Origin of the sequence: Pseudomonas sp. EL_65y_Pfl2_R96, from assembly GCF_963970905.1 — a bacterium.
In the GTDB taxonomy this organism is placed as follows: Bacteria; Pseudomonadota; Gammaproteobacteria; order Pseudomonadales; family Pseudomonadaceae; genus Aquipseudomonas.
The window spans coordinates 1-57,671 of the sequence record NZ_CAXAQH010000026.1; the positions used below are offsets into that span (position 1 = coordinate 1).

Annotated in this window: 53 protein-coding genes (1 of these 53 running past the window's edge); 25 read left to right on the forward strand and 28 right to left on the reverse strand. The window is 59.4% G+C overall.

All coding sequences use genetic code 11. From position 1 onward, the window contains the following. Positions 1 to 313 precede the first annotated feature (313 nt). Positions 314 to 1,096, reverse strand: coding sequence for an AraC family transcriptional regulator (locus AACY49_RS22310; protein WP_258696307.1), 783 nt, complete (start codon positions 1,094 to 1,096; stop codon positions 314 to 316). A gap of 109 nt (positions 1,097 to 1,205) precedes the next feature. Between AACY49_RS22310 and AACY49_RS22315 the strand changes: the two genes are divergently transcribed. Then, positions 1,206 to 2,087, forward strand: coding sequence for an EamA family transporter (locus AACY49_RS22315; RefSeq protein WP_258696308.1), 882 nt, complete (start codon positions 1,206 to 1,208; stop codon positions 2,085 to 2,087). A gap of 71 nt (positions 2,088 to 2,158) precedes the next feature. On the opposite strand, the gene AACY49_RS22320 is transcribed toward AACY49_RS22315, so the two are convergent. Then, complete coding sequence (locus AACY49_RS22320; RefSeq protein ID WP_339526481.1) at positions 2,159 to 2,740, reverse strand: eCIS core domain-containing protein; 582 nt, start codon at positions 2,738 to 2,740, stop codon at positions 2,159 to 2,161. Positions 2,741 to 3,001: 261 nt separating this feature from the next. On the opposite strand from AACY49_RS22320, the gene AACY49_RS22325 reads away from it, so the two are divergent. The 3 genes from AACY49_RS22325 (at position 3,002) to AACY49_RS22335 (ending at position 5,372) form a co-directional block, all read left to right on the forward strand. Continuing rightward, on the forward strand, positions 3,002 to 3,571 hold the full coding sequence (locus tag AACY49_RS22325; protein ID WP_339526483.1) for a DUF3592 domain-containing protein: 570 nt from the start codon (positions 3,002 to 3,004) through the stop codon (positions 3,569 to 3,571). 256 nt (positions 3,572 to 3,827) lie between these two features. Next, on the forward strand, positions 3,828 to 4,346 hold the full coding sequence (locus AACY49_RS22330) for an isochorismatase family protein (RefSeq protein ID WP_339526485.1): 519 nt from the start codon (positions 3,828 to 3,830) through the stop codon (positions 4,344 to 4,346). Between the two features lie 156 nt (positions 4,347 to 4,502). Beyond that, positions 4,503 to 5,372 carry an AraC family transcriptional regulator gene (locus AACY49_RS22335; RefSeq protein ID WP_339526487.1) on the forward strand — a complete coding sequence of 290 codons (870 nt, stop codon included), beginning with the start codon at positions 4,503 to 4,505 and terminating at the stop codon, positions 5,370 to 5,372. 108 nt (positions 5,373 to 5,480) lie between these two features. Here the strand turns inward: AACY49_RS22335 and AACY49_RS22340 are convergent, their stop codons facing one another. After that, positions 5,481 to 6,194 (reverse strand): class I SAM-dependent methyltransferase, encoded by a 714-nt coding sequence (locus tag AACY49_RS22340; protein WP_339526489.1) that lies wholly within the window; start codon positions 6,192 to 6,194, stop codon positions 5,481 to 5,483. Between the two features lie 201 nt (positions 6,195 to 6,395). On the opposite strand from AACY49_RS22340, the gene AACY49_RS22345 reads away from it, so the two are divergent. Next, positions 6,396 to 7,832 (forward strand): IS1182 family transposase, encoded by a 1,437-nt coding sequence (locus AACY49_RS22345; RefSeq protein WP_339526491.1) that lies wholly within the window; start codon positions 6,396 to 6,398, stop codon positions 7,830 to 7,832. A 672-nt stretch (positions 7,833 to 8,504) separates the two neighbouring features. After that, on the forward strand, positions 8,505 to 9,044 hold the full coding sequence (locus AACY49_RS22350; RefSeq protein WP_339526493.1) for a GrpB family protein: 540 nt from the start codon (positions 8,505 to 8,507) through the stop codon (positions 9,042 to 9,044). Positions 9,045 to 9,072: 28 nt separating this feature from the next. On the opposite strand, the gene AACY49_RS22355 is transcribed toward AACY49_RS22350, so the two are convergent. Next, positions 9,073 to 9,537, reverse strand: coding sequence for a VOC family protein (locus tag AACY49_RS22355; RefSeq protein ID WP_258700744.1), 465 nt, complete (start codon positions 9,535 to 9,537; stop codon positions 9,073 to 9,075). A gap of 651 nt (positions 9,538 to 10,188) precedes the next feature. On the opposite strand from AACY49_RS22355, the gene AACY49_RS22360 reads away from it, so the two are divergent. Both AACY49_RS22360 and AACY49_RS22365 read left to right on the forward strand, forming a co-directional pair. Beyond that, the gene (locus tag AACY49_RS22360; protein ID WP_339526495.1) at positions 10,189 to 11,253 is read left to right on the forward strand and encodes an alpha/beta fold hydrolase; all 1,065 of its coding nucleotides are present in this window, start codon (positions 10,189 to 10,191) and stop codon (positions 11,251 to 11,253) included. 159 nt (positions 11,254 to 11,412) lie between these two features. Then, entirely contained in the window at positions 11,413 to 11,712 is a 300-nt protein-coding gene (locus AACY49_RS22365; RefSeq protein ID WP_339526497.1) for a hypothetical protein, read from the forward strand. Between the two features lie 174 nt (positions 11,713 to 11,886). Here the strand turns inward: AACY49_RS22365 and AACY49_RS22370 are convergent, their stop codons facing one another. The 7 genes from AACY49_RS22370 to mhpA all read right to left on the reverse strand — a co-directional run bounded on the left by AACY49_RS22370 (position 11,887) and on the right by mhpA (position 20,640). Continuing rightward, positions 11,887 to 13,206: an outer membrane protein transport protein gene (locus AACY49_RS22370; RefSeq protein ID WP_339526499.1), complete on the reverse strand. Its 1,320-nt coding sequence runs from the start codon at positions 13,204 to 13,206 to the stop codon at positions 11,887 to 11,889. Positions 13,207 to 13,369: 163 nt separating this feature from the next. After that, the gene (locus AACY49_RS22375) at positions 13,370 to 15,271 is read right to left on the reverse strand and encodes an acyl-CoA synthetase (RefSeq protein WP_339526501.1); all 1,902 of its coding nucleotides are present in this window, start codon (positions 15,269 to 15,271) and stop codon (positions 13,370 to 13,372) included. Then, positions 15,271 to 16,227: a fumarylacetoacetate hydrolase family protein gene (locus AACY49_RS22380; protein WP_339526503.1), complete on the reverse strand. Its 957-nt coding sequence runs from the start codon at positions 16,225 to 16,227 to the stop codon at positions 15,271 to 15,273. Before AACY49_RS22380 ends, AACY49_RS22375 begins: the two co-directional genes overlap by 1 nt. An 82-nt stretch (positions 16,228 to 16,309) precedes the next feature. Continuing rightward, entirely contained in the window at positions 16,310 to 17,401 is a 1,092-nt protein-coding gene (locus AACY49_RS22385; protein ID WP_339526505.1) for a VOC family protein, read from the reverse strand. 84 nt (positions 17,402 to 17,485) lie between these two features. Further along, the gene (locus AACY49_RS22390) at positions 17,486 to 18,100 is read right to left on the reverse strand and encodes a TetR/AcrR family transcriptional regulator (protein ID WP_339526507.1); all 615 of its coding nucleotides are present in this window, start codon (positions 18,098 to 18,100) and stop codon (positions 17,486 to 17,488) included. A 234-nt stretch (positions 18,101 to 18,334) separates the two neighbouring features. Continuing rightward, positions 18,335 to 18,979 (reverse strand): TetR/AcrR family transcriptional regulator, encoded by a 645-nt coding sequence (locus AACY49_RS22395; RefSeq protein ID WP_339526509.1) that lies wholly within the window; start codon positions 18,977 to 18,979, stop codon positions 18,335 to 18,337. 2 nt (positions 18,980 to 18,981) lie between these two features. Further along, a complete protein-coding gene (mhpA, locus tag AACY49_RS22400) occupies positions 18,982 to 20,640 on the reverse strand; it encodes a bifunctional 3-(3-hydroxy-phenyl)propionate/3-hydroxycinnamic acid hydroxylase MhpA (protein ID WP_339526511.1) in 1,659 nt (552 codons plus the stop codon). Between the two features lie 231 nt (positions 20,641 to 20,871). Between mhpA and AACY49_RS22405 the strand changes: the two genes are divergently transcribed. From AACY49_RS22405 to AACY49_RS22425, 5 genes are all read left to right on the forward strand, one after another. Continuing rightward, positions 20,872 to 23,769, forward strand: coding sequence for an AAA family ATPase (locus tag AACY49_RS22405; RefSeq protein ID WP_339526513.1), 2,898 nt, complete (start codon positions 20,872 to 20,874; stop codon positions 23,767 to 23,769). A 134-nt stretch (positions 23,770 to 23,903) separates the two neighbouring features. Next, complete coding sequence (locus tag AACY49_RS22410; RefSeq protein WP_339526515.1) at positions 23,904 to 24,119, forward strand: hypothetical protein; 216 nt, start codon at positions 23,904 to 23,906, stop codon at positions 24,117 to 24,119. Positions 24,120 to 24,236: 117 nt separating this feature from the next. After that, positions 24,237 to 25,745: a TolC family protein gene (locus AACY49_RS22415; protein WP_339526591.1), complete on the forward strand. Its 1,509-nt coding sequence runs from the start codon at positions 24,237 to 24,239 to the stop codon at positions 25,743 to 25,745. A 30-nt stretch (positions 25,746 to 25,775) separates the two neighbouring features. After that, the gene (locus AACY49_RS22420) at positions 25,776 to 26,888 is read left to right on the forward strand and encodes an efflux RND transporter periplasmic adaptor subunit (protein WP_339526517.1); all 1,113 of its coding nucleotides are present in this window, start codon (positions 25,776 to 25,778) and stop codon (positions 26,886 to 26,888) included. After that, on the forward strand, positions 26,885 to 29,980 hold the full coding sequence (locus AACY49_RS22425) for an efflux RND transporter permease subunit (protein WP_339526519.1): 3,096 nt from the start codon (positions 26,885 to 26,887) through the stop codon (positions 29,978 to 29,980). The genes AACY49_RS22420 and AACY49_RS22425 overlap by 4 nt, the downstream gene beginning before the upstream one ends. 115 nt (positions 29,981 to 30,095) lie before the next feature. On the opposite strand, the gene AACY49_RS22430 is transcribed toward AACY49_RS22425, so the two are convergent. After that, positions 30,096 to 31,103, reverse strand: coding sequence for an aldo/keto reductase (locus AACY49_RS22430; protein WP_339526521.1), 1,008 nt, complete (start codon positions 31,101 to 31,103; stop codon positions 30,096 to 30,098). A 92-nt stretch (positions 31,104 to 31,195) separates the two neighbouring features. On the opposite strand from AACY49_RS22430, the gene AACY49_RS22435 reads away from it, so the two are divergent. From AACY49_RS22435 to AACY49_RS22460, 6 genes are all read left to right on the forward strand, one after another. Then, positions 31,196 to 32,104, forward strand: coding sequence for a LysR family transcriptional regulator (locus tag AACY49_RS22435; RefSeq protein ID WP_258696318.1), 909 nt, complete (start codon positions 31,196 to 31,198; stop codon positions 32,102 to 32,104). A 58-nt stretch (positions 32,105 to 32,162) separates the two neighbouring features. Next, positions 32,163 to 32,483 (forward strand): isochorismate lyase, encoded by a 321-nt coding sequence (locus AACY49_RS22440; RefSeq protein WP_258696319.1) that lies wholly within the window; start codon positions 32,163 to 32,165, stop codon positions 32,481 to 32,483. Positions 32,484 to 32,643: 160 nt separating this feature from the next. After that, a complete protein-coding gene (locus AACY49_RS22445; RefSeq protein WP_339526526.1) occupies positions 32,644 to 33,258 on the forward strand; it encodes an alpha/beta fold hydrolase in 615 nt (204 codons plus the stop codon). 34 nt (positions 33,259 to 33,292) lie between these two features. Then, complete coding sequence (locus tag AACY49_RS22450; RefSeq protein ID WP_339526528.1) at positions 33,293 to 34,216, forward strand: hypothetical protein; 924 nt, start codon at positions 33,293 to 33,295, stop codon at positions 34,214 to 34,216. A gap of 66 nt (positions 34,217 to 34,282) precedes the next feature. Next, positions 34,283 to 34,510: a hypothetical protein gene (locus AACY49_RS22455; protein WP_339526595.1), complete on the forward strand. Its 228-nt coding sequence runs from the start codon at positions 34,283 to 34,285 to the stop codon at positions 34,508 to 34,510. A 169-nt stretch (positions 34,511 to 34,679) separates the two neighbouring features. Beyond that, positions 34,680 to 35,240, forward strand: coding sequence for a lipid-binding SYLF domain-containing protein (locus AACY49_RS22460; RefSeq protein WP_320391008.1), 561 nt, complete (start codon positions 34,680 to 34,682; stop codon positions 35,238 to 35,240). A 286-nt stretch (positions 35,241 to 35,526) separates the two neighbouring features. On the opposite strand, the gene AACY49_RS22465 is transcribed toward AACY49_RS22460, so the two are convergent. Together AACY49_RS22465 and AACY49_RS22470 are read right to left on the reverse strand one after the other, a co-directional pair. Beyond that, the gene (locus tag AACY49_RS22465; protein ID WP_339526529.1) at positions 35,527 to 35,871 is read right to left on the reverse strand and encodes a cupin domain-containing protein; all 345 of its coding nucleotides are present in this window, start codon (positions 35,869 to 35,871) and stop codon (positions 35,527 to 35,529) included. 76 nt (positions 35,872 to 35,947) lie between these two features. Further along, positions 35,948 to 36,427, reverse strand: a complete 480-nt coding sequence (locus tag AACY49_RS22470; protein WP_339526530.1) for a VOC family protein — start codon at positions 36,425 to 36,427, stop codon at positions 35,948 to 35,950. 134 nt (positions 36,428 to 36,561) lie between these two features. On the opposite strand from AACY49_RS22470, the gene AACY49_RS22475 reads away from it, so the two are divergent. Further along, the gene (locus AACY49_RS22475) at positions 36,562 to 36,963 is read left to right on the forward strand and encodes a hypothetical protein (protein WP_019648541.1); all 402 of its coding nucleotides are present in this window, start codon (positions 36,562 to 36,564) and stop codon (positions 36,961 to 36,963) included. Positions 36,964 to 37,175: 212 nt separating this feature from the next. Next, on the forward strand, positions 37,176 to 37,457 hold the full coding sequence (locus AACY49_RS22480) for a DUF3303 domain-containing protein (RefSeq protein ID WP_258696324.1): 282 nt from the start codon (positions 37,176 to 37,178) through the stop codon (positions 37,455 to 37,457). A 44-nt stretch (positions 37,458 to 37,501) separates the two neighbouring features. Here AACY49_RS22480 and ligD read toward each other — a convergent pair whose 3' ends face one another. From ligD to AACY49_RS22530, 10 genes are all read right to left on the reverse strand, one after another. Continuing rightward, on the reverse strand, positions 37,502 to 40,057 hold the full coding sequence (gene ligD / locus AACY49_RS22485) for a DNA ligase D (protein WP_339526534.1): 2,556 nt from the start codon (positions 40,055 to 40,057) through the stop codon (positions 37,502 to 37,504). A gap of 175 nt (positions 40,058 to 40,232) precedes the next feature. Beyond that, a complete protein-coding gene (locus tag AACY49_RS22490; RefSeq protein ID WP_258696326.1) occupies positions 40,233 to 40,868 on the reverse strand; it encodes a LysE family translocator in 636 nt (211 codons plus the stop codon). Then, a complete protein-coding gene (locus tag AACY49_RS22495; RefSeq protein WP_320391011.1) occupies positions 40,868 to 41,650 on the reverse strand; it encodes an SDR family oxidoreductase in 783 nt (260 codons plus the stop codon). The genes AACY49_RS22490 and AACY49_RS22495 overlap by 1 nt, the downstream gene beginning before the upstream one ends. Beyond that, a complete protein-coding gene (locus tag AACY49_RS22500; RefSeq protein WP_339526539.1) occupies positions 41,647 to 42,843 on the reverse strand; it encodes an ATP-grasp domain-containing protein in 1,197 nt (398 codons plus the stop codon). Before AACY49_RS22500 ends, AACY49_RS22495 begins: the two co-directional genes overlap by 4 nt. Next, entirely contained in the window at positions 42,840 to 44,096 is a 1,257-nt protein-coding gene (locus AACY49_RS22505) for an ATP-grasp domain-containing protein (RefSeq protein WP_258696329.1), read from the reverse strand. The genes AACY49_RS22500 and AACY49_RS22505 overlap by 4 nt, the downstream gene beginning before the upstream one ends. A 44-nt stretch (positions 44,097 to 44,140) precedes the next feature. Beyond that, positions 44,141 to 45,097, reverse strand: a complete 957-nt coding sequence (locus tag AACY49_RS22510; protein ID WP_339526541.1) for a TauD/TfdA family dioxygenase — start codon at positions 45,095 to 45,097, stop codon at positions 44,141 to 44,143. Positions 45,098 to 45,238: 141 nt separating this feature from the next. Beyond that, positions 45,239 to 47,080, reverse strand: coding sequence for a carbamoyltransferase family protein (locus AACY49_RS22515; RefSeq protein WP_339526543.1), 1,842 nt, complete (start codon positions 47,078 to 47,080; stop codon positions 45,239 to 45,241). Continuing rightward, complete coding sequence (locus AACY49_RS22520) at positions 47,077 to 49,122, reverse strand: iron-containing redox enzyme family protein (RefSeq protein ID WP_339526545.1); 2,046 nt, start codon at positions 49,120 to 49,122, stop codon at positions 47,077 to 47,079. Before AACY49_RS22520 ends, AACY49_RS22515 begins: the two co-directional genes overlap by 4 nt. Before the next feature lie 177 nt (positions 49,123 to 49,299). Beyond that, positions 49,300 to 50,349, reverse strand: coding sequence for a hypothetical protein (locus AACY49_RS22525; protein ID WP_339526547.1), 1,050 nt, complete (start codon positions 50,347 to 50,349; stop codon positions 49,300 to 49,302). Between the two features lie 698 nt (positions 50,350 to 51,047). Then, positions 51,048 to 51,767: a tellurite resistance TerB family protein gene (locus tag AACY49_RS22530; protein WP_339526549.1), complete on the reverse strand. Its 720-nt coding sequence runs from the start codon at positions 51,765 to 51,767 to the stop codon at positions 51,048 to 51,050. A 165-nt stretch (positions 51,768 to 51,932) separates the two neighbouring features. Between AACY49_RS22530 and AACY49_RS22535 the strand changes: the two genes are divergently transcribed. The 4 genes from AACY49_RS22535 (at position 51,933) to AACY49_RS22550 (ending at position 54,689) form a co-directional block, all read left to right on the forward strand. Then, entirely contained in the window at positions 51,933 to 52,304 is a 372-nt protein-coding gene (locus AACY49_RS22535; RefSeq protein WP_258696335.1) for a VOC family protein, read from the forward strand. A 198-nt stretch (positions 52,305 to 52,502) separates the two neighbouring features. Beyond that, entirely contained in the window at positions 52,503 to 53,225 is a 723-nt protein-coding gene (gene pcsA / locus AACY49_RS22540) for a phosphatidylcholine synthase (protein ID WP_258696336.1), read from the forward strand. Between the two features lie 11 nt (positions 53,226 to 53,236). Continuing rightward, complete coding sequence (locus AACY49_RS22545; RefSeq protein ID WP_339526552.1) at positions 53,237 to 53,623, forward strand: DUF488 domain-containing protein; 387 nt, start codon at positions 53,237 to 53,239, stop codon at positions 53,621 to 53,623. Between the two features lie 139 nt (positions 53,624 to 53,762). Next, entirely contained in the window at positions 53,763 to 54,689 is a 927-nt protein-coding gene (locus tag AACY49_RS22550) for a universal stress protein (RefSeq protein ID WP_339526554.1), read from the forward strand. A gap of 142 nt (positions 54,690 to 54,831) precedes the next feature. On the opposite strand, the gene AACY49_RS22555 is transcribed toward AACY49_RS22550, so the two are convergent. From AACY49_RS22555 to AACY49_RS22570, 4 genes are all read right to left on the reverse strand, one after another. Beyond that, on the reverse strand, positions 54,832 to 55,644 hold the full coding sequence (locus AACY49_RS22555) for a class I SAM-dependent methyltransferase (protein ID WP_339526556.1): 813 nt from the start codon (positions 55,642 to 55,644) through the stop codon (positions 54,832 to 54,834). Between the two features lie 30 nt (positions 55,645 to 55,674). Then, the gene (locus AACY49_RS22560) at positions 55,675 to 55,947 is read right to left on the reverse strand and encodes a DUF4242 domain-containing protein (protein WP_258696340.1); all 273 of its coding nucleotides are present in this window, start codon (positions 55,945 to 55,947) and stop codon (positions 55,675 to 55,677) included. A gap of 185 nt (positions 55,948 to 56,132) precedes the next feature. Beyond that, positions 56,133 to 57,344: a cytochrome c biogenesis protein DipZ gene (locus AACY49_RS22565; RefSeq protein ID WP_339526558.1), complete on the reverse strand. Its 1,212-nt coding sequence runs from the start codon at positions 57,342 to 57,344 to the stop codon at positions 56,133 to 56,135. A 143-nt stretch (positions 57,345 to 57,487) separates the two neighbouring features. Continuing rightward, on the reverse strand, positions 57,488 to 57,671 hold the 3' portion of the coding sequence (locus AACY49_RS22570) for a DUF2790 domain-containing protein (protein ID WP_339526559.1). Its footprint extends 80 nt past the window's final position; the window shows 184 of its 264 coding nt (coding positions 81-264); its start codon lies beyond the right edge, outside the window; it ends in the stop codon at positions 57,488 to 57,490.

Below are 57,671 nucleotides of genomic sequence, written 5' to 3' on the forward strand. Positions count from 1 at the left end.
TGAAAACACCTCTTTTGCACGCTGCTACGTCAAATCTGAGTCCAATCTCTTCTGCGCAAAACACGGACTTCAATCTCAGACGCGTACTTTTCTGCCATGACTACCAAAGCCGACTTTTTCAACAGAATCGGCCAATAGCTGCCCGTGAGGTGAACCGGACGGACTTAACACAGCCCAAAAATCGCGTCCCTTCGCAAATTTCAGGTCTACTTACCAAACGGTCGACGTCAGATTTCACGTAGCAACGCTGACTTCAAAGTGACGAATGCGTTTTTACACGGCCTGGGCCGAAAACGGCCTCACCCCAAGACTCCTAGGCCTGTTGATCTGCGAAGTATCGACTGGGCACTTCTCCCAGCAAGCGCTTGAAAACCGTCGCGAATGCACTTGAACTGCTATAACCCAACACCATTGCAACCTGTGTGACCGACTGACCTTTTCCGAGCCGAACAATCGCTGCGAGCAGGCAGGCTTGTTGTCGCCATTCGATGTAACTGATGCCTGTGTGCAATCGAAACTGTCGGGTAAAGGTACGGCGGCTCATCCCCGCGCGCTGAGCCATTTCGTCGATACCAATTTCCAGCGAAGGCAGGGCCAGGAACTCGCGGCACACAATTGCAAGACGTGGCTCCGCTGGCAACGGGGCATTGAGCGAAAGCGCAGGCATCCCGGCAATTTCATGCAGCAGCAATCCCATCAAATGGCCATCTCGTCCTTGGGTGGAATAGTGCGCGGGTACATCCATTGCCTTCAACAGCAAATGCCGCAACAGCGGCGACACGTCCAATACCTGACATTGTCCCGGTAGCCCGAGTCGCTGTGCAGCTTGCTTGCGGATATAGGTGTTGTGCATGGTGACAGGGCCACGCATCTGCATGGCGTGGGGGAGCTGCGCCGGGACCCATATGCCGCGTTGGGGCGGAACGACCCAGTTGCCGTCATCGGTAAACACGGTAATGACCCCCCTTGCGGCATACGCGAACTGTCCACGCTGATGGTTGTGTACCGGGAACAGCGTTCCGTCCGCATAGTCATGTGCGGTCACGACAGCATCGCGCGATGTGTTCTGGTAGGGAGGTATGGTTATTTCTCGCATGGCCCGATTCTAATGAACGTTGGCCTGTGACTGAAAGCGGGCCAAGTCGATTGCTTGCATATTTCTTCAGGCACGAGCATTTCCGCTCGGCTCTGGGAAAAGACTGACCATGCAGAAGAAGCATCTTGTACTAGCCGTGCTGGTAACGGCCGTCTGGGGATTGAACTTTCCCGTGACCAAACTTGGGCTTGCCGGCATCGACCCGCTGTTGTTGACAGCGTTGCGTTTCACGCTCGCCGCCTTGCCTTGGGTATTTTTCGTGGGGCGTCCACGCGTTGCATTCCGGTGGTTGGCGGCCTACGGGCTGATCTTTGGCGTAGCCATGTGGGCCTTGATCAACCAGGGGATCGCTTGGGGTGTGCCACCTGGTAGCGCATCGCTGTTGATCCAGCTCAGCGCATTCTTCACGCTGGGCTGGGGTGTGCTCTTTTTCGGAGAACGCCTGGGTCAGCCTCAATTGGTTGGCAGCTTGCTGGCGGCCGTAGGGTTGGGGGGGATGGTACTGTGCAGTCCCGGCGATGCGTCGAGGGCAGGTTTTGCACTCGTAATTGGCAGCGCATTGGCATGGAGCATTGGCAACGTTGTCATCAAAGTATCCAAGGTACGTGAGATCTTCGCCTTCGTGGTATGGGCCAGCTTGTTTCCACCCATCCCGCTCTTGCTGTTGACGTGGCTGCTGCATGGCTCGGCACCCTTCAAGGCGCTACCTTCGCAGCTCAATGCAATGACGCTTTTTTCACTCGCTTTCCAGGTCTACGCAGCGACACACTTCAGTTACTGGGGGTGGAACCTGCTGTTGCGTGAATACCCAGTGTCGCGCGTGGCACCGTTATCGCTGTTGATTCCGGTATTTGGCATCGTCAGCTCAATGGTCATCCTCGGCCAACACCCAAGCCCCTCTAATTGGGCCTTGATCTTGCTGGTTCTACTGGCGCTAGCCTTAGGTTCAGGGAAAGTACAGGTACTGCTCACCCGCCATCGCACGCGTTGATTGGGCGGGCTTGAAGGGTCTGTCGGCTGCTTTGTTTCTGGTGTGTCAGTGCTGAATGGGCAGCCTAGGGATCAAGGGGTGGAATTGCCCAACCGTCTGACCTCAGCCTGTATGGCATAAGCCGGCGCCTCCACAGCATTGAAATCTTGTGTATACCGCTGGGCAAATCCTTCTACCCCCCATTCCTGAAACTGCTGCACATGCTTTAGTTCGTGAGCCCAGAGCGCGATGTTCTGTTCTGCGGTTTGAGCGTCCCGGAAGAGGATGATGTCGATCAGCGTCACGGCACCGACATCGGGGTTTTGCAGCATGGCAGTGGCGGCGCTGAATTGGCCGTTGTCGCTAACCTTGTAGCGCGCGACATCGAGGACGCTGGGGTCGTACCAACGCAGCAGTTGTTCCCGGATGTGCAGTGGGATGGGTTGGATGTCGGCGCTGGCTGCTTCAGCACGGGCTTGGGTCAACCACAGAGCCAGGGCAGGTGCCGCGATCTGGTAGATGCCATCGGGCATCTGCCCCAGATCTGGCAGGCAGATGCAGCCGTCCAGGCACACTTGTTTCTCGCCAGGTGGGCAGGCGTTGGTTTGGGCGGGTACTACAAGAGTCAGGCAAAGAGCAAACAGCGCCACCAGGCGCGTGGTGATGGGCGGCATTAGGCCCTCCAGGGACGGAAGCAGCACGAACAGTAGGTCACTATTGATCGACGACCCACATAACTTTAGCGTATCCCTATCGGGTCTCTTCTCGATGGCTGTTTGGGGCGATTGCTGCCCTCACAACAACAGCAACGGTCGATCAGAAGTACTCACTCAGTGATTGCGATCGGACTGGATATACGGTGTCTCATGCACGCTCAGTCCCTCTCCGTGCGATCCGAGGACACGCCGCCTCCCCCGCCGCCGGAATTTCCGCAAATGGCCATAAACGCTGAAGTGCCTCAAGTAATCGGTTTGGTCGCCGACACGGCTGCTGAATGCCCTCATGCGAAGGACCATAAGATGTTTTACCCACGCGAAGCAGAAAAAGATCACCTATACAACCGAGTAATCCTGCTAAGCATTGCTTGCTGTGTGCTGCTATCACTGGCCGCCATGGCACGGCACCAAGGATCCATCTATGCGATCATCCAATTGAGCGCGGCTGAGGTCACAGGCACAGTGACGCAGCTGGAAGATATCCCTAGAAACAGCATGGTCAAAATAATTCGCTACCAATATGTCGATCACGACCGCCAAGTTCACGAAGGCGAATACCAGGACCAGCGTTATGACGAACACTCCCAATATGAAGTGGGTCAGGATATTTCGCTGCTTTATTCACGCTGGTTCCCGCGAGTAAGTAGTATCACAACCGAGCTACACACCTACCGCCCCGGCTTTTTCATCATGACTGGCGGAGTGTTGCTGGCCTTGTTGTTTCTTGGCATCTCGTTCAGAACAATCAGCCGCATTTTTGCCATGAAGCAGGAAGATCGCTTCTATTGAGATGCGCACCTCAACGATCAATCCAAGCAATAGCCGCCGCGCAGGTCACACCGACTTGCCAACCAGGCACCGTGCAGATACTGTCCACTTTATGAATCAGCCACGCATTGCCTCGATCACCACGACCACGACCGCCCAAGGCGGGTCGTGAGAGGTGTCGTGAGCCAATAACGCACGAACTTCAAAGGCCCGCCAGCGATGGACAGGGCCTTTTCTTTTGCCCTTGTGTCGCTGGTCCAAACGCAAGGAAAGCACTATGTACGCACTGTTGATTCTCGATATGCAGGTTGGATTGTTTCATGGTCCGGATAAACCATGGGCTGGCGAAGCGCTGCTGAACACTTTGAATAACCTGTTGAGCAAGGCCCGCACGGCTGGCGCGCCAATTTTCCTTGCTCGCCACGTCGGTCCACCTGGCTCGCCCATCGAACCTGCGAGCCCGTTGACGCAACTGGTGTCGGAACTGCTGCTACAAGGCGACGAAGTTATCTTCGAAAAAAACCGACCCAACGCTTTCACCATGACTGACCTGGCCGATCGGCTGAAAGCTTGTGAATCTCAGGGTGTGGTTATTGCCGGAATGAAGACCCAGTATTGTGTCGACAGCACCTGCCGCGCCGCACGCGATCTTGGATTCGATGCAGTGCTGATCGCCGATGGTCATACCTGCTCCGATACCCCTGTGTTGACGGCCGAAAATATCATCGCTCATCACAATGCGACCCTGGCGGGTCCATTCTGTCGTGTCGTTCGCGCTGAGGACTGGCATTTTTAACCGGCATTGATAGATCGGCTCAAGACTGGGTCGGTCTGTCCGCTTTGGGTTGTGAATTCACCAACCCAAAACGTACCTTGAGCAAACGCGGCTAGGCGCGCTCACGCCGATATAGTCGACTCTATTGCCGACCGTACCTCCAGGAACCTTTTCCCAGTGTCTGACATGCCGAGCAACTTCGCTTACACAAAACGCTTCAACGCCGTACTCGCCTACATTGATGCCAATCTCGAAGGTGACCTGTCGGTGAAGACGTTGAGTCATGTGGCGAACTTTTCGGTGTTTCACTTCCATCGACAATTCACCGCGTTCGCAGGCGTGCCTGTCTCACGTTATGTGCAACTGATGCGGCTACGACGCGCGGCGCATCGCTTGGCCGCCCTCGCTGATTCCTCGGTACTGGACGCCGCACTCGGTGCCGGCTTTGAAAGCCCCGAGGCATTTTGCAGGGCGTTCAGGCGGGCGTTCGGTATGACGCCGAGTGCGTTCATGAAGGAACCGAACTGGCAGGTCTGGAATGCGGTATTCGCAATCCCTCACTTTTCCAGGACTATCATCATGCAAGTACGAATCGTGGAATTCCCTGAAATCAGGGTAGCAGCGCTTGAACACTGCGGACCCGCCGGGCTCGTCAATGAGAGCGTGCGCACGTTCATCGAGTGGCGTATGCAGAGCGGACAGTCGCCAGTGGCATCGAGTCGCACCTTCGGTATTCCCTATGGCAACCCCGATACGACACCTCCACAAGCATTCCGCTTCGCAATCTGCGGCGAGATTCACGAGGCAGTGGCGCCGAATGAGTTCGGTGTGCACGAGATCGTCATTCCTGGCGGTCGCTGCATCGTGGTGCGACACGTGGGGTCACCGGATCACATCGGCGAAACGATCTATCCGATTTACCGCGATTGGCTTCCTGCCAGTGGAGAAGAGCTTCGTGACCACCCGCTGTTCTTCAATTACCTGAGCGTCTATCCCGAGACGCCGCAGGATCAATGGCAAACTGATGTGTATGTGCCGCTGCAATAGCGGAGCAAGCAGCTTTCGCCCCTGACAGACATTGACGAGTGTCCGCTCAGGGTTGCAGCCTTTCGCAACAGGCAGACATCGGCCAGGAGCTGCCACTCAGATCGCTGTTCAGACTGTTTTACACGTTAACCAAGCACCCCAGAACAGGCTGCTGAAAAAACGGGTAGCGTCCCCAAAACCCGCATCATGCAAAAGCTTCTGAACAGCCGCCTCAGAATGTGGAGGGTCAGCGCCTTGAAGAATTTTCCCAAGTTTGACTTTTACTTCATCCGGGCTGGCTCCGTGCTGCCGCCAACGTTGCCCCCAGGCAGCGAGGAGCAACGGCTGGCCGGCATAGGCATATTGATTGCCGGCGACAATCAGCGGAGCCCCTGGTTTCAGACGAGCCCGAATGGATCGTAAAATGTCTCTCTTGGCATCATCCCCATCGAGATGATGGAGTACACCGATCAAAGTGGCTGCGTCGTAGGGCTCATCTGCGGCCAAGTCTTCAACGTGCCCAAGATGCACGTCCGTTCTTTCAAGCACGTTGTTTACGACTAACTGCTGTTTCGCGGTTTCCAGCATCGGCTCAGATGGATCAACGGCGGTGAAGCGCCAGCCCGGCTCAAGCCTGGCCATCGCGATGATCTCCTGCGCCGTACCGCCAGCGCCGACTACCAGAATTTTTGCCGAGCCCATATTTCCAAGGCTTGCCGCGAGCATGCACGCCACCAAGTCCTGACAGGCGTCATAACCTGCCAGTGCGATACGGCTCTGTCGTCCGTACTCATTGGCCCGAGCGTTATCAAACTTTTCAGCTGAGTTAAGTGGTGATTTCAAGGCGGTTCTCCATGTCCTTGAATCAACTTAGATCATAAACAGTGATAATAAAAATTCATTAATTTTATGCATTGCATTCCCACCAGGAATGCCAAAGCACTCAGGATTCGTCCAAGCGAAAGTCAGCTATGGGTCCAGGCTGTGTGAAAACGCCAGTGATTGTCTAACCTTCTGATCGTCTAGATCGTATCGGGGGCGATCATGAAGCGATTCATTGAGGGTGAGGCTCGGACGCAAGTCACGTTGCTGCCGGAGTGCTTGGACGATTACGTAGCCGAAGAAAATCCAGTGCGAGTGGTCGACGTTTTCGTCGATGAACTCGACCTGGGTGCACTTGGGTTTGAAGGCGTTGATCCTGCTGCAACGGGCCGTCCGGCCTACCATCCAGCGATCTTGCTGAAGATCTATATCTACGGCTACCTCAATCGGATTCAGTCCAGCCGCCGGCTGGAACGGGAGGCCGAGCGTAACGTCGAGTTGATGTGGCTGACGGGGCGTTTGGCCCCGGACTTCAAAACCATTGCCGACTTTCGCAAGGATAACGGCAAGGCTATTCGCAGTGTCTGCCGGCAATTTGTGGTGCTTTGTCGCAACCTCAATCTCTTCTCTCAATCGATCATCGCCATCGACGGCAGCAAATTCAAAGCCGTCAATAATCGCGACCGCAACTTCACTCAGGGCAAGGTGAAGGCACGCATGCAGCAGATCGAGCAGAGCATTGATCGATATCTGGCGGCGATGGATTCGGCGGATCGGGCAACACCCGAAGTAGCTGAAGCCAAGGCCGAGCGGTTGAAAGAAAAGATAGAAACGCTGAAAAAGCAGATGCAGAAACTCAAGGACATCGAGGCGCAGCTTCACGACAGTCCAGACCAACAAATCTCTCTTACCGATCCAGATGCACGCTCAATGGCCACGAGCGGCCGAGGTACCGGAACGGTTGGCTACAACGTACAAACAGCTGTCGACGACAAACACCATCTGATCATTGCCCATGAGGTGACCAACGTTGGCAATGACCGGACGCAACTGAGCAATATGGCGAACCAGGCGCGTGAAGAAATCGAGGCTGAATCGCTAACGGTGGTAGCCGACCGAGGCTATTACAAGGGTCTGGAAATCCTTGCCTGCGAGCAGGCTGGCATCACTACCTTCGTACCGAAACCCCTCACATCTGGCAGCAAAGCCGAAGGCCGATTTGGTAAGCAGGATTTCATCTATCTTATTGCGTCGGACGAGTATCGATGCCCTGCGGGGCAGTTACTCACCAGGCGGCATTCGTCGATGGAAGACGGCATGTTATTGCATTGTTACTACTTCTCGGGCTGCCAGTCCTGCTCAATGCAAAAGCAATGTACGACAGGTAAGGAGCGCCGTGTGAAGCGCTGGGAACATGAAGCGGTAGTCGATGCGATGCAGGTTCGGCTAGAGCATGATCCAGCGATGATGAGGGTTCGGCGACAGACCGTTGAACATCCTTTTGGAACGCTCAAGTACTGGATGGGAAGTACCCACTTCCTGACCAAAACCCTGCCGAGGGTGAGCACTGAGATGAGCCTTCATGTGCTCGCCTACAACCTCAAACGAATGATGAGCATCTTCGGCATCGCAGGACTCCTTGAAGCGATCAGGGCGTGAATCCAGCTGCTTGATCGTCCGTGAGTGGCTGTTTGTGCCGCTGACGCGGCCCAAACAGCATTACGAATGCCTATATAGCTGACTAGGGCAATTCGCGCTTTCGCCCGCTGATTCCACAGGCGACCCTCGCGACTCTTAGTTTTCAACGTATTTAGCGCGTTTTCACACAGCCTGGGTCGATTCTGTTGAAAAAGTCGGCCATGGTTTCCACTGTAGAAAAGTACGCGCTTGAGATTGAAATCTTTACATTGAGCAGAGGATTCCGGACTCAGATTTCGCGTAGTAACGCGCAAAAAAGACGTTTTCAGTGGTCAGTATGCGGACAGTTCAGAAAAACCGACTTTTTCAACAGAATCGGTCGAAATCTGACATTTTATTTCCCTCAACCTCTGCCAGACTCAGTCAAAAAAGCAGCCGAAGGAAGTGCCGTGAAAATGCTCATGGAGATTGTGCTCGGCGTCATCTGCTACCGAGTCGGGTATTGGGTGCTCAAGGCAATTACGCTGGGTCGGTGCGTCAGCAGCCAAATCCCCGGTCTCCCAACTTTGATAGCTGCTGCATATTGGAAGCGCTAACATCCCGCCCTCGCATGGATGCTGTATGGCGGCGTGTAGAGCGCGCACGCTTGGAGTGTCCGTATCACCAGGCCCGCGGACACAAGGAAAAAGTACCATGGCGCTAACCAGCAAGATTTCCCTCTACGACAGTCGATGGCCCTCGCTCTTCCTTAACGCCAAAGAGCAGATCGCGAAGGCGTTCGGCACTGAGCTTGTAGCCATTCATCATGTCGGAAGCACCGCCGTTCCCGAGCTCGCCGCCAAACCAGAGATCGACCTCCTGGTCGAGGTTGCGCAGCATCGAAACGAATCCCTCCGAGACACTGTCATGCGTGGGCTAGGGTATGCACGGGGAAGCGATCTGTCGGCAGGACACCATTTTTATCGTCGCGATGTTGACGGTGTGCGGACACACAAGGCCCACGTTTGTATCACCGGCCACGGTCAAATCGAAAGAATGCTCCGCTTTCGTGATTTGCTCAGGAGCAACCCTGTGCTTCGCCAGAGGTATCAGGACTTGAAGCTTGAACTGGAAGCAAACAACACCGGCGGCATAGGTGAATACCTGGCACGGAAGGCCCCCTTTATCGACGAGATTATGGGGTCGGTCTCGACATCCGCTCGCTATAACGTGGAGCCAAGACCAATCGGCTAGTCAGCGTGGCAATGCCGAGTGTCCTCCCTCATCTCTCCTCGGCAAATGCATCCTTGATAAATGCCTCCAGCTCCTTCTCTTCAAGCAGCTCAATAGAAAAATGCCCGAAGCGTTTCGGTAACCAGAGTATGCGTGTCCCACTTGGCGACTGGAGATTATCGCGAGACAGCGGCTGGCCGTTCTCATTTTCCGGCTGGACGCCTGCGTCGATCAATTCGTCGTAGGCTGCCTCAATATCAGGTGTGGAATAACAGTGCCGGTAGATCGTGCCTTCGCCGTTGGCGTCCATCAGAGCCTTGAGATTTCCGGTAATCGGTTGCACCAGCATAATGCGCTCCGTTCCGAACTTGACGATCGCATAGCGCACATGCAAACCGTCGCGCTGCCAATCAAGTGTCTTTGAAATTTTGGCGCTAAAGACACGAGCGTAATACTTGCACGCTTCCTCGAGGTCTTTGACGAGAACATCGACGTGGCTGAACTTTAATTTCAATGGCCCCCGGGGGGGTATCGAGGCCGCCGAGAGGGTCAACTTCTCTATCAGCGAGGCGACGTCCTTCGCACCGTAACAGCGAAATTTAACGCTGCCAGCGTCGGTATCCAGACGGACGATCTTCGTCACAAACCCACCTTCAACGCTGACCTTTCGGATCATTGCCAATGGGAGTTCAATATCCAGGGTCCCATCCTGAACGAGGCGGTTCATGGCATTGGCGTTCAGGCGAACCATGGTTTCGGTAACCACTAACTTCCCACCAACCCACAACCCTCCGTATGCGTTCTTGAAGGCCTCCAGCACCCCGGCCAACGCGCCCACACTGCCACTCCCGGCTATGGAGAATAGATCGCCTACGTTGTCGTGATTCAACTGGGCGTCGGCCACCAGAAAATTGACCAGCTTCGACTTCAAAACTCCTTCGGCCATCTACACATCTCCATAATTTGAAGAGGTGTAGTTAACCAGAAACAGGCTCTGTACGCCCTGCTGTGTATCACAGTGTGTCTGACCAGCCTCTTGATACATGGTTTTGCACCTGGCCTGCGATTCGACACAGGCCAGATACGTCGCCGCGTTCGAATGCAAGCAAGGTTTCAAGGGGCTCAGCCAGAACCCCTGGCCAACGGCTTGCAACGGAGACATCACATGAAGATGGCACTGCAGAACAAAACCGGCAAAACCCGCCACCGCCTGGTCGGCTCGTCGATCCTCGCGTTTACCCTGTTCAGCGTTCTCGGTGCGGCCCACGCACAAACGACCGCAGCCACGCAGCCAACGGCGATCAATGCTGGCGCCACTCATGCAACACCCTCCCCGTTCGGCCCGCTCAAGCATGTCAATGCCGGGCTGCTGAACGTGGCATACGCCGAAACGGGCCCGGCTGACGGGCCGGTGGTGATTCTTCTGCACGGCTGGCCATACGACATTCACAGCTATGACGAGGTCGCCCCCTTGCTTGCTGCAAAGGGCTATCGAGTGCTGATGCCGTATGCACGTGGCTATGGCGATACGCATTTTCTGTCCGATAAAACCGTTCGCAATGGCCAACCGGCTGCGCTGGCCAGTGACGTCATCGACTTCATGGATGCGCTGAAGATCAAACAAGCCGTGCTCGGTGGTTATGATTGGGGCGCGCGCTCGGCCGACATCGTCTCGGCGCTATGGCCAGAACGGGTCAAGGCGCTGGTCTCGGTCAGCGGGTATCTGATCGGCAATCAGGCGGCCGGCAAGAACCCGCTACCACCCAAGGCTGAATTGCAGTGGTGGTATCAGTTTTACTTCGCCACCGATCGCGGTCGCGCCGGGTACGAGAAAAACACCCACGACTTCGCCAAGTTGATATGGCAACTGGCTTCGCCGAAATGGGCGTTCGATGACGCCACTTTCGACCGCAGCGCCAAGGCGCTGGACAACCCCGACCATGTCGACATCACCGTGTTCAACTACCGCTGGCGGCTGGGCCTGGTCCAGGGCGAGACCCGATACGATGCGCTCGAGCAGAAACTGGCCACGGCGCCTTCCATCAGCGTGCCGACCATCACCCTTGAAGGCGATGCCAACGGCGCGCCGCACCCTGCCCCCGAGGATTACGCCAAGCGCTTCACCGGTCAATACGAGTTCCGGCTGATCAGCGGCGGCATCGGCCACAACCTGCCGCAGGAAGATCCGCAGGCGTTCGCCAAGGCTGTGATTGATGCGGATCACCTTTGAGGTGATCCGACGTCCGTGCACTGGCCCCGATGAACACCGTCACAACAACGGCTCGTTTATTTAACGAGCCGTTTTAGCCAAGGCAGGCGCACACCGTCTAATCTGAATAGAGCACGACCACAAACACACCTCCAGCCTCTTGATGCAGGGGAAAATGGGATGATCGGCAAAACAGCGCGCCAATGCTCGTCATGGATCCTCCCTTCCCTGCTCGCCATTAACCTGGCGCTGACTGCAGGATGTGCGGGCAAAACTTCCACGGCCCGCTATTCGGCCTCAAGCGCCGGCTCAAGCTGCTATGCAAAAGCGCTACCCACTGCCGGCGAGGGCGGCCTGGCTTGGGGCTCCACCCTGGACATGGCTCGCCAGAAGTCCATGAATAATTGCATACGCTATGCCGGCCAATCCGGTGGTACGCCGACTACCTGCCATGTGGTGTTGGCGGAGTGCAAAAACTGATAGAGCGGTAGCGAAGCGGGCCCTGTTTACTGACGCGGTTGTGGGGGCAACACCAGTCGGTAAAGCCGTAATGCGATCTGTAGCAGCTGCCGAGCTCGGCAGCTGCTACAACAAAGAATGCATCGCGACTGAAATTGCTTAACTGACCTTCATTGGGCTTAGGGGGGGCGACGGTTAGTACCGATACGTTGCCTGCACTGAAATTCCATTCGCACTATTTTCGTAATGGGCACTGTATTCAGGCTGAAGACCGGAGTCGTTCGAGTGCGTTACGGAGGCTTTTGAGTCCCAGAGATAACCATAAGCAAAGTCGATCGTCAGATCGGAGTTTGGCGAATAAGCGCCGCCCAAGGTCACGGCCTGGCGATTCCCGACCGGAACGCGCACGCTGCGATCGGCATTTCCAACGGGCGCCGGGTCATAGGCATAGCCTGCGCGTATCAGCCATTGCGGGTTCAATTGATAGGAGGTGCCAATCGCGGTGGACCAGGTGTCATGCCAGTTCATTTGTTCGGCCACACGCCCCAGGCCGGCAGCCTGGCCCATGGCGGAAACACCGCTATTGTTTGCCTCGACCTTCTGGATCCGGCTCCAGCGTGTCCAGGTGGCCCCCAGGTATCCGGTCCAGCGGCTATTGAAATGATGGGTGATGGACGTATCCACGGATTCGGGCATCGTCAGATCTATCTGGGTGCCATAGTTTCCGTCCAGCGGAACAATGCTCGGGGAGCCGGAAACCTCTGTATGCCCTTTGAGGTGATAGCTCACTTTCGAGTGATAGGTAATCCCCCAACGGGTTGCCTCACTGAAGTCAATCAAGAGGCCAACGTTGTAGCCAACTGCCGTGTCATCGCCTTTGATGGTAACCAGTGTGTCCTGGCCGTTATTCAGGGCGCCGGTTGCCATGTAGTTCTGAAGCTTTGCATCGAAATGGTTCAGGGTCGGTCCGCCACCAATGGCCACGTAATCATTGATCCGATAGGCCAGTGTGGGCTGCAGGGTTATCTCTTTGGTGGTGCTATAGGAACCATGGTAACGACCCTGAAAAGTGCTCTCGTAGTCATTGATCAGACCACTCGGCGCATAGAGGCCCAGCCCCATCGAAAAACGATCATCAAGCGGTGTCGATATATAGGCGAAAGGCACGACCCCTAAAGGTACCGAGTCCCCCTTGTTCGTTCCTGCGGCACTGCTTTGCGCATCACTGATGTCGTCGCTCACCGAGACGACTGCGGCCCCGCCAGAAATCTCACTGCGCTGCAACTTGGTCAGGCCTGCGGGGTTTCCGTAAATGGTGCTGGCGTCCAGCGCGGATGACGACCTCCCCGCATAAGCAGTTCCCGCACTGCTTGCACTTTGTTCGTTCAGGCCAATGCCATTGGCGCCCGCAATTGTCGAGGCGCTGAGCAGTGCCATGGCACTGGTGAACTTAATCCAGACAGCACACTTTCGCTGAACAGAGAGACACAGGATCACACGGCTATTGAGTTTCATTTTCCACCTCTTATTTATTGTTTTTGTTGATTGCACGCAGGCAAGGCTTCGCCTTCCTGTGCACTTTTCAGTGCCGGCTGGAGTTGATCGAAGTTGTGTAAAAAGGCCCTGGCGGAACAGCGCCAGGGCATGACGGCTGGATTTACAGATGCGAGTCAGGGACTCAATCAAGCCACTCGATCTGGAAGCTATAGCGCCCCAAAAGCGGCGCCAGGATTTCCTGGTCGGTTCCGGCCCGGATACAGGCGACAGGCCCACGGCGATTGTCCTGCACGACCTCAACAGCAACATCCGAAAGCCCCAGGCGCCCCGCTTCCTGCTGGACGACTCTGGCAATCTCCCGCTGCTGCAAAGCGGGTTTGAATATCTTGCCCACGGCAGTCAGTGGCAATGCTTCGAGGATTTCAATGCGCTTGGGAACGGCTGCCCGCTCACTGATGTGGAGATGGGCGAACGCCTCCAGTTCTTCGGCGCTGCAAAGTTGCCCGGGGCGCAGTTGAACGTAGGCCACCGGCACCTCGCCCGAGTAGACGTCGGGGCTGCCGATTGCAGCGGCCAGGGCAACGGCGGGATGCGCCTGCAGAGCCTCCTCGATTTGCTTGGGATCGATGTTGTGGCCGCCGCGGATGATCAACTCCTTCTTGCGCCCGGTCAGCCAGAAGTAACCCTGCGCATCCTGGCGACCCAAATCACCCGTATTCAGCCAGCGCTGACCGTCGATATCGATCCAGAGGCCCCGGTTATGACTCTCCTCCAGATAGCCATCGAAGAGGTTCGGACCACTGATCGTGATGAGCCCGATCTCATCCACGCTGGCGTCGCGCAGGTACTCACCCGCATCATTGAGCACGACCGCGCGCATATTCTGGTAGGCGATCCGTATCCCGATGGAGCCGATACGGCGCTCGCCATGGGGCGGATTGATTGAGGAAACGCAGGCGCCCTCAGTCAGGCCGTAACCTTCAAGGATCTTTAACCCGGTCCGGCGCTCGAACTCTCGGAGAAGCTCGGCCGGCATGGGTGCCGCGCCACACATTGCGTAGCGAAGACTGGACAGGTCGCGGCCCTGCCATTCACTTTGCAGAAGTGCGGCATAGACCGTTGGCACGCCGGAAAAGAAGTTGATACCAAAGTGCTCGACCATCTCCCAGAATCGAGGGATCACTCCATCGCCACGATACCCTTGAGGCGTCCCGAGGATCACATGGTCGCCTTGAGTCCAAGGCATCAGGCCAGTCACCATTTGTCCATTGACATGAAACAGCGGCAGGCCACAAAAGATAACCTGGCCACTGCTGCGCGGCTGCATGTGAGCAGCCATGGCCCATGCATTGAATACTTCCGAGCCATGGGTTCGCGCGGCAATCTTGGGGAGCCCGGTGGTGCCGCCCGTACAAATGTAGGAAGAGCACTCATCCTGGCGAATTTGCCGACCGCTATTCAGGTGTGTGTGCGGCTGAGTATTCATCAGCGATTGCCAATCATGGATCGCGATACCGTTGTGTAAGTCTCGTTCCTTCAATGCCATGACTTGCAGGATCCCGCGCACAGGTTCGGCGACATAGGGTTCCATGCTGACCCAAACGATAGACCTGAGCGCGGGTAACTGATCCAGCTGCGAAGCCAGCTTGGACCACAGATCGCTACCCGGAGTCGGTGCAAGCGTCACCACCACGGAGGCCTTCGCGGCATTGAGCAAGCCAGACATCTGCTTGGCCTCGAGCAGAGGATTGATCGCCATGACAATGCCAGCCGCCTCCCCGCCCCATATCGTGAAATGGGTTTCCGGCAGGTTGGGCAGGATGAAGGCAAGCACTTCGCCCGGTTTGATGCCCAGGCCATGGAAGGCGTTCGCCGCGCGGGTGATGTCCGCGAAGAGCCGGGAGTAGTTCCACTCGCTGGTGCGCCTGAAATCAGCGGCATTGGCGAAGAAGCTTAGCGCCGGCGCCTGAGGGGTGCGCTCGGCCGCCTGCCGCAGCGCTTCATAAGTGCTGGAGGCCAGGCCACGCTCCGACAAGGGGACTCGTTCAAGACTTTCGATGTCATTCAGGGGCTGCACTGTCATCAGGCTTCCTCCACGACTCGGTTACGTTGCACGCCGAGGTCGATCACACCATCGGCACTGCGAATGCGCGCCTCGACCACGTCACCTGGCTTGAGATACTGCGGCCGGCTTTCCTGCGCCTTGAGGAACAGCTTCCACTTGGTAGCTTCTGGCATCAGGGCCGCAATGCGCTGTTTGGCAGGCGAAGGGACGGTTAGTGCACAGCCGGCAGGCGTACCGGTGGCAATCAGGTCTCCAACAGCGAGATCTTGCACGGCGGAGAGTTCGGTAAGGGTTTCAGCGGGGCCGTAAACCAGGTTGGCCGTGCTGTCGTTCTGTCGCACCTGGCCGTTGACTGTCAGGCGCAGTTGCAGTGCCTTGAGGTAATGCATGTCCTTGGCATCCAGAAGACAGAGGTACGGACCGACCGGGCCAAATGTGCGGAAGCTCTTGCCCTTGTAGAACTGCATCTGGGGAATCTGAATGTCGCGAGCCGAGTAGTCATTGACGATGACGACGCCTGCGATGAACTCATGCAGATTGGCGTCGGTGACCGCAATAGCGCCGGTGATCGCGCGCTTCATCACCAGCCCCAGCTCGATCTCGTAGTCAAGGAAACGCACGGTGCGCGGCTTGATCAGGTCGCTGTCCGCCGCCACCAGGCAACTGGTCGCCTTGGTGAAGATCATGTTGAACTTCTTCGCATCCGGGTCCATGCCCGACTCGATCATGTGCTGACGGTAATTGGCGCCCTGGCAGACGAACTGCTGGTTACGGGTCACCGGCGACAGCAGTTTCACTTCGCCTTCATCCAACTCCGTACCCTTCAGTTGAGCGAGATCGTCGATGCTGTTCTGGCGGATGAAATCACCGGTGCTTTCAAAAACACCGGGGACAACCGTGATACGGCCTTGGCGTAGCACGCCCCAGTGGATACCGTTCTGAGATTCAAAGCGGACAACGTGTACAGCGGACATTGGGGGTACTCCTGGAGCAGCGTTTGTCCCGCGCTCGGCGGCGCGAGACCTATGGTGTTGTTCTGTGGAGGGGCTGACAGCTCTACCCGAACATCCGCATGAGCGTTAACAACTTGCGAAGGGTCAGGTCCGGGCTGCGTCGCAGGTTACGGATCAGCGCACGCAGCTTGCTCAAGCTCATCCTGGGTTTTGTAAAGCTCTTGGGCATGCGCTGCCCCCACTGCGCCATGGCCTCCGGGCTCACGGGATGAATGCCCGTAGGCTGTACGGCCGTGAACACATCCCCGTCGCAGTAATGCTCGTGCTTGTCGCCCCAGGGGTCTTGCCAGTAATCGAAGATCTGACTGCCCAGAATGTGTCGGCCGATTCCCCATGAGTGCTCCCAACCGCGCTCGCGCAGGACGCGCTGCCCCATTCCCACCGCATCGGCATCGACGACCTCATAGGCGCTATGGCTATAGGTGGCCATGAACCCTTGCGCTATCGCGAGCGTATGGTGAGCCGCGGGAACATCACCGAGGTCAAGGCGCATGAAGGTAACGATAGGTGTGCCATCGGGGAGCACCTGCACATCGCTGGGAATAAACCCGAAATGCTTCGTGTACCAGGCACAGGTCGCCTGGTAGTCGGCCACTTCGATGACGATGTGGCCAAGTCTGAGCACTTCAGGGGGAGCAATCGGTGAGCGCTGCGTGGCGTTGATTCGCGGTTGCTCCTGCGCCAGATTCCAGGGAAGAGGCGCTCTGTGTACCAGCGCTTTACCTGGAGTTTGCTCGCAAACAGCTTCCACGATGAAACCGGAAGGATCAGTCAGTCTGACGCAATACCCGCCACCCGGATGTTCCGATTTCTCGACCGCTGACGCGCCTGGGATTCGCGTCAGTTTTTGCAGATCCTTAAGCGACTGGACTGCCAGTGCGAACCCGACAAAACGTGCCTGTTCTGCACGATGGACGCGGTAGCAGTACGCAGCGGGGTCGGTGGCGCGCAGATAAAGCGTATCGGCATCCTGCTGACTGACTGTCAGGCCGAAGTCCGACAGGAACCGCGCCGCCTCGTTCAAGTCCGGCCTTTGAAAGATCAGATGAGTCAGCCCCTGGGCCTTCACCGTCGGCTGTGGATGCCGGGCGGGTTGTTGCGTTGCCAACCGGTGCAATTGGTTTTTGTTGTTCATTGTTCTTGTTTTCCGGGTTTTTAGGGTAAAGCCGTCCCCGCGCCCCTGAAAATCCAGAGGCGTTTAGTTGAATCGGCTTACGAACTAGTCGAGAGAAGGAAGTGTTGGCAGCTCTGTAGTCGCCAGTGCACGAGCCTCCTCTGGTGCGACACCCAATGCCCGCAGCACCAGCTCGGCCGTGTCAGAGCCCGATTCGCGCCAGGTCCTATGCCCTTCCAGCACCAGGAAAATCGAGCCCAGCACACTGCTCGATATCAGCGTCAAAACAGAGAGCAATTGCTCCTGCGCAAACGTGTACCGCCCACTGGAAAGTCCGCTCAGAAGATCGGTCGTCGCCTGGCTGCTGAACATTTCGCGCAACGAAGCATTGCTCATGGCGAACTTATGGATGAACGCCCCCCAATGGGAGTCCTCATGAGCGCGACGAATGAAGAGTCGAATGCCATTGGCAAGGCGCTGAGCTGGATCGGTGAGAGCGTCGAAGCTCTTGTTGACGCGCTCATGCATCTCCCTGGCGAGATGGCTGGCAACCGCCTCGAACAGGTTTTCCATGCTGTCGATGTTGCTGTAGATCGTTCCGCGCGCTACTCCTGCCTCTTGTGCGAGGTCAAGGATGTTCACCTGGGAGGTGCCTCTTTCAGCGAACAGGCGGAAGGCGGCTTGATGAATGCGGCGCTGTGTCGGATTCAGGGATTGCACGTTCTCTCTCCAAAATTACCCTATGACCCAATTGAACACGCGTGTTCAGTTGCAGTCAACAAGGTTTTTTGAATCAAGAACGAAACCATCCAAGAAAACCGTTCTATGCCGCATAAAAACGGATTCCTCGAATGTTATTTCAAGGTCCACGATAAGATTTGGAGTTCTATTCACCGACAGAAATGAACATGAACGTTCAGCAGAAGGCCTGGCGAATCGAGAATGACCTCAGGGCTAAGGTAGCGGCTTGCCGGCGATTTTCTTCGCTCTGGCCGGTGTTACGCCCAGAGCCTTGAGAATCATCTCGGCGACCAACAGATCATGCTCCGCCGCCGCACGCCCCTCGACAACCGAGCGCATGGCTCCGGTTGTGCACGATACGACCATGTCCAGGGCGACCCCTTCGTCCTCGTAAGCGAAAGTGCCCGCGCGCAGACCTTCACGCAGGTCGCCCAGCACATGGTCAGCCATGCGCGAGCGCATGGCCTGATCGCAGTGGATGATGCGCAGCAGTGCGTTGGCCCATTGATGGTCGTAGGCGGCCCGACGGACGAACATGCGCACGCCGATCGAAAGCCGTTGTGCGCCGCAGTGCACGTCCGAACTCAAGGCGGAAATGGCATCGGAGAACTCGGACGCCATGGCGATGCCAACCGCCTCGAGTACTTCGTCGCGCGTGCGAAAATAGTTGTAGATGGTGCCGTTGGATACCGCAGCCTCCGCAGCGACCTCGAGCAGTGCAATCTCCCCCACCTCCTTGCGCGCGACAAGACGCAATGCCGCATCCACCAGGCCGCGACGGGTGCGTTCACGCTTCTTGTGGCCTCGAGTGAGAGGCTCTTGCGCAGTTACTTCTGAAGGAAAAGTGGGGGACGGCATCTTCACGCTCTTAACCGAGGGGGCTCGTTGATGGTAATGGAAACGCTATCGGCAGTGGAATCGGCGCTAGCCATCAGGATCAGGCAGTCTCGAACCAGACTGCCCGCCTCTGCGCCGGGAGCGTGGTGCATGATGATACGGTCGGGACGGATCGCGACGAGCGTGCCTTTGGCAGCCAGCGGCAGGATGTCATGGTTCAGGTCTTCGATGAAGTCGCAACCGCTCTCGGAGCGCTGACCGCAGGGTCCGATCTGCAAGAAGTAACCGCCCATCTTTATCCAGGAAAAGACCTGAGCAGCGCTCAGCAGTGATAACGGGTCAACACCGAACCCGACCAGGGTCAGGTTGTGTCCAAGCGCATCATCGCTCAGCTGGATCCGCTGTTGCGTGTTGCGAACCCAGGCCTGGGGAAACAGACTGCCACGAATCAGTTTGTCGCCACGACGATGCTGCACGAACAAACCGCTTTTGAAGATGTTCTTCGGCTTGATGTCCAACTGTTCGAAGTACTTTCTGGAAGCGGGCGTCAACGCCAACGTACGCATTATGCCGTGGATGAAAAAAGCGGCGACCTTGTTTCTCGGCATCACCAGACGGCCCATGAGTTTCGCCAGATTGATCATCGCCTGGGCATGGGGCCGGCGCTCTACGTCATAGGTATCGAGTATTGAAGGCGCGGCCTGGCCGTGAAGGACCCAGGCCAGTTTCCAGGCAAGGTTGGCGCCATCTCGAAGTCCCGCGACGAGACCTTGCCCGACAAAAGGCGGAGTGATGTGGGCGGCATCCCCGGCGAGAAAGACTCGCCCTTTGCTGAATCGGTTGCAGCAGCGCGCGTGAAATCGATACACCGCCTTGCGCTCGATTTCCAGCTCCTGCGGATTGATCCATGGCGCGATCAGCCGGGCGATGCTTTCCGGACTTTCCAGCTCTTCCCGGGATTCGCCCGGGTGCAGCATGAACTCCCAACGCTCCCTTCCGCCGGGAGCGGGCATGTGCGGCGTTGGGCGCTGTGGATCACAGAGAAACTCAACGTGATCAATCGCTGACTGATGCCGGTTCCTGGTATCGACAATCAGCCAATCCTCCGCATAGGTTTGTCCTTCGAATTCCTGGCCAATCAAACCCCTGACCCTGGAGCTGGCACCATCCGCACCTATCAGGTATCGGGCACGAACGGAATGCACATGGCCATCCTGGTCCCGTACGGAGGCCACGACACCCTCCGACTCCTCGACCAGATTCTCAAGCTCGAACCCACCCAGGCTGGTCACTGACTTCAGCCGGGAAACCTGGTTGCGCATCGCGTGTTCGAGGTCAGGTTGATAGAACGTCACCAGTTTGGGATGGCCGTCGATGCACCCCGCGGTATTGGCCCGACTGAATTGACCGAGGACCGGGGAATGCATCTTCACTTCAGGGATAACGATCTTCTCGAAAGCGTCTTCCGACAATCCGGCCAATTGCAGGATGCGAAGCGCCTCGTTGTCCAAAGCAATGGCGCGGGGCATCAGTACGACCTCATGGGTCTTGTCCAACACCAGTGTCTTTACACCATAGCGGCCGAGCAGCGCCGCGATTGTCGCCCCTACCGGACCGTTACCGACGACCAGCACATCGACATCGGTGGGAGGCAATTCGGAACCTTTCTTGTTGTTGTTCATCTCGAGCCCTTGTTGTGATTGAAGTCGTGAGACGCGCAGGTCTCATCGTCAGGCAAGGTGAAGGTATGTAAAATTGAAACATATTTCAATATTGAAATTTCTGTCATTAATTTCCGGAGCCAGTTTCCGACCGATGAGGCTTGGCTTCCGAGCCGATCAGCGTTGTTATTGGAATGACCACGTGCCATGCCTCACGGCGCACCACTCTGTTTCAGTCTTCAGGAATCCAACGTGGCACGCCCGCAGCCCCATCCGAACCCGGTCCAGCTCTGCTTCGTCGAGTTCGAACTCGACGAAGCCAACGCCTGCTTGTCACGTCATGGAGAAGCCGTGGCGTTGGCGCCAACGCCCTTCATGCTGCTTTGTGCGCTTGCACGCCAGCCGGGATCGCTGGTGACCAAGGATGCTTTGCTTGATGAAGTGTGGGGGCATCGGTTTGTCAGCGATTCGGTGCTGAAGACGGCCATCAGCGATCTGCGCAAGGTGCTGGGCGACGACCCCAGGCAGCCCCGCTTCATCGAGACGGTGTCGCGGCGTGGCTATCGGTTCATCGCCGGGCCATCCCCTGCCCCTTCGATGCCATCTGCATCTGCGACGGTGCCGGCGGCCGGCGCGTATCCGTCGCCGCCATTCATTGGTCGCACCGACAAGCTCTCAAGACTGCAACAGGCGTGGGAACGGGCTTACGGCGGGCAACGGGCAGTGGTCTGGCTCGCCGGAGAACCGGGGATTGGCAAGACCACATTGATCGAGCATTTCCTCGCCAGCCTTGGCGGCATCGCCTGTGCTCGCGGCCATTGCGTGGAGCACTACGGCACCGGCGAACCGTACCTGCCGGTGCTGGAGGCATTGGCCGATCTGTGCCGCAGCGACCCTACCCTGCCGACACTGCTGCGCGCCGTGGCACCGACCTGGCTGCTGCAACTGCCGTGGCTGAGCACAGCGCAAGAGCGAGACGCGTTGCGGCGCGAGCTTGCCGGCATCGGTCCGGATCGCATGCTGCGGGAAATGGGCGAACTGCTGGATCGCTACACGGAGCAGCGACCGCTGTTGCTAGTGACCGAAGACCTGCACTGGAGCGATCGGGCGACGGTCCAGCTCATCGACTATGTGGCGCGGCGACGTGGCCGCGCGCGGCTTATGTGGCTGTCGAGCTTCCGCGTTGCCGAGGTGGTAGCGCTCGAACATCCGCTCAACTCGTTGCGCCACGAACTGCGCCAACAACGTCTGTGCGAAGAAGTGGTGCTCGATCCGTTCTCGGAAACCGAAGTCGCTGACTATGTGGCGCTACGTTCGACGTCGCTGGCGCACGATGAATCCTTCGTGCGTGCCCTGCACGAGCGCACCGACGGTGTACCGCTGTTCGTGTCGTCAGTCATCAGTGAAGTGATGGACCCTGCGGACGACGACGCCACCATCGAAGCCCGGCTGGCGGGAATGGCGGTTCCCGAAAACCTCGCGGCCATCATTGATCACTACATCGCCAAGCTCGGGCAGGAGCAGCGTGCGCTGCTCTCGGCGGCAGCGGTATGCGGTGTCGAGTTTCGGGTCGAGACGGTTTCGCTGGCCCTCGAGCGCGACCTCGCTTCTGTGGCCGACACCTGCGAGGAACTGGTGCGCGAGCAGGTGTGGCTCACGCGGTCGCGGGTCGCCGGACCTGAAGAGGCGGTGGAGATACCTTACTCGTTCCGGCATGCCCTCTTCCGCCAGGTACTGTACGACCGCACGCCGCGCTCATTGCGCACTCACCTTCATCATCAGGTTGGCGCTGCGCTTGAACACGAGCGCATGGCCGGCATGCCGGTTGCTGCCTCGGAATTGGCGACGCACTTCGACCGGGCCCGGCAGCCGATGATCGCGCTGCGCTACTACGCCGAGGCCGCGGAAGCCGCGCTGCTGCACTTCAGCCCGGCCTTGTGCATCGGCCTCACTGAGCGCGCGCGGGTTCTGCTGCGGCAAGCACCGGCAGGGATAGAGCGCGATACGCTCGAAATGACCTTGATGACGCTGCAGGGCGTATCGGCCTTCCATACGCTCGGTGTCGGCAGCGCAGCCAGGAATGCGTTCGAACGCGCGTACACACTGCTAGCGCAGGTGCCCGAGCATCCGATGCGCGGGCGCCTGCTGCACGGCTTCGGCTATCTGCTCGGTCTACGCGGCGACTACACGTTGGCACTTGCGGTAGCGGAACGCGCCGAAGCCCTCTCGTGCGAGGCGAACGATCCAGTGCTCATGCTGGTGGCGTGCATCGTTCAGGGTGAGGTGCATCATCTCCAGGGGCGCACGCAGGCGACCCGCCATTGGCTGGAGCGCGCGCTCGCGATCGCCGAGCCGCTGGACATCGGGGCGAATGAGATCTTTGCGGCCGATCCTCAGGTCATGCTGCACGGTATGTTGGCCATAGAACTCGTGCGTTCCGGCCTGGTTGAGCAAGGCCGGGAGCACATGCAGCAGGCGCGGACCCGCGCGCAGGCGCTTCGCCAGCCCATGACCTGGCTGGTCGCCACCTGGCAGGAAGTGTTGATCGAGGTGCGGATGGGCAACCCCATGCGCGTGGCAGCGCTGGCTGACGACATGCAGACGCTGGTCGACGAGTATTCACTCGCACTGGGGCGTACGGCTTGCCGCTGGTGGCGCGGCTGGGCCGACGCGCGCAATGGCGCGCCGCGCGACGGCTACCGCAGCATCCGCGAGGCCTACGACGAACACACCGGACTCGGCATGCGCTCCGGTGCCAGCGAGGTGCTCGGCTACGCCGCCGAGGCGCTGCTGCTGGCGGGTGAATTCGACGCTGCGCAAGCCGAGCTACAGGAAGCATTACGGGTGGGGGAAGAACTGGGCGAGCGCGTGTACCTGCCGCAACTATTGCTGCTGGAGGCAGCGATTGCGCGGATGCAGGGCCGGCTCGATGCCGGCAGCACTGCGGTGCGGCGTGCGATTGAGGAGGCGCGCGCCCAGGCAGCACCGTGGCTGGAGTTGCAGGCGCTAGTCGAACTGTGTGGGCACCACAACGCTACGACCGAGGACCGCCAGGCCCTGGCGGCGTTGGTTGACCAATTGCCCGAAGCCGATGGAACCGAACTGGTGAAGCGTGCGCGTTCGCTGCTTCAGGCTGCAAAACCGGCTTGAAGAGTTAAGGGCGCAAAACCTGTGGGAGCTGCGGTGTTCAAGTCTGTCCCGACCGAAATCTGACCTTTCGCTTACGACTCGACCAGGGGACCCGGCCTACGCTGTCGTCGAACTTTCTGATCCCCTGGTCTGCAATGAGCCTGAACCCTGAATCCAAGTACCCGAATCGTCGCTCGTATGTCGTGAAGCTGCGTAGCGATGCCATGCCCGGGGCTCTCGTGGGCCGCCTCGAAAACCTGGTCACCGGGCGTCAGCACGAGTTTTCGTCCGCCGAAGCGTTGCTGGAGTCGATTGACTCGGACCTCGCGTCAGCAGCCGGTGAGCACGCGGCAGATGCCGACCGCGAGTGACGCCTCCAACCTGAATCAACGCTCGATATGACGACCGAACGGCGACGCTTCGCTGACGACTTCGCACACACCGGGCCCTACGCTGACGCCATCTCGAATCCACACGAGTCCAATGCGATGCCGCGACTTCCAGTTTCCTTTCCACTGTCCCTCCACACCGGTCGGCCGACCTTGCAACGGGCCGGGCTCGCCGTTGTTGCGGCTGCCCTTGCCACTTCGATCGCCCTCGCCCTGGGCGGTTGCTCCACGCCGGTCGTCAAGCCGTCGGTCGAACTGCCGAGCAACTTCGCCGCGAGCACAGCCTCCGGGATGGAACCCGAGGCGGCATGGTGGGAGGTCTACCATGACCCGGTGCTGACGGATCTGGTACGCCGAGCAGCGCGCGAGAACCGCGACGTCAAGATTGCCGCCGAGCGTCTGCGCGCCGCGCGTGCCGGCGAAACGGTCAGCCGTTCCTGGCTGCTCCCGAGCGTCGGCGCATCCGCCTCCGGCAGCGATCGCAGCACCGGCTACAACTCGGCCACGAAACAGGGTTATCCGGATACCAAGACCACCAGTGTGGGTCTGGACGTCTCCTGGGAACTCGACCTGAGCGGCCGCCTGCGCGCCGGCGCAGCGGCGGCCAACGCCGATGCGCTGGCCGCGGAGGACAGCATGCGCGGTGTACGCCTGCTGGTGATGAGCGACGTCGTCAGCAACTACTTCACACTGATCGGCGCGCAGCGTCAGGTCGCGACCCTGCGCGCCATCTCGGCGATGCAGGACGAGACGCTGCGTCTGGTCACCGCGCGCCAGCAAGTGGGGCTGGCATCCGCCTTCGACGTCGAGCGCGCACAGACCGACGCCTTGTCGGCACGGGCACAGATTCCACCGCTGGAAACGCTGACGGAGGTATCGCGCCATCGCATCGCGGTGCTGATCGCCGACCAGTCCTTCAATACCGCGAACATCCAGTCCTCCCATAGCGATGTGGCGGTGGTGCCCGAGGCCAAGCCGGGCCAGCCCGCCGCGCTGCTGCAACGTCGACCTGACGTGCTGGCGCTGATGGCGCAACTCGACGCAGCCAATGCGCGCCGCCAACAGGCCGCGGCCGAGTGGTTTCCGCGGCTCTTCCTCGACGCGTCCTTCGGTCGCCAGGGCCTGAGCCTGAACGGCGCCGATCTCGGCGCTGCGCGCTTCACCAACGTGGCGGGCCTGCTGGCGATGCCGATCTTCAACGCCGGGCGCACGCAAGCGCTCAACGACGCTGCCGAAAGCGCTCAACAAGAGGCGCTGCTGCGCGCCGAAGACGGCATCGTACGGGCGCTCGAGGATGTGGAGAACGCCCTTGTCACGCTGACGCAGGAGCGTCGCCGCTCCGGTTCGCTGCAATTGGCCGCCGCGTCCGCGGAGTCTGCGCAGAACCGCGCCCAGTCGCTCTATAACCGCGGGCAGATCGACCTGTTGCCGCTGCTGGATTCGCAGCGGGCGCGCCTGGCGGCACGCTTGAACGCCAACGAAAGCAGCACCCTACTGCTGCTCGATAGCGTGCAGCTCTACAAGGCACTGGGCGGGGGCTGGCAGGTGTTCGAACAACCCGCCCCTTCCACTGCAGCCACCAAAGCCGACCGGCCACCACTTTCCTAAGAACCTGTCGTTTTTCAAAGAGGAACCGCCTTGAAAACCTCCCTTACTGCGGCCGGCGCCCTGGCCGTAGCCGTCATGCTTTGCGCGTGCAGTCCGGACCAGCCGACCGTGCAGGCACCACGACCTGTACGCACCGTTGAAATCAGCTACGACAATGCCCGCGAAGTCAGTCGCTACGTGGGCACCGTACAGTCGCGACATGAAGTCGACCAGGCCTTCCGGGTGGGCGGCAAGGTCGCCCAGCGCAAGGTCGATGTCGGCCAGTTTGTGCGCGAAGGCGACATCCTGGCTGTGCTGGATGACAGCGACTACCGCCTCGCTGAGGACGCGTCGCGACAACAGTGGACAGTTGCCGTCGAGCAGACGCGCCAGGCCGATTCGGACCGCCAGCGCCTGACCGCGCTGAAGGCTGACGGCTCGGTCAGCGCGGCCGATGACGAGCGTGCGCAGACCAATGCCCAAACCGCGCATGCGACCGCCGAGGCGGAGGCACGAAAGCTCGAACTCGCGCGCAACCGGCTCAAGTACACCGTGCTGCGCGCTTCGCGTAGCGGCGTCGTCACAGCTGTGCGCTTTGAGGCCGGGCAGGTTGTTCCGGAGGGCCAACCGGTCGTATCGATCGCGAATCCGGATGAATCCGAGATCGTCATCGATGTGCCCGAGGATCAGCTGTCCGTCTTCAAGGAGGCTCATTTCAAGGCCTCGCTGGCCAGTGCACCGAACGAGATCTTCGATGTCACACTGCGTGAGCTGTCGCCGCAGGCAGCGGCGCAAACGCGCACCTATCGCGCGCGGCTCAAACCGATGCAGGCGCTGCCGCTGGGCGCCACTGCCACGGTAACGGCCGAGCGCGTGATGACCAGTGTCTCGGTGGCAGCGGTGCCAGCCACGGCACTGACACAAAACGGCGGCCAGCCGGCGCTGTGGGTGGTCACGCCCGAGGGCAAGGATCCGGTAGGCGTCGTCGAACTGGTGCAGGTGGCGGTGTTGGGCTACCGCAACGACGAGGTGCTCGTCTCCGGACCGCAGGCCGGCGCATTGGTCGTCACCGCCGGGGTGCAGAAGATGGCGTCCGGACTGAAGGTCGCGCTTCCCGGCGCGGCGATCGTTGACGCGAACCCCACGCAGCAGGCCACCCGATGAACAACCTGAACCTCACCGACTGGGCGCTGCGCCATCGCGCCATCGTCCTGTTCATGCTCCTCATTGTCGCAGTGGCCGGCGCCTTCAGCTTCACCCGGCTCGGTCAGCTCGAGGATCCGAACTTTTCCGTGCCCTCCATGACCGCCATGGTCATCTGGCCGGGCGCCACCGCCCAGCAGTTGCAGGACCAGGTCCTCAACCGCATGGAGAAGAAATTCGAGCAGATCGACAACTTCGAGAAGGTGGTCACCTACGCACGCCAAGGCTACGCGGGTATGACACTCACCGTGCGCGGCGGCACCTCCAAGGCTGACCAGCGTGAGGCCTGGTACCAGGCACGCAAGAAACTCAAAGACCTGAGCCTGGAGATGCCTGACGGCGTGATCGGCCCGATCCTGAACGACGAGTACGGCGACGTGTATGGCCTGATGTACGCGGTCAAGGCCGACGGCATCGGCCACGCCGACCTATCGGACGCGGCGGAGGACATCAAGCGCCAGATGCTGAGGGTGCCAATGGTCAAGAAGATCGATCTCATCGGCAAGCAGGCCAAGCGTGTCTACGTCGAGTTCTCGCACGAGCGCCTGGCAGCGCTGGGCATTACACCGCTGGCCATCGCCGAAAGCCTCAAAAGCCAGAACGCCATGTTGCCCGCCGGCCAGATCGACACCAACGGCGACCGCGTCATGGTGCGCGTGAGCGGCCAGTTCGCCGGCGAAGAGGCTATCCGTAATGTGCCCATCGCCGCAGGCGGGCGGCAGATCAAGCTCGGCGACATCGCGACCGTCACCCGTGGTTTCGAGGATCCGCCGACCTACACGGTCCGCCACAACGGTCAGCCCGTGCTGATGCTCGGCATCACGATGACCAGCGACGGCAACATCGTGGACCTTGGCAAGGCGATGGACACGGCAGTCACCAGGATCCAGTCGGAACTTCCACACGGCGTGGAGCTGGAGCTCGTGGCCGACCAACCCACCACGGTGAAGGATGCCATCCACGACTTCGCGCACGCGCTGGCCGAGGCGCTGATCATCGTGATCGCGGTGAGCCTGGCCAGCCTGGGCTGGCGCGCCGGCCTCGTGGTCGCGACCACGGTGCCGCTGGTGCTGGGCGGCGTGGCGCTGGTGATGCTGGCGATGGGCTGGAACCTGGAGCGTATCTCGCTCGGCTCGCTGATTATCGCGTTGGGATTGCTGGTGGATGACGCCATCATCGCCATCGAGATGATGGTGGCGAAAATGGAAACCGGCATGGACCGCGTGAAGGCGGCCGCCTTTTCCTATCAGTCTACTGCCATGCCGCGCCTCACCGGCGCGCTGATCACCGTCGTGGGTTTCCTGCCGATCGGCCTCTCGAAGTCCACCACCGGCGAGTACGCGGGCGGCATCTTCTGGATCGTCGGCGCCGCGGTGCTGTTCTCGTGGATCTGCTCCGGCATCTTCACGCCGTACCTGGCGGTCAAGATGCTGCCCAACGACTTGGGCAAGCACCAGCATGGTGATCTGTACGACACGAAGTTCTACCGCAGCCTGCGCCGCCTGATCGACGCCGCCATCGAGCGCCGCTGGGTGGTCATAGGTGCGACGCTTGGCGCTCTGGTGCTTGCTCTGGCCTGTATCAAGCTGGTGCCGCAGCAATTCTTCCCCAACAGTTCGCGTCCTGAACTGGTCATTGACCTGCGCGTCAAGGAAGGCGCCTCGTTCGCCGCGACGACCGAGCAGGTCAAGCGTATGGAGGATATCCTGGCGAAGGACGAGGACGTGCGTTTCTATACCGCCTACACCGGCGCCGGCGCACCGCGCTTCTATCTCTCGCTCAACCCCGAACTGCCGAATCCGGGATTTGCCCAGCTCGTTGTGATGACCAAGGACCTGGATGCACGCGAGCGGGTACGTGCGCGGCTGGTGGCCTCGGCCGACCAACAATTCCCGCAGGCATGGGTGCGTGTAACCCGGCTCGAGTTGGGGCCGCCTGTCGGCTACCCGGTGCAGTTCCGCGTCGTCGGCCCCGATACCCAGGTGGTGCGCCGGATCGCCCGCGACGTGGAGAAGGTGGTTGGGGCCAACCCGAAGGTGCGCGACCTCCAGCTCGACTGGAACGACCCGGTGCGCACGCTGAAGGTCGAGCTTGATCAGGACAAGGCGAGCGCGCTGGGCCTCACGCCGGCCGACGTGTCGCTGGCGACCCAGACTGTGATGAACGGCGCCACCCTGTCGCAGCTGCGTGAGCGCGAGGACCTGATCGACATCGTGGCCCGTGCCGTGCCTGAGGAGCGCTTGAGCCTCGACACTCTGAAAGATATCAACCTCTACACGCGCCAGGGCACGGTGGTGCCGCTGTCGCAAGTCGCACTGGTGCGCTCTGGGCTGGAAGAACCAGTACTGTGGCGCCGCAACCGCGATATGGCGATCACGGTGCGTGCCGACGTGAAGGATGGCGAGCAAGGTGTATCGGTGACGCAAGAGATCCAGCCGTTGCTTAAGGATATCGAAGCGAAGCTGCCGTCGGGCTACCGCATCGACGTGGGCGGCGCGGTGGAGGAAAGTGACACGGCCAACAAGGCGCTGCTGGCGGTGGCCCCGCTGATGGTGGTCACGATCCTTCTGCTGTTGATGCTGCAACTGCAGAACTTCTCCCGCATGTGGATGGTGGTGCTGACCGCGCCGCTGGGCCTGATTGGCGTGGTGCCGGCGCTGCTGGTGTTCCAGTCGCCGCTGGGCTTCGTCGCGATTCTGGGCATCATCGCACTGGGTGGCATGATCATGCGCAATTCGGTGATCCTGATCGACCAGGTGCAGACCGAAATCGCCGAAGGGCGCGACCCATGGAATGCCGTGCTGGATGCCGCCATTCACCGGGCCCGTCCGGTGATGCTGACGGCGCTGGCCACCGTGCTGGCAATGATCCCGCTAACGCGCAGTGTGTTCTGGGGGCCGATGGCAATTGCGATCATGGGCGGCCTTACCGTGGCGACGCTACTGACGATCTTCTTCGTCCCGGCGCTGTATGCCGCATGGTTCAAGGTGGGTCGTCAGATGACTACTGATACCCAACACGTGAAGGGGGATGTCGCGCTCGCTTCTGAGTGACGAGTGCCTCCAACCAAGTGATGGGTAGCATTGCGATCTTGATCGACCGCTCTGCTACCCATCGAACGCCTGCATTCAATAACAGAACTGAACGCTCACCCTCTGCTCAATAGCGTCAGGCGGCACCAGGGACATTTGTTCCCATGCCCGCCGGCAGGAACGGTCGAATTTCGTCGATTTCTGCGGTGCTAAGACGCAACTCCGAGGCTGCAATCAGTCCGTCTACTTGTGCCGGACGGCGGGCACCGACAATGGCGCCCGTCACTGCCGGTTGGCGAAGTACCCAGGCGATGGCGACCGCCGCAGCGCTCACCCCGTGCCTTTCTCCAATGCGTGCCATGACGTCAACCAATGCCAGGTTCGCACTCAAACGAGGCTCCTGGAAGTCAGCACTTCGGGCCTTGCGCCAATCGTCTTCGGGCAGCTGCGAGATGCGTTCACGCGTCATGCTGCCGGAAAGTAGCCCTGATTGAAGCGTGGAATAGGCAAGGACACCCATCCCGGCCTGCTCACAGAATGGCAGAACGTCCTTCTCGATGTCCCGCATCAAGGCCGAGTACGGCGGCTGGAGCGAAACGATCTCTGTCACCGCCTGCGCCCGCTTGAGTTGAGCGACATCGAAATTCGATACACCGATAGCGCGAATCTTTCCTTGATCGCGCGCGGCCGCCAAAGCCGAAAGCGCCATTTCAATACCTTCACTGCTGGCATCGGCAGGAAAAGCAGGCCAGTGGATCTGATAAAGATCGATCGTCTCGACTTGAAGCCGGTGCAAGCTTGCGTCGATCTCGGCGAGCAAGGATTGAGGGGCCAGTGAGTGCGAAATCGCCTTTGTGGCCGGGTCCCAGACCAAGCTGCCTTTAGTGAACACCAAAGGACGACGTGAGGCCGGCACCCGCTGCAGCAACTGCCCCACTAATTGCTCCGCATGGCCCAAGCCATAAACTGCAGCGGTATCAATCCAGTTCACGCCGCGTTCGACGGCATATTCAAGTGCGCCCAGGCTGTCCTTGTCATCCTGCGCTCCCCAACTGTACTCCCAGCCGGTGCCGGCGATTGCCCATGTCCCCAGGCCAATAGGCGAAATCAGAAAATCCGATGATCCAAGACGATTCTTTTGCATAGCGACCTCTCCACTAATGATGGAGGAAGTATCCGGCAGAGGTCTCATGACGATAAGATAGGTAATCGTATTTGAACTACTGAGCAGCATTCATGAGTTATCACCCCGATCTCTCTGAACTCGACGCCTTTGCCGCCGTCGCTCGCCATCGCAGCTTTCGCAAGGCCGCCGACGAGCGTGGCGTTTCAGCTTCCGCGTTGAGTCACGCAATGCGAGCGTTGGAAGCACGCTTGGGCATCAGACTGCTGAACCGAACCACTCGTAGCGTGACCCCGACCGAGGCCGGCCAGCAGCTATTGGCGACGCTGGTCCCAACCCTGCACCAGGTTAACGATGCATTGGCGCAATTGACCTCGATGCAGGAAGTGCCCGCTGGCAAACTTCGCCTCAACGTGGCGCGTCCGGCGGCTCGCATCGTGTTTGCAAAAGTGCTCGCGCCCTTCGTGGCCAGGTATCCACGTATTCAGTTGGACCTGATCACCGATGATGGATTGACCGATATCGTGAATGCGGGGTTTGACGCTGGAGTCCGCTTTGGTGAAAGCCTGGCCGGTGACATGATCGCAGTCCCTGTCGGCGCACCCCAGTCGTTCGTGACCGTTGCTGCGGATGCCTATCTGGCCGCAAAGGGAACCGCGCACGTCCCCCGCGACTTGCTCGACCATGCGTGCATTGCCAGGCGTTTTCCCAGTGGCAAACTTTACGCTTGGGAGTATCAAGCCGACGGCCAACCGATACGGTTGTCCGTCACAGGCCCGCTGATTCTGGAAGACGATGCGCTGATGATCCAGGCGGCGAAAGATGGCGCTGGTATTGCCTATGTCTATGAGGAACTGGCGCGCGACGATATCCAGAATGGGCATCTCAGAGAAATACTCCAGGAGTGGAAAGCACCGCCAAGCCGATTCTTTCTTTATTACTCCAGCCGGCGCCATGTGCCACCCGCCCTCAAAGCGCTCATCGAATTTATCAGAGCGGGCCGAGTTCGCGAGGCTGCGTAGCCGTCGTAAAATCAGAACCTGGAGCCCACGATCTTTTTCAACAAACGGAGTTACCTACATGGAAGTCATCAATCAGTTGCAGCCTGCAGAGTGTGCGGGCATGGAAGATATCCGACGCGAAATCGACGCCCTTGATCAGGCCGTTATCAAGCTGTTGGGCAAGCGTTTTCACTATGTGCTGGCCGCCTCGAAGTTCAAGACTTCGGTGACTTCGGTGCGCGCTCCGGAGCGTTTCAAGGCCATGCTGGCGACACGACGCGAGTGGGCCGAAGCCGAGGGCCTGAGCCCGGATGCCATCGAGAAGATGTACAGCGACTTGGTGAACCACTTCATTGCCGAAGAGATGAAACACTGGGCGACCCATCAATCCGAAACCTGACGCTAGTGTCCGGACTGTCCGGACCGACTTTTTCAACAGAATCGGTCGCAAGCGGCCCTTCACTACCGGCGGCTCTCGTTCCGAAGTGCTCATCGAACCTCGTGGCATCCATTTTTCCCTCCTGCTGACTCTTTCAATTCCACCTTCAAGGACCGAACCTGTGATCGTATCCCCCGCCAAACTCCTCTTCCTGCCCGGAGCCTCAGGCAACACCCGGTTTTGGCATCCGGTTGCTGAGCGCCTGGCCCACCCGGCGCAGCAGGTCCATATCGGCTGGCCCGGTTTTGGAGACACTCCGCCCTTGCCTGGCGTGACTGGCATGGATGATCTGGTGACTCGCGTGCTGGCCGAGATCGACCGGCCCACAGCGCTGGTGGCGCAGTCCATGGGCGGCATAGTCGCTGTGCTTGCAGCGCTTGAACGCCCTGAGCTGATCACACACCTGACGCTGACCGTCACCTCTGGCGGGGTGGATATGTCTGCTCTGGACGCGCATGACTGGCGCCCGGATTTTGCTGCCGCCAACCCGACACTGCCGAGGTGGTTTCTCGACGACCGCACCGACCTCACGCTCCGGTTGGTCGAGTTGCGCATGCCAGTCCTGCTCCTCTGGGGAGATTCTGATCCGATCAGCCCTGTTCGCGTCGGCCAGCGCCTTGCTCAACTGTTACCCCGCGCGGAACTACACGTTTTCCCGGGCGCCGATCACAGTCTGGGCTTTACTCACGCAGCCGAGGTGGCAAGGTTGATCGAGAGACATCTGGCCTGCTGGTGAGCGGAACACTTGTTGCCACCGTGTCGGACTGATTGTGCGGTCCCGTGCGCTTCAAGACATCTCGGATAGCAACAACCTCAACCTCACCGAACGTTTCCGCCAGATCTACGATCACTTCTGGTTCCCACTGGCCTTGGTCGCAGCGGTGTTTTTCGTGGCGGACAACGGCGCCAACGAAGACGCCACATTACTGAAGGGGACGACGGCGAACATCCAGGATGCCAGCGGTTACTTGTTGGGCCAAATCAGGCGCTACGACGACTACTGTAAGGCCAATGGCTTGGATGACCTGAGGTCGTGCCAGTGGAGCCGCTATTCGCAGTGGACCTTTACACACATCAAGGAAGGCGAAGCCGGCTACTTCATCGAATTCGCACCGGATGATTCCAAAGGGTTTTACTCCGCGAGTCGCAGGACCGTAAGCGATGAGGATGTGATCGCCATTCGCACAGAGATCGCCGAATACAATCAACGGTTGTGCCCTGTGAAGTACTTTTCCAGTGACCTCTCGAAGTCATCGCCGCTCTCCAGCACCTGTGAGTATGTCCCCCACCACTATTGCTTGGCCAAACCTGATGGTCCGCCGGGTCTTGTGGACGACGGTATCGGCAGCCACACCGTGGCCTTGGCCAGCGAATGCATCATCCCCCGGCTCGCCGCTGCCAAGCCTTACTTGAAGCAGCTGTCGGCGTTGGTCAGCCAACATGACAAAGCCAAGAATCATCGTTGGCTGTATTTCCTCGCCGTCGCTGTAGCGATCGGAGCAAAAGTGGCCCTGGCCACCACCAAGCTATGCCTGATTGATTCGCGACCTGCGGCTGACAGGCGTCGCGTCCTACGGGCTGTACGGTACCGCCTGGGCCAGTGCGTCCGTTTACTGAAGCGCCTGCTGGTCGTTTCCAGCCAATGGGCATGGTTCGCTGCAACCCGCGTATCCAAGCTGTTCAAACAGGTATAGCCCGGCCGGACTGACATTTTTGTCAGTAGGCGCACCGGGCACGAGGCGTTTAGCGTCAAGCTCAATGTGAACCTTGATCTACCCGGCTCAGAGTCGGGCAACGCCGCCCGTTATGCTCAAATTGTCAGATCGAAAAAAACCGAATGGCAGATCGATCGCGATTTGATACAGGACCGGAGTTTCGACTTCTCGCGTAAATTCTTGCCCGACGGACTATCGCAGATCGACCGCCTGACCTTTTTCGCCGAAGCCGAGACGACGAACCCTGCCCCTGCACAGAGGTCAAAAAAGTGATGACCTCACCAATGATCCAAGGCCGCTGGCCTGCTGCGTTCAAAGGCGAAGCCAGTAGCTCACACACTTTAGGGTGCGCCGGATCATTTCAGTAGGCTCGGACTCTGCCGGGGGGGGGGCAGATGCTGACTGCTGCTCACATCCAATGCTCCCGTATCGGAGTACAAAAATGACTCAGTCAATGCGGTTCTTCCTATCGATCGTCCTTGCGACAGCCTCACTGGCATCGGCAAGCTTCTTGAACACTGCAGGTGCGACCACCGCCGAGGATCTGGATGTCGACTCTCGGCAAGCCTTGCAAATGCTCTACAAGGCCAGGCCATTTGCCGAAACCATTTCACACAACGCCAAAGCGATTCTTGTCTTCCCGAAAATCATCAAGGCGGGCCTTGTGTTTGGCGGCGGCTATGGCGAAGGTGAATTATTGAAGGGCAAGAAAGTAGAGAATTATTACAACTCCGTGACCGGATCATGGGGGCTGCAGGCCGGCGCCCAGTCGTATGGCTATGTGGTTTTCCTGATGACCGAAAAAGCCGTGAACTTTTTAAATAAATCCAAGGGTTGGGAAATCGGCGTAGGGCCCACTGTTGTCGTGGTTGATGAAGGGATGGCGAAAAATCTGTCCAGCTCGACGCTGAAGGACGATGCCTACGCGTTCATTTTCGACCAGCAGGGGTTAATGGCTGGGGTCAGCATCGAAGGAACCAAGATTTCCCTGATCAAGCGTTAAAACCGGTCGTTTGGCGCACGGATGCGCCAGTCCACAACAGTGCTGGCCAGTGCTGCCTATAAGCTGGAAGGGGCTCAGTTGCCCGTTGATCAAATTGGAACACCACACCTTTAACCCACGTCGACCCGGTGGGTTTCGGCTGTGGATTCAACCGCTCGATGCAACACAGCGGCTCTTGGTAACTGGCATGGGGCTGGATGGCAGTAAGCCTGCTGGAATCCACAGTAAAGAGCGGACAGTTGTTCCACGGCACAATTATCCAAATAGTTCTACCAGGGGGCTGAACTTACTCTTGCCTGACAATATCGACCGAGATCTCCACCGCCGCAATCGTGCCTCTGTTCTCAAGCCAGTGTGTGGTGTTCCTGTCCTCGGGCCAACCCACGCCCGGCCCATAATCCGTGGCGACGCCATTTCGATGGTCAGTGATCGTTCCTTGCAGGATGTAAACGGTGCCGGGTCTGTCTTTATGGTTGTGAATCGGCCCGAAGACGCCTCCAGGCTCGATGGTCACCATGCGCATTCTAAGTTGGCGCCCTGCCATGCCCTCGATCTCAGGGCCGAGGTCAACCGTAGCAAGTAACTTCACCGCAACACCTTGCGTTTCAGGTGCCACCTGTTCGTTGCTCATAGTGCTCTCCTCTCTGAACATACAGCGCCTGAAATCCACCCGACAACGGTCGCAGCCAAGCCCTGAGCGACGCTGGTTAACGCTCCAGAGCCGCTTCGATCGCTGCGATGTCGATCTTTGTCATCCCCATCATGGCGTCGAACGCGCGCTTGGCCGCCGCTCGATCAGGATTGGTTATCGCAGCCGTCAGCACGCGTGGAGTGATCTGCCACGACAGTCCCCACTTGTCCTTGCACCAGCCGCATACGCTTTCCTGGCCGCCGTTTCCAACAATCGCGTTCCACAAGCGGTCGGTTTCTGCCTGATCGTCGGTCGCCACCTGGAACGAGAAAGCCTCGTTGTGCTTGATACCCGGCCCGCCGTTCAGCCCGAGACAAGGGATGCCCATCACCGTGAATTCGACCGTCAAGACATCGCCCTGTTTGCCCGCCGGATAGTCGCCAGGCGCGCGAAGGACAGCCCCCACAGCACTGTCCGGGAACGTCTCGGCGTAGAACTTCGCAGCGTCCAGCGCGGTGCCGTCGTACCAGAGGCAAATCGTGTTCTTGCTGATCATCCTGGTTCTCCAGAATCGGGACTGATACATGCATTCTAGCAGCGCAGGTAACCGGACGATTTCGGCAACATCGCGCTCGAAGGCACCACAACCCCATGGGCAAACCCGATCATAGCGCTCTATGATTGAACCCCATGACGACCTCTCTTCCGATCCGCCAACCCTGCCCTCCCGGTGCCTGCATCTGCGAGCGTGAGCAGCTGCTGGAAACCCCCGGCACGGACCTGCGCATCCTGAGCCTGACCCAGTCGGAAGAGAAGCGCCTGATCGAACGCCTGGAAAACCTCCAGAGCCTGAGCGACCTCGAGCGTCTGCAACGCCGGATGTACGAGCAGTTGGGCCTGCGCGTGGAGATCGTTCCGGGCTTCAATGAAGTGCGCACCATGCGCGGCATCAACATCACCCTCGGCGAACTGCCGGGCCTGTGCCGTAAAACCCGTCAGTCGATCCCGGCGGCAATTCGTCGAGGGCTGGAGAAGCATCCGGAAGTCGCCTACGAGCTGCTCAATGCCAACGACTTGTTGCGTGATGCCTGATGGCTTGCTCCGTTATCCCGATACGTTCGCTCGAATGCCCTGAAACAGGATCAGCGGTCGTACGCGCGACACGGTCCGCTGCTATGCCTTCTGATGGGAGAACAGGTTTCAGGCCAGCCAGGACGGAGCTGGAAACTCAGGCGTGACCGTGGCCCCGGCGCCAGCCAGGAACGCGAAGATAAAAGGTGCCAGTCCGTAGCAGGAGGTGGCAGATGTTATTCATGGTCCGTTGGTCCATCAGTCCGCAACAACGTAACAGCGCGATCGAACGTTTTCTCAAGACCGGTGGCGCCCCACCCGCAGGCGTCACCATGCTGGGGCGCTGGCATGCCGTCGGCGGCTCCAGCGGTGTGGGCATTGCCGAGGCCAGTGATCCGGTGGCGATTCAGAAGTGGGTGCTGGAATGGAGCGACCTCATGAACATGGAAGTCCACGCCGCATTGACCGATGAACAGGTGGCACCGCTGCTCGCAGCCGCGGTCGGCAAGCAATAGTCGTCCAGGCGGCGAGTGCCTCTCGCCGCCTTCCTGCTGATTCACTACGTTTTCATCCCGATCCGCCGCCGCATCTCGGCGGTAATCGTCTGCCGGGTTTTCTTCAGGTCGGCCCAGGGTTCATCGCCCACCTCGGCCAGGCGCTCATGCACAGTGTGCAGGTTCCACTGATTGGCGCCCTTGAGCTCGGCCACTTCTTCGCGAAAGACCGGCACCGACACCGGCAGCCCTTCGCGGGTGCGCACGGCGTAGGCGCAAATCGTGGTGGCGCCCAGACCGTTGCGCAGGTAATCGATGAAGATGCGCCCAACCCGGTTTTTCGGCCCCGACACCGCAGAAAAACGTTCCGGCAGCAACTTGGCCATGTGGCTGACAATCGCGTGGCTGAAGTCCTTGACCTCGTCCCAACCGTGCTTGCGGGTCAGCGGTACGACCAGGTGAATCCCCTTGCCGCCGCTGGTCTTGAGAAACGCCTTGAGCCCCAGCTCATCCAGCACCGTGAGGGTCAGCCGAGTCGCTTCAATCATGCTCTTCCAGGGCAGCGCCGGGTCCGGGTCAAGGTCGAGGACGAAGCGGTCGGGTTTGTCCAGATCGACCGATGTGGCGTTCCAGGTGTGCAGCTCCACCGTGCCCATCTGCACCGCGCCGATCAGGGCTCTGGCGTTGTTGATGACCATCATCGGTTGGCCCGTCAGTGCCTTGTCCAGGATGGCGATTCCGGGAATGGCCAGACGCTCTGCGTTTTTCTGAAAGAACAATTCGCCGGCGATGCCGTCCGGTGCACGCACCAGCGCCACCGGCCGGTCCTTGAGCTGCGGCAGGATCCACTCGGCGACGCTGGCGTAATACTCCGCCAGTTGCATCTTGGTGGTACCGCTGCTGGCATCGATCACCCGATCCGGGTGCGTGATACGCACCTTGCCCTGCCCCAGGCTGACTTGTGACGGTGCGGGTGCGTCTTGGGCGGTTGTCTTTTTAGCGGCTGCAGTTTTCATGGCTTTCGCACGCTCCTCGGTGATGCCTTCAGCAGGCTTGTCCTCACGCAGCCCATGGAACACGGCCTGGCGTACCGAGCCGTCCTTGGTCATCTCGGCAAAAGCCACTTCCGCCAGCAGAACGGGTTTGAGCCAATGCACACCCTTGGCTTCACCACCGCTGGGCGGGTTGACCACCGACGGTTTTTTCGTCTGCAGGGGCTTGAGTCGTTCGTGAATGCGCTTGAGGGTCGCCTCGTTGAACCCGGTGCCGACCTTGCCGGCATAGCGTAATTCACCGCTGTCACGGTCATGCAAACCCAGCAACAACGCGCCAAAGGCACCGCGAGAGCCTTGGGGGTCGGTGAAGCCGACCACGACGAATTCCTGTCGATGCTTGCACTTGAGTTTGATCCAGTCACTGCTGCGTCGGGACACGTAAGGTGAACCCAGGCGCTTGCCGATCAGCCCTTCTATCTGCATTTCGCAGGCGCTGTTGAGCAAGGCCTCCGGGGATTCGCCGAAGGCGTCGGAGAATCGCAATTGCGGGTTTTCATTGGGCTTGAGCACAGTCGCCAGTGCGGCCCTGCGCTCTTCGACGGGCACTTCGCGCAGGTCCACGCCGTTGAGGTAGGGCACATCGAACAGGTAGTAGACGATATTCCCGCTGCGGCCGGCATCGAACGCGTTTTGCAGCGCCTGAAAATCCGGAACGCCCTGCTCGTTCGCCACCACCATTTCGCCGTCGAGCCAGGCCGATTCCAGCCCCAATGCCGCCAACGCCTCGGCTTGCCCGGGCAATTTGTGGGTCCAGTCGTGACCGTTGCGAGTGAAGAGTTTGACCTCATCGTGGTCGATGCGCGCCATGACCCGGTAGCCGTCGAACTTGACCTCGTAGCTCCATTCGCCATCCGGAGCGGATTCGACCAGCGTTGCCAATTCGGGTTTGATCAGCTCCGGTAGACTGGCTTTGCGGGCGCCCGTCAGTTGTGGCGACTTGTCCTTGAGCGCCCTCGCCGCTGGCTTTTTGACGGGATCGGGTTTCGACTTGGCGACGATGGCGCGATCGCTGAGCACGCTGTTGGGCTCGGCGGCGACCACGTCATATTCGCTTTCAGGTCTGGCCGCGCTGTCCTGATGCTTGATCAGAAACCATTGCTCCTGCTTGCCCGGCATGTGCGTGCGCACGAGGTTCCACAGGCCGCCGAGTTTTTCCCCTAGCAGCTCGAATTTCAGCCGGCCATTGGCGTATGCCTTGGTCGGATCGTCTTGGGGAATCCACACCCCGCGGTCCCAGACGATCACCTCGCCGGCGCCGTAATGCCCTTCGGGAATGGTGCCCTCGAACGTGGCGTAATCGAGTGGATGGTCTTCGACGTGAATCGCCAGGCGCTTGACCTTGGGGTCCAGCGACGGGCCTTTCGGCACGGCCCAACTTTTCAGCGCGCCATCGAGTTCCAGGCGAAAGTCATAGTGCAGGTGCGAGGCGTCATGTTTCTGAATGCAGAACTGCAGCGCATGCGCTTTGCCTTGTCGTCGGCCTTTGGCGGGTTTGGAAACACCGGCAGGCTCTGGACTTTTTTCGAAGTTCCTCATGTTGTTGTACTTTTCGAGCGGCTTGTCCATGGCGCCCTCCACAGGGTTTATGACTGAATCAAACCGTTATAGTCATGAGACCCCGGATGAGTGCGCGAAGGTTCAGTAACCTTGCAAAACTTGCCCCGTGGTTCCGCCAAACGACAAGGCCCGGCGATTGGCCGGGCCTTGTCATTGCAGAGCTTGCGAAACACTCGCTTTTTTATCAGGTGAGCGGTTTGCGCAGCAGGATATCGACCGCGAAGACGCCCAGGACGGTCCCGGACACCCAGCGTTGGGTGCGCATGGCAGAGGGTCGCGTGGCCAGATATCCGCTGACCCGGGAGGCGGCGAGGACGATCATGCCGTTCACTGTGACGGCAATGGTGATCTGTACCAGCCCCATCTGGATGAATTGCTGGAAGGTAGACCCTGCGGAAGGGTCGATGAACTGGGGAATCAGCGCGGAATACATCAGCGCAATTTTCGGATTCAGCAGGTTCGTCACCAGCCCCATCGTGAACAGCCGTCTCGGCGAGTGAGGTGGCAGTTCGCGCGCCTCGAAGGGGGAGGTCCCCCTGGGCTTCAGCATGTTCCAGGCCAGGTAGCCCAGATAGAATGCGCCTGCGATCCTGACGAAATCGTAGGCCACTGGCACCGCCTTGAACAAGGCCGCCAGCCCCAGTCCCGCAGCCAGCAGGTAGCACACGAAGCCTAGCGCCACACCCGCCAGCGAAATCATCCCGGCCAGCCGCCCTTGGGAAATCGCCCGCGAGGTCAGGTAGACCATATTGGGACCCGGTGTCAGAACCATGCCCAAGGAGATGATGGCCACACCGGCCAGGTTTTCCAGCGCCATCATTAGCGTGCTCCTTCATTCAAAGGGGATTTGTCGGCCCGCTGGGGCTCGAGCCAGCCGAGACTGCCGCGGAACAGCGCATGCTGAGCGCGCTGTGCCACTGGCCGAACCACGATTTCGTCGACATTGACATGGGCGGGCTGATCGGCAACCCAGGCCACAACCTGGGCGACATCGTCCGCGCTCAAAGGCCGGTCGACATCATTGTAGATGGCGCTGACCCGTTCGGCGTCGCCGCGAAAACGATTCAAGGAAAACTCTGGCGTATGCACCATCCCGGGAAGCACCTCGGTGATGCGCACCGGTACGCCCTTCATCTCCAGTCGCAAGGAATGGGTCAGCGCGCGCTGAGCACTCTTGGCCGCGCAATAGCCGCCTCCCCCCTCATAACCGGCTAGCGCAGCCGTAGAGGTAATATTGACGATGCACCCTTGGGATGCAATGAGCCGAGGCAACATCAGTTGGGTCATCCGCAAAGTCCCCAGTACGTTGCTGTTGAACATGTTCGTCCAATCCTCGGCACTGGCCGTGTCTACCGCATCCAGGCCGATCGCACCGCCCGCACAGTTCACTAGCAGATCGCACTCGGAAATCTGTACCAAGTCCTCCTCTCGCGCTTGTGTCACATCCAGCACAATGGCGTGTCCGCCGGTTTCGCCGGCAATCCGCTCGAGCCGATCACCCCTGCGCGCCACAAGGAATACCCGCCAGCCACGACTGGCCAAGGTACGGCCGCATGCCTCGCCAATACCACTGCTGGCACCTGTAACAACGGCTGTTTTCAAGATTGAGCCCCCCATGACTCGGATAACTGTTCGAAGATCATCCCCACGTCACGTACCAACGCGGGGCGATCGAAGCTGCGCAGGCGAAGGCGAGTGCCAGCGCCTTCATAAACACCGCTGGCGAAGCGATCCAGGTTCTGCGGCTGAGCCCAGTACAGGGTACCCAAGCCATCGCGCGGCGAGCTGTTGCGGCGGGCGATCACCCATGCACCCCGCTCGGGGTGCAATGGCCTGCCCTCCTTGCTAAGGCTGCGCGCAAGATCCCTGTAGCGGGTAGACGCCCCTGTCTGGAGTTCCCAAGCGATCCCCAGCAGGTCGATATCCCTCACCTCTCGCCAGAGGAATGGAATTTCGGCTCCACCGACCCGGGCACCGATTTCCAGGAACAGCCATCTGTCATCCAGGTCGAACAGTTCGAGGTGGAAGACGATTTCTCGCTCAGGCGCGAAGACTGCCAGCAGTTGCTCGACGCGCCCCGCAATTCGCTGTTCGTCGTCGCCCTCCTCGAGCTCGATGCTACCCAGCGGGCTGTCCGGACCGAAATCGGCACAGCTGTTCACATAACGCGACGCCGTGACGACCACAATCCGTTGCCCATCCCACCAGCCGTCTACGTGCAGGATGGGGGCCGCGCAGTAAGCCTGGACCATCATCGGCTCCGTTGCCTGCCGGATCTGATCAAGATCCCCTGGGCCGCGAAGGAATTTTACCCCGCGACTCGCCGTGCCATAGCGCGGCTTGAGCACCAGCGGATAGCCGTGTTCGGCCGCCAGTCGCTCCACCGCTTCGCGGGAATCGGCGGGCGAGGCAGGCAGCACACCGATCGACGTTTGCCGGCCAGCGACCTCCAGCATGATGAGCTTGTCGCGGAACCGCTCGGTCCAGGCGACAAGATCTCCCGGTATCTGCCATCGCTCGCGGATAGAAGCCGCATTGAGCAGGTCGCCCTCATTAAGGGCAACCACCAGCGCCGGAACGCCATGTTGCTCGACCAAACGCTCAGCCTCGACCATGACCGCCTCAGCATCGTCCAGTGAGGCGAGCGTCGAGCTTGACGCCAGACGCTCGCTCGGCAGGGACGCGCGGGATTCGGGCGTGCAGATCGCCCGAATCTGCATTCCTGCAGGCAGTTCGTATCGGTCATAGAGCGCTTGGCAGCCGACCCAACGGTGCAAGCACAGGACATATCTCATGCCGTGGGGTCCACGATGAAGTGGACCGCTTCCACCAGTTCGTCACCGATCCGAACGGCCTCCTCGCGCGAGGAGCCTGTTGCCAGGACATACCCTGAAACGCAGTCGGCAACGGTGTCGAGCGGAGGAATCTTGTCGCCCTCATGCTTCTGGATGACGACGGCACGCTCGGCTGCACCCAGCTCGAACAGGAACGGCAGGAACACCAGTGGAGTCTCGCCTGGCTTGGTATGGCGCACATCGACATCAGGCTTGAGATCGAGCTCGACCTTTCTGACCTTGCCAGGCGTCGGTACGAAGAACTGGATCGCGGCACCCGCTATCGGCTCGGGCGACACATCCGGCAGGGTGTCGATACCCAGTGGCACCGTCAGGAACATGCGGTTCAGGTCCAGGCCGAACGCACGCCGCACCAGCTCCGGGGCACCCGAGCCCGCCAGGCGAGCGTGGGATTCGAGTACACGAGGACCTTTCGGGGTCAGCACGAACTCGCTGTGGGAAGGCCCCTCCTCCAGCTCTACGGCGTCGAGCAGGCGGCAGGTCATTTCCTTCAGCTCGCTCAGCCATTTTTTGGCCTCAGTGCTCGGCGTACTGACCTCCCACTCTACGTATTTGTCGTTCATGCGGTACTGGGAGTAACCAATCGGAAGGTGGCGACCCTTGAACGAGAAGGAGTCGACGCTGACGACCGGCCCCTCCAGGTACTCCTCGATGATGATGTGCTTGACGTCGGCATCCTGAAGCGCCTGCCAAGCCTTGGAAGCGGAGGCTTCGTCATCGCAGGGATGGATGTGCAGGCTGGCTACGCCTTCGGCTGGTTTGAGAACCGACTTGCCATGCTCTTTGACGAACGTGATGGCATCCTGCGCACTGGTGACATGGCGATAAGCTACCGGGCTCAGGTTGTGCTCGACCAGCAACTCGCGCATGGCCACTTTGTCCTTGAGCAGGCGCGCAGTCTTATAGGAAACCCCGGTGAGGCCGAAGTGATCAACCACCTTGCCCGTCGACTCGCCCGCCACTTCGGTGGTGGTAATGATGCGATCGAACGGACGTTCGCGGTGCAGGGGCTCGAGGACCTTGATAATGGCCTCGGCGTCGTCAAGCCTGGCATGCACCACTTGTTCGCAATGGGCGAGGATCTCCTGCTCGTAGTCACCCTCTTGATGCACCAGTACGACGTCGATGCCCAGTTCTTTGGCACCGTGGATTGGCGCGGGGCGGCCACCGACTACTGCGATACGCTTGTTCATGCATAAACTCCATGTCTATTGGGATGGTTTTTTGAAGCAAAGGATCAACTGCCGTACACCCTACGCAGCCAGCGCGCCTTGCCGTTGAGCAAAGGCTGGAACGCCTTGCGTCGGTGCAGCACGCGGGCATTTTTGAAAATGAAGAAGTCGCCTGGCTGCAGCACCACCTCTATACCCTGGGCGTCACGCAGGCACTGGCGCAGCAGCGCAAGAGCCTTTTCGCTGTCCAAGTCGAGCGCGGCCACGATGCCATCGTCAAAGCGCAGGCGATAACCGCCAGCGTCCTGCTCCAGCACCGGCAGCACCCTCGGCTGGCCATCGAAGCCCTCGTTGGAGGCAGGGGCACCAAAGGTGTAGGCAGCCTTCTGCAACTGGGCGATCGCCCAGGTGGGCAGCCGTGAAAGAACATGATCCACACAAACAATGTCGGTGGAGGCCCCTTCAAAGTTGCGCACGGCGGTGAAGGCCAGGAAGTTCGGCACGGCGGTCGCGACACTTCGGCTTTGATCGGCGAAGGGCCAGTTGGGGTTGTCGGTGTGCCAGAAAAACTCCACATCGGCGCCCCAGGAACTCGTGGTGCCCGCAGCCTCCGGGACCGGAACGACGTTTCTGACCAGCTTGCCGAAGTTTTCATACTCGACGGCATGCGGCCTGACACCCAGCAGTCGCAGCATGCCAAAGTGCAGCAGATCGAAATCAAGAACGCACTCGGCATTGGGCAGGAAGCCATTGCGTGGCGTCGCGATGTCCGTCGAGAGCGAAATGCCTCTGATCAGCAGCGCTTTGTGCGGGCTGGCAGGAAATGCGCGAATCGCCTCGACGATATCCCGTCCCAACACGGTGCCGAGCCAGTCCCCGCCGACTGTTCCCACACTGTCAGCGCAGTGTGGCGTTTCGGCCAGCCTCACGCGACAGTGCTCCAGCCCGGTCAGGTCGGGATCATTGACGACCATCTCCTGTACCAGCGAAGCCTCCTGAACATCCATGGCCATGACGCTCATGATTTGCGGTTCAGATATGAGGTGACCTTGGGGTCCGGACGATGGGCGAACGCCTTGGTTCGCCGGATAAACATCCCCAACGGCAGGATCAGGTAGAGCAGAACATAATCCATAGTGCGCCTTCCCTAGTGTATGAAATAGTTAATCCAGCGGTACTGTCTCGCGCCAGTCGACCGCTTCCTCAAACTGAGGCTGCTCCGATTTATCGAGATAGAAATCGCCAATCGCCAGTACATCCATATTGGTACGCATGAAGCAGCGATAAGCTTCGAACGGCGTGTTCACAATGGGCTCACCGCGCACGTTGAACGAGGTGTTGACCAGTACAGGACACCCCGAACGCTGGTAGAAGCGTTCAAGCAGCGCCCGGAACCGCGGGTTGCGCTCCCGGTCCACGGTCTGCACCCTTGCCGAGAAGTCCACGTGGGTAATTGCTGGCAGATCGCTGCGCACCAACTTGAGCAAGTCGATACCGGTAAGCCGCGCACTCTCCTGAGGGATCGCCTTGCGAATGCCCTTTGCAATGGGCGAGACCACCAGCATGTAGGGGCTTTCCTCGACGATGTCGAAGTAGTCAGCCGCTTTTTCCTCAAGCACCACGGGAGCGAAGGGCCGGAAGGATTCGCGAAACTTGATGCGCAGGTTCATGTTTGACTGGGTGTCCGAGCGGCGCGGATCACCCAGGATCGAACGGCTGCCAAGTGATCGCGGACCGAACTCCATCCGCCCCTGGAACCAGCCGATGACCCCGCCGTCCTCTATGCTGGTGCTCACCCGCTGGTCGAGCTCTTCCTGCGAAAGCCTGTGAAAAACAGCGCCGCAGGCTTCCAGTTCGTCCCTGATCTGCTCCTCACTGTACTCCGGCCCGAGCAATGCTCCGCTCATGCCATCACGCACGCCAGCAGGTAGCTCGCGGCTTGCTACGCGGCGATGCGTGCGGTCTGTCAGCAGCGCGGCGCCCAGCGAGCCACCCGCATCGCCAGCCGCCGGTTGCACCCACAGTCGGTCGAACGTTCGCTCACGCGAGATCACGCCGTTGGCTACGCAGTTAAGGGCAACGCCCCCGGCCATGCATAGCGCTGTCTCGCCAGTGAGTTCACGGGCGGTCTTGGCCAGGCGCGAAACAACGATTTCCGTGACTTTCTGCACCGATGCCGCCAAATCGAATTCGCGATCGGTAAGGGGGGCCTCGGGCAAGCGCCGGGGGCCTCCGAACAGCTGCTCAAAGGCATCGCCCGTCATGACCTGGCCCTTGATGAACTCGAACTTGGTCCAGTCGAGTCTGAAGCTGCCATCGGGCTTCACATCGATCAGATGCGAGAGGATCGTGTCGACGTAGTAAGGCTTGCCATAAGGCGCAAGTCCCATGAGTTTGTATTCGCCGGAGTCCACCTTGAAGCCGCAGAAATAGGTGAAGGCCGAGTAGAGCAAGCCCAGCGAATGGGGAAAGGACAACTCTGCGACCAGCTCGATGCCTTCTGGCTTACCGTGCCAGAGAGTGGTCGTCGCCCATTCGCCGACACTGTCGATACACAGGATCGCGGCGCTCTCGAACGGACTGGGGAAGAACGCCGATGCAGCGTGGGACTCGTGGTGGCCATGCACTTCGATTCGGCGACCGTCCCGGTCTCCCATCGCGCTGAGATGACGCACAACCTCACGGTCCATTCGGCGCTTGGTTGATAGCCATTCGCCAAGCACCGGTGCATAGGTGCGCGCTGCCGAAAACCCGGCCACGGCTGCCGTCGAGAGCACCCGACGGAACTTGAGCGCCGGGTCTTCGTAATAGGCGACATGGTCGACATCGGCCAGGTTTATACCTGCGTACGTCAGGACATACTCAATGGCCTTACGCGGAAAACCCGGGTCATGCCGGATCCGGCTGAAGCGCTCTTCCTGGGCCGCGGCGACGATCTTGCCGTCCACAACCAGAGTGGCCGCGCTGTCGTGATAAAAGGCAGAAATGCCAAGCGTAACCGTCATAGCAGCGACCTCACTTTTTCGCGAAACTTATCCAGCATTGTTTGCTCCCTGGGTGGATTGAGCGCGACGAATCCATTACGGACGCGCGCCCAAAGTTCTTCACGGTCACGTCGAGAAAATGCGCAAAGGTAGGTATCCAGACTCGCGGCAGCCCATGCCGTATGCCCGGTGGAGATGTTGTCGATGGAGTTGTGCAGATCGACGAACATCGTCGGATAGCCGTAGGCGACCAACGCCTTGTGGGTACGCCGATAACCGCCACCTACACCGGATAGCTCCATCGCCAGGTTCAGCCCGAGAATCTCCGGGCAGTAGGTTTGGGGATACCGTCCGATTGACAACCAGAACACGGGCAGCTCGAAGTCCTCGTCGTTGAAGCACGTTGCGTTGGCGTATCCAGGGTCGGCGGTGGCCGGCAACTCGCCATGTACTGCCTTGAGCAGATGGCGGTAGATAACGGGATGGTTCTGCGCCTCGATTCCGTTGCCCAACTCATCGAAAAGCGTTTCGAACAGCCGGCTGCCATACGCCGTGGAGGCTACCGCCGGGTGGGCGAACCCGGCCAGCCAAGCCCCGTCGATCATTGTCAGCGGCGCCAGGGACAGGATATCGGCGACCACCTCATCGCGAGACGGCAGCTCTTCGTCCTGCCCCAGTGCCTGGTTGGAAGCTTCATGCTGGCCCTGCAACCACTGCTGCAAGACACCGGGAGCCCAATGCTCCGGCAACGAGCAACGCCCCTTGGCGACGCCATGGGCGGCCCGGGCCAGCCAGCTCTTCACGTAGTGACCGGCATAGGACTCATCTGACGGCGCGAGCTCCATGCGCAACATGCGCGGGTAGGCCTCTCGTGGGCTCAAACTGGCGACTAACGCTTGGGGTTCAGCGTCCTCGCGAATAGCCCCGGCGAGTATTCCGTCGTCTTTCCATACCTGGAAAGCCGCAGGCTGCATGGGCGCATCGGCGTAAGGCAAGCCGCAGATCCAGCGGTGAAGAATGGCAATATCGTCGCGACTGAAGATTCGGAACATCTTGCCCCGCGGCGAAATCAGGCTGGTGAGCAGTGGACTCGATTCCGGCTTGCCCGCCCGCACGTAGGTGCTGGCGGCAAGATGATCGAGGAACGTCAAGGAGTCGTCGACCGCGAGCAAGGGCTTCATCGGCACCTTATTCAGCCGTGTCTTGTCATGGTATTGGCAAGCATCCAGCCGACGTCGGCTGATCAGGTGGCGTGCCGCCTCTCTCGGATCGAGCCAGCGCTCAAGCACATTGAGCAGTGCTCCGTTCATCTCCTCGACTTGCCAGCGCGCCCACAGGTAGCCTTGGCGTACCCCAACGTTTGCGGCCGGTCCCATCTGCCCGAGAAATTCCCGGACGGCCACTTCAGCGAGCACGGCGAGATCATCGGTATGACCGGCGGGGTCGTGACGCAAATCGAGAAATTGGCGGGTGGACGGCTCATTGTTGGCAATGAACTCGAACGCGGGCAGCAGCCCGCAATGGCGCAGGTAAAGGTTGACCCCCAGGATCTGGGCCGTCAGCGACTCCGGGAAATGCCCCAATACGACCAGGGCCGAGGCACAGTTGAAGGCTCCGTCCGAGATCCTTGGGTCGGCCACTGCTCGCAAGAGATCTTCGCCAGCATCTGCCAGCGCGTGCTGACGCAGCAATTCCTGGTAGCGCTGGATACGACTGGCCCCCGGTTGACCGGCACCCACATCCGCCGCATGGATACGCAGCGCTGCCATGGCATGGCGCGCTTCATTATTCCAGCTACCACAGACCCCATGAATCAGGTGCTGGCTGCCGATCAGAAAGGGAGCCGACTCCAGCGCCGCCTTGGCACGCAGCGCCTGGGCATCTGCTTCGTTCGTCTCGATTGCCTGTGCCAACCTTCGGAATCCGTCGCGCAATGGCCCAAGCCGTTCGCATGCCACACTCGCCAGCCCCGCCAAGGCCGTCGCGCTGGCGAAGTCGAGGTCTGCCAAGTCCGTCCCCTGCACCGCATCCAGGCACGTGCGCAGGGTGACGGGCGTGAACATGCGCCTCGCCTCTCCTCCGGTCTCTGCCCCGAGGAAACTGGAAAAAATTTGCCTATTAGTCTTCATCAGTGCATTGGATATATGGAGGAATTGTTTTTCTTCTTGGACTTTTTCTTTTTCTTGAACAAAGAACCAAGTGCCTTGCGAATTCGCTTGAACATAGAGCCTCCTAAACTTTCACTGCAGGTATCGATGAATGGTGCGTGCTGCGACATCACTGCCAAGGTCGGTAAAGTGCGCGCGATCTACGAAAAGCCATTCATCGCCCGGACGTTCTCTAAAATCATCGATCAAACTGGCAAATCGAATGCCTAAACCATGACAACCATTGGCCAAGTTATCAGCGTAATATTCCGCGACGTCGGGAACGGATATATCGCCATACAAATGCTGCCAAGTGCCAAACCGGGAAATTCGATCAAGTTCAGCGAACAGTTTCTGCTCTTCGGCGCACGGTGTTCTTGCCCAAGTCGCCAAGGGCTGGAGAACAAACGTAAGTTCCGCACCCAAGGAATCCGCGAGTCGCTTCCAAGTAGTCAGACGATTTAGGGTGTCTTGTGTGGCGCGTGCCAGAGTTTGCGAAACTGGCGGAACTTCGGTCGTTTCGGCAGGCCACTTTGGAAGTTTGCTTGGCGGCAGTTCTGCGCCATTCTCTTCAGCAATTTCATCAAACTTTTCGTAATAGTCGCCGCAGAAGTAGAACGGCGGCAGATCACCCCGAATGAACTCGGGAAGACGCGCCATGACCAGCGTATTGAAGCCCCCCATGATCACGATCTTCCGCACTTTGGGCAGTCGATGGGCATGCAGCATGAATAGCATCAATTCCTGGGTCGCATTAAAGGTATGCCCAGCAAAATTCAGCCATGGCGTACCGTCGGGATCATACGTGGACAGGCGGCTCGCTAGCGAGGCGGCATCACTGGAAGCCCCGTAACCCAAGGCTGTTGAGGCCCCGACCAGCAAATTTACCGCGGACGGCGCGCCGGCCTCCAGGGTGCCGACACTGATCAGCCGGCCTTGCGCATCATGGGCCAGGCGAAATCCGAGCCGATCGGTATTGATCGATTCCGAACGGTAGTCGGCGGCATTGAAACCCATCACATAAGGCAGGTACTGGGAACGACTGCGACTGGCGAATTGATCGTAGGCGAGCATCTGGGGTGTCAACTTCACACGTTCCAGACTGGGATCATCCAGTGCGATGCGCTTGCGTCTTTTAAACATGGCCAAGCCACTCCTTTAGCGAGAATCAGAATTCCATTTGATCAGCCAATTTTTTTCGGGGCGAACGACGCCATCAATTTCGAATCTTTAATATCGAAAGTGCGAATTGGCTAATCACGACCCACGACAAACCATGCATCATAAGTTTTGGCTATTACCAACCTAAACTGTTAGATGCATGAAAGTCGAAATCAATTAAAACCGTATGCGAGCGATAAAGTTCACATCGCAATGCGACGAGGCGGGAAATTCAGTGATGACTGTAGCGAGGTACAATATGAAGGTATTGCATGCTGCAATACGGCGATATGGATAGCTTCCATGCATTGTATCGTCCCTTTACTTTTATTCTTCTCGGCCCCTCAGAGGGGACTCGTGCGAACGATTCTAGACATTGAATCCCAGATGTCAAATGAAAGTACCTGCATTTCATCTATTGGGAAAAAATATTCATGAACGGGTGTGCAAAATCAACAACCCCTTTGAATACCCGGCCATTAATGCCATTAAAATGACAGCATTTATGGAAGCCAGGTTCTGCCGAACAGACGGGTTTATGCAAGGACACCTCAATGAATAAAGGCGGAACCACACGCCCCCTGATTAACGAACGCCATTTCCGTAGGGGAGCTGGCGCAGGCTGCAATCTTTTGAATTTCAGCGGTTCCGAAAATGCTAAAGATCAAAAGGGAGCACGTTCAGGCCGTGCCGCCCTTGGCCTGTTGCTCCAGGTGCAGCTGCAACTCGGGATCGATCTTCAGCGCAGCCGCCAATTCATCCAGATAATTGCGTTCGGCGTCCTGCTGATCATCCACCAACATCACGCTGGCCAGGTACATCTCGGCGGCCATGCCCGGATCCTGAGCGGACTGCGCCACATCGGCAGCATCCAGTGGCCGGGCGACTTCGTCATCGAGCCATTGCTGCAGCTGCGGATCGTCGGTATGGCGGCCGATTTCGGTGCTGATCATTTGCTTCTCGGCATCATCGATGCGCCCATCGGCCTTGGCGGCGGCGATCAAGGCACGGAGGATGGCGTGGCTGTGGTCTTCGATTTCCGGGCCAGACAACAGATCAACGGTGCGCGGCGCCTGTTGTGGTGCCGAGGCCTGGCTGCGTTGCCAGGCCTGATACGCCTGGAACGCCATCATCCCCAAAGAGGCCAATGCTGCGTAGTTGGTACCGCCCGATCGCGTTTGCGTCGAACCGCCCACGGGTGAACCGCCGCCCAGCAGCCCCCCGAGCAAACCGCCCAGGCCTCCGCCCGCACTGGCACCCGCGCCGCGCCCTAACAGACCACCAAGCAACCCGCCAAGATCGCCCAAACCTCCTTGAGCTGACGCCGCACCGCCACCTTGTTGCGACGGCGAGCCCTGACCGGCCCGCAGTAATTGTTCGAGCAGATCGCTGGTGTTCATGACGACATCCTCATCAATGGGCGAAAGTCAGTCAGGCAACAATAGCCCTCGTCGGACATTACGCCAGCGCCGTCTGGCTGACATTAAAAGGCGCCCGCTCACACTCCTGACAGAAACTGACACTGCCTCCTTTTATGCTGCGTCCACCTTGAATGGAGCAGCCCTATGATCACTCCCCGTTACATTTTGCTTTTCGTGGAAAACCCCGCCATCAGTGCACGATTCTATGAGTTTCTGCTCGAACGCAAGCCCGTGGAAGAGTCGCCGACCTTCGCTCTGTTTGTCCTGGATGGCGGCTACAAGCTGGGACTCTGGTCGCGGCACACCGCCGAACCTGCGGTGGGTGCGACGGGCGGCGGGACCGAACTGGCGTTCCCGGTGGAAACCGCCGAACAGGTCGATGCCCTGTTTGCCGATTGGAGCGCTCTCGGGCTGACCATGGTGCAAACGCCAACAGAGCTCGACTTCGGTCGTACCTTCGTCGCGCTTGACCCGGATAACCATCGGCTGCGCGTGTTCTACCCCTCACTGAGCTGACACCCGTCGCGACATCGGTCAACGCTCAATACGTGCCCCGGAGATTTCCGGGGTATTTTTTTGCGCGGCGTCTAAGATTCAAAGGTGGTGAACCTTATCCCCGAAAATCCGGTCGATACCTGCTACCCGACCCGGTTTGCCGACGCCCTCAACAGGAGGGTGATAACCGGCTTGCTTCACTTTCTGGAGAACGCCCCCGTGATATCCGCCGTACACATCGCCAGGCTCAAAGCGTGGGGCGCCCATGGTTTTACCGCCACCGGCGTGGTCACTGCCTTCCTCGCGACCCTCGCCTTGCTGGAGAACCAACCCACCAATTGCCTGCTGTGGCTGGGCGTGGCGCTGATCGTCGATGGCCTGGACGGCGCACTGGCGCGCAAGGTCAATGTGCAGTCGGTGCTGCCAAGTTTCGACGGTTCGATCCTCGATCTGGTGATCGACTACCTGACCTATGTGTTTATCCCGGCGCTGTTCATCTACCGTTACATCCCGTTGCCGGACTACACCCTGCTGCTGACCGTGTCGCTGATTCTGGTGTCGTCGCTGTTTTGCTTCTGCAACGTCAACATGAAGAGCAAAGACAACTACTTCCAGGGCTTCCCCGCCGCGTGGAACGTGGTTGCGCTATGCCTGTACATCATCGATCCGTCGCCGTGGATCACCTTGCTCACGGTCATCGGCCTGGCACTGTTGACCGTGACCCGAATGAAGTTTTTGCACCCGTTCCGCGTGCGTCGATTCATGCCGATCAACATTGCCGTGACGGCCATCTGGCTGCTGTGCAGCTTGTCGCTGGTGGTCAACCACCCGGTCATCAACCCGCTGGTGATGGGCCTGTGGCTGCTGATGTCGGCGTACTTCCTGGGAATCTGCATCTGGCGCACCGCGCTGGAGTGGTTCGACAGCTCGCGGCTCAAGTAGGCACTGCGATCATGCCCATCCATATCGTGCGACTCGGTTCACCCCGCTCCGCCAACGAAGGCCTGCGCCTGGGCACCGTACGCCGCCCGCCTCGTGGCGTGCCGAAGGCCGAATTTGCCAGTCGTGATTTTTATGATGTGTGGCAACCGCTGCTGTCTCCCAGCCCCGAGTTGGTGGCCGAAGCCAAAGCGGCAGACGATGCCAAAGCCTGGGAGGCCTTCAAGCGCAAGTTCAAGGCCGAAATGAACCATCCCGCACCCAGCCAGTTGCTCGACCTGCTGGCCGCCCTCTCCCATCAAACGTCGCTGGCCGTGGGGTGTTATTGCGAAGACGAGGCGCACTGCCACCGTTCCGTATTACGGGAACTACTGGCGGCACGGGGCGCACAGATTGTTTAAATAAGATAAGCACCACAAATCCCCTGTAGGAGCGGGCTTGCTCGCGAAGGCGCCCCTGAGACTGATCATGGTCAATAATTAAAAGATTGAGATGTATTGAACGACCACCGTCTGCTCATTTACCCACGGGAGGTTTGTCATGTCTGGTCAATCGCGTTTCATGCTGGTCGTCTCACCCCTGATGGAACACAGCCCCGCCTTCGACCGGGCCGCGGCGCTGGCCAAGGCCGAGAGTGCGGCCCTGCACATCGTGGCCTTCGACTATCTGGAAGGCCTGGCGACCGCCAGCCTGGTCAACGAAAAGGCCCTGGAACAGATGCGCCTGGGGTACGTCGAGCGCCACCGTCAGTGGCTTGAGGAACAGGCCCGCCCCTTGCGCAAGATCGGTGTGCACGTCACCACCGAGGTGGCCTGGGTCGAACATCCGCTGGAGGAAATCCTGATTCACCTCAAAGAGCAGCCGATGGACGTGCTGATCAAGGCGCTGGAACATCAATCGCGGCTGTCGCGACTGGTGTTTACCCCTCTCGACGTGCATCTGCTGCGTGAGTGCCCGGTGCCGCTGCATTTCGTCAGCCATGCCAAGCATGCATTGCCGCGCAAGATCGTCGCGGCGGTCGATCCCTTCCATCGTGATGATCAATACAAAAGCTTCAACGACCGGATTCTGCACGAAGCATCAAAACTGGCGAGCGCCTGCAATGCCGAGCTCGATGTGGTCTACGCCTATGACCCTTCATCCATCAGCGCGGACGAATTCAACTTCGATAACGGTTCGGCGTTCTTCACTTCCGGCAAGGCCAAGACCCTGTTCGACTTCCAGGAGGACGCCTTCAACGAACTGGCCGCACGCAACGGCATCGCGCCGGAACAACGACACATGATCATGGGCAATCCGACCAAGGTGCTGACCCGCTATGCCGATACCTATGACGTCGACGTGATTGTCATGGGCCGGATCGGCCATCGCGGCATGGGCCGGTTGATCGGCAGCACGGTGGAACATGTGTTGTACAAAATGCCGTGCAGCGTGTGGGTGGTGTACACCGAGCGGCTGGATGAGTAATTGCGCCCGCATGCGGTCCCCTGTAGGAGCTGCCGAAGGCTGCGATCTTTTGATTTTGATTCTCGACGACCTCCAGATCGCAAAAGATCAGGATCAAAAGATCGCAGCCTTCGGCAGCTCCTACATGGACCGCGTCAGAGGTTTAACGCCGTGTGATCACCACCTCCAGATATTCACTGGGCACCACCAGCGACCGCTCTCCCGCTCGATTCAGGCGATTGAGCAGTTCGGTCAGGTCGCTTTCCAGCGCCGCGCCCCCTTCGGGTGGCAGGGTCGCAAAGGCCTTGTGAACCGGGCCATACCAGGTGCGGAAAATGTCGATGAAATGGGCGGCCGAGCGGTAGCGGAAGTTGAATAACCGCCGTGTCACCTGGAGTAGAAAGTCGCGCTGATCGAACTGCGAGTGCAACCAGGCTTCGGAGCCCCAGTTGGAAGGCGGTTGAGCCCCCACGGGTGGCGGCATGTGGCGACCCAGGGTCTTGAACATCTGGCCGACGAAGCCTTCAGGCGTCCAGTTGGCAAGGCCGATCCGCCCGCCAGGACGGCACACCCGCGCCAGTTCCGCGGCGGCCTTGGGCTGATCCGGGGTAAACATCACGCCGAAGGTCGAGAGCACGGCATCGAAGCTGGCGTCTTCGAACGGCAGGGACTCGGCATCGGCCACCTGAAAGGTCACGTCCAGGCGCTCGGCCCGGGCGCGGTCTTCACCCCGTTCAAGCAGCTTGGCCACGTAGTCGGTGGACGTGACCTTGCAGCCCCGACGCGCGGCGGCGAGCGTTGCGTTACCGTTGCCGGCGGCGACGTCCAGCACGAGCTCATCACAGAGCAGGTCGCAGGCTTCGGCCAGTTGTTCGCCGACAATCTGTAAGGTGGTGCCGATCACGGCGTAGTCGCCGCTGGCCCACGCAGTCATCTGACGGTTTTTCAGGGCAGTGAGGTCAATGGGTGTGCTCATGAAGTCAGCTCCATCGCAGGTTGGCCCGGCTTACTCCGCCGTGGTGGGATCGATGATGCTCATGACTCGGGAAACGCTGTTGATAGGAAAACCACCCTGTTTGGCGTGCTCCCTGATGAGTTCTTCATTCGGCGCGATGTACACGCAATAAATCTTGTCGCCAGTGACGTAACTCTGCTGCCATTGCACTTCTGGCCCCAACCCGCGCAACACATCGCAGGATTTTTGCGAGATCGCTTTGAGTTCCTGTTGCGGCAGTGCGCCGGCCCCCGGAAGCTCGCGCTCAATAATGAACTTAGGCATGACAATCTCCCTTGCATGATCGTGATGGCAGAGTCGAGAGTGACCCCGTCCACAAACTAAAGCTCCCGGATACGTATCCGTCCTGCCCGGTCGTCCGGCAGTCCCACGAAATGCACCGCTCTCCGATGCATGGTCGCCCCTCCGTAACGCCGCATTAACAGGTTGGCTTGCGTCGCCGAAACGGGTTACACCGCAGGCGCCTTGGCCTCTTTCAGCAGCTGCTGAATCAATTGCTCCTGAGTCTCGTAACGGCCCTCGCCAAAGTGGCTGTAACGCACCTGCCCCTTGGCATCGATCAGGTAATGTGCGGGCCAGTACTGGTTATCGAAGGTGCGCCAGATCGTGTAGTTGTTATCGATCGCCACCGGGTAGGTGATGCCCAGTTTTTTCACCTGATCGCGGACGTTGTCGATGATGCGTTCGTAACCGTATTCAGGGGTGTGCACGCCGATCACCACCAAGCCGTCCTTCTGATATTTCTTCGCCCAGTCCTTCACGTAGGGCAAGGTGTGCTGGCAGTTGATGCAGTCATACGTCCAGAAGTCCACCAGCACCACTTTGCCACGCAGGGCATCGTTGCTCAGCGCTGGCGAGTTGAGCCATTCGACCGCGCCGGAGAGTGACGGCATCACACCTTTGGCCGAGTCCACGCTCGAGTCGGCCTTGACCTTGCTGACCAGGTAATCGACCACTTTCGGCACGGTTTCCAGCACCTGCCGTTCCACCGTGGTAACGCCTTCGGACGAGGTGCCCGCAAGCAGCCTGTTGTCGGTTCCGGTGGCGATGACCGCCGCCGCGACCAACACCGCAGCACCGGCACCGCGACGCAGCCAGCCGGTGACTGGAATCGACGGTCTCAAGCGATTGACCAGGCCGCGACCGGCAAAGACCAAGGTGCCCAGGGACAACGCGCTGCCCAGGCCATACGCCACCAGCAACAGGCTGGCCTGGGCGTTGGCGCCTTGCAGCATCGCGCCGGTGAGGATCACTCCGAGGATCGGCCCGGCACACGGTGCCCAGAGCAGCCCCGTGGCGACGCCGATCATCACCGAGCCCAGCGGGCCGGACATTTTGCGGGTGTCGGGGTCGAGGCGATTGCCCAGCAGCACCAACGGACGCGCCAGCCAGCCGCCGATGCGGACGGAGATCAGCGACAGTGCAAACAGCACCATCACGATCAGCGCCACATGGCGGCCGGTGTTGTTGGCTTGTACCACCCAGTCACTGCTGACCACGGCCAGGCTGGAGATCAGGGCGAAGGTCAGGGCCATGCCGCCGAGGGTGAGCAGGATCGAAGAGCGTGTGCGTTCAACACCGGCAAACAGAAACGGCACGACCGGGAGGATGCAGGGGCTGAGGACGGTCAAAATGCCGCCCAGGAATGCGATGAGAAACATGGGATTACCTTGAGAGTACGAGTCCCATGTGGGAGCGAGCCTGCTCGCGATAGCGATCTGACGGTCACATAGAGGTTGAATGTGCTGCCGTCATCGCGAGCAGGCTCGCTCCCACACTGGAACCGTGGGGGGATACAGAGGACTCAGTTGTTTTCGTTGCAGTCATCCGCGAATTTACGGTAGTCCAGCACCTGGGTCTTGCCCTGGGAATCCAGGTAGGTCATCCGGGCATTCACAATCCCGCAGGAAGGCGTGGTGTCCTGTTTCATCGACAGCACTTTCTGGATGTCCAGGTACGTGCCGTAGTTGTAGGTTTGGGGGGTAACG

Coding starts and splice junctions, on each gene's coding strand:
- AACY49_RS22310 (WP_258696307.1), bottom strand. CDS start 1,096: ATGCGAGAAATAACCATACCTCCCTACCAGAACACATCGCGCGATGCT.
- AACY49_RS22315 (WP_258696308.1), top strand. CDS start 1,206: ATGCAGAAGAAGCATCTTGTACTAGCCGTGCTGGTAACGGCCGTCTGG.
- AACY49_RS22320 (WP_339526481.1), bottom strand. CDS start 2,740: ATGCCGCCCATCACCACGCGCCTGGTGGCGCTGTTTGCTCTTTGCCTG.
- AACY49_RS22325 (WP_339526483.1), top strand. CDS start 3,002: ATGGCCATAAACGCTGAAGTGCCTCAAGTAATCGGTTTGGTCGCCGAC.
- AACY49_RS22330 (WP_339526485.1), top strand. CDS start 3,828: ATGTACGCACTGTTGATTCTCGATATGCAGGTTGGATTGTTTCATGGT.
- AACY49_RS22345 (WP_339526491.1), top strand. CDS start 6,396: ATGAAGCGATTCATTGAGGGTGAGGCTCGGACGCAAGTCACGTTGCTG.
- AACY49_RS22350 (WP_339526493.1), top strand. CDS start 8,505: ATGGCGCTAACCAGCAAGATTTCCCTCTACGACAGTCGATGGCCCTCG.
- AACY49_RS22360 (WP_339526495.1), top strand. CDS start 10,189: ATGAAGATGGCACTGCAGAACAAAACCGGCAAAACCCGCCACCGCCTG.
- AACY49_RS22365 (WP_339526497.1), top strand. CDS start 11,413: ATGATCGGCAAAACAGCGCGCCAATGCTCGTCATGGATCCTCCCTTCC.
- AACY49_RS22370 (WP_339526499.1), bottom strand. CDS start 13,206: ATGAAACTCAATAGCCGTGTGATCCTGTGTCTCTCTGTTCAGCGAAAG.
- AACY49_RS22375 (WP_339526501.1), bottom strand. CDS start 15,271: ATGACAGTGCAGCCCCTGAATGACATCGAAAGTCTTGAACGAGTCCCC.
- AACY49_RS22380 (WP_339526503.1), bottom strand. CDS start 16,227: ATGTCCGCTGTACACGTTGTCCGCTTTGAATCTCAGAACGGTATCCAC.
- AACY49_RS22385 (WP_339526505.1), bottom strand. CDS start 17,401: ATGAACAACAAAAACCAATTGCACCGGTTGGCAACGCAACAACCCGCC.
- AACY49_RS22395 (WP_339526509.1), bottom strand. CDS start 18,979: ATGCCGTCCCCCACTTTTCCTTCAGAAGTAACTGCGCAAGAGCCTCTC.
- mhpA (WP_339526511.1), bottom strand. CDS start 20,640: ATGAACAACAACAAGAAAGGTTCCGAATTGCCTCCCACCGATGTCGAT.
- AACY49_RS22410 (WP_339526515.1), top strand. CDS start 23,904: ATGAGCCTGAACCCTGAATCCAAGTACCCGAATCGTCGCTCGTATGTC.
- AACY49_RS22415 (WP_339526591.1), top strand. CDS start 24,237: ATGCCGCGACTTCCAGTTTCCTTTCCACTGTCCCTCCACACCGGTCGG.
- AACY49_RS22425 (WP_339526519.1), top strand. CDS start 26,885: ATGAACAACCTGAACCTCACCGACTGGGCGCTGCGCCATCGCGCCATC.
- AACY49_RS22430 (WP_339526521.1), bottom strand. CDS start 31,103: ATGCAAAAGAATCGTCTTGGATCATCGGATTTTCTGATTTCGCCTATT.
- AACY49_RS22435 (WP_258696318.1), top strand. CDS start 31,196: ATGAGTTATCACCCCGATCTCTCTGAACTCGACGCCTTTGCCGCCGTC.
- AACY49_RS22440 (WP_258696319.1), top strand. CDS start 32,163: ATGGAAGTCATCAATCAGTTGCAGCCTGCAGAGTGTGCGGGCATGGAA.
- AACY49_RS22460 (WP_320391008.1), top strand. CDS start 34,680: ATGACTCAGTCAATGCGGTTCTTCCTATCGATCGTCCTTGCGACAGCC.
- AACY49_RS22465 (WP_339526529.1), bottom strand. CDS start 35,871: ATGAGCAACGAACAGGTGGCACCTGAAACGCAAGGTGTTGCGGTGAAG.
- AACY49_RS22470 (WP_339526530.1), bottom strand. CDS start 36,427: ATGATCAGCAAGAACACGATTTGCCTCTGGTACGACGGCACCGCGCTG.
- AACY49_RS22475 (WP_019648541.1), top strand. CDS start 36,562: ATGACGACCTCTCTTCCGATCCGCCAACCCTGCCCTCCCGGTGCCTGC.
- AACY49_RS22480 (WP_258696324.1), top strand. CDS start 37,176: ATGTTATTCATGGTCCGTTGGTCCATCAGTCCGCAACAACGTAACAGC.
- ligD (WP_339526534.1), bottom strand. CDS start 40,057: ATGGACAAGCCGCTCGAAAAGTACAACAACATGAGGAACTTCGAAAAA.
- AACY49_RS22490 (WP_258696326.1), bottom strand. CDS start 40,868: ATGATGGCGCTGGAAAACCTGGCCGGTGTGGCCATCATCTCCTTGGGC.
- AACY49_RS22500 (WP_339526539.1), bottom strand. CDS start 42,843: ATGAGATATGTCCTGTGCTTGCACCGTTGGGTCGGCTGCCAAGCGCTC.
- AACY49_RS22505 (WP_258696329.1), bottom strand. CDS start 44,096: ATGAACAAGCGTATCGCAGTAGTCGGTGGCCGCCCCGCGCCAATCCAC.
- AACY49_RS22510 (WP_339526541.1), bottom strand. CDS start 45,097: ATGAGCGTCATGGCCATGGATGTTCAGGAGGCTTCGCTGGTACAGGAG.
- AACY49_RS22515 (WP_339526543.1), bottom strand. CDS start 47,080: ATGACGGTTACGCTTGGCATTTCTGCCTTTTATCACGACAGCGCGGCC.
- AACY49_RS22520 (WP_339526545.1), bottom strand. CDS start 49,122: ATGTTCACGCCCGTCACCCTGCGCACGTGCCTGGATGCGGTGCAGGGG.
- AACY49_RS22525 (WP_339526547.1), bottom strand. CDS start 50,349: ATGTTTAAAAGACGCAAGCGCATCGCACTGGATGATCCCAGTCTGGAA.
- AACY49_RS22530 (WP_339526549.1), bottom strand. CDS start 51,767: ATGAACACCAGCGATCTGCTCGAACAATTACTGCGGGCCGGTCAGGGC.
- AACY49_RS22535 (WP_258696335.1), top strand. CDS start 51,933: ATGATCACTCCCCGTTACATTTTGCTTTTCGTGGAAAACCCCGCCATC.
- AACY49_RS22545 (WP_339526552.1), top strand. CDS start 53,237: ATGCCCATCCATATCGTGCGACTCGGTTCACCCCGCTCCGCCAACGAA.
- AACY49_RS22550 (WP_339526554.1), top strand. CDS start 53,763: ATGTCTGGTCAATCGCGTTTCATGCTGGTCGTCTCACCCCTGATGGAA.
- AACY49_RS22555 (WP_339526556.1), bottom strand. CDS start 55,644: ATGAGCACACCCATTGACCTCACTGCCCTGAAAAACCGTCAGATGACT.
- AACY49_RS22560 (WP_258696340.1), bottom strand. CDS start 55,947: ATGCCTAAGTTCATTATTGAGCGCGAGCTTCCGGGGGCCGGCGCACTG.
- AACY49_RS22565 (WP_339526558.1), bottom strand. CDS start 57,344: ATGTTTCTCATCGCATTCCTGGGCGGCATTTTGACCGTCCTCAGCCCC.